Genomic DNA, 56184 nt, shown 5'->3' on the forward strand with positions numbered 1-56184 from the left:
GCTAAAAGAAAAAGGCGATAAGACCTTTATATCAGTTTTCGAGTTACCAACGGTAACCCTCAAACTGAACGGTATTCATCCCCCACTTATAGAAGATGGGGGAATTCTACCGAACAGATGTTAAAACTTTTCGCTAAAGAAATAGGGGTTACTCATTCTGGAATATTCGTAAATCCCAAAAACAAGTAACCGGCCTATAAATTATTTTTCTAAAAAAGCAATTAGTGTTTCAACAATTTTTTCAGAAGCATGTCCGTCACCATATGGATTCGATGCTTTCGACATAGAATTGTACAATTCGTCATCTGTTAAAAGCTGCTTCGTCATTTCATAAATTGTTTCTTCCTCAGTTCCCGTCAGCTTCAAAGTACCAGCCGCAATCCCTTCAGGACGTTCTGTTGTATCTCGCAATACGAGAACAGGCTTCCCTAGAGATGGCGCTTCTTCTTGAATACCACCTGAATCTGTTAAAATCATATGCGATTTAGCAGAAAAGTTGTGGAAATCAAACACTTCCAACGGTTCGATTAAATGAACGCGGTCATGTCCTCCAAGAATTTCATTCGCTGTCTCTCTCACTACCGGGTTAAGGTGCATCGGGTAAACGATTTGCACATCTTCATGCTCATCTAAAATTCGTTTGATTGCATGGAACATATTGCGCATTGGCTCACCTAAGTTTTCACGGCGGTGGGCAGTCAATAAGATCATGCGGTCTTCCCCAATTGCATCGATGACAGGATTCGTATAATCTTCCGTCACTGTTGTAGCAAGTGCGTCGATTGCCGTATTCCCTGTCACAAAAATCGTTTCCGGTTTTTTGTTTTCGATTAGGAGATTTTGTTTTGATTGTTCTGTTGGTGCAAAGTGGATATCCGCTAAAACACCTGTCAGTTGACGATTCATCTCTTCAGGGTATGGAGAATATTTATCTCCCGTTCGTAACCCTGCCTCAACGTGACCGATTGCGATTTGATTATAAAAGGCTGCTAAACTTGCGATGAATGTTGTCGAAGTATCGCCATGTACGAGTACAATATCCGGCTTTGATTCCTTCATTACTTCATCCAAGCCTTCTAACCCTCTTGTCGAAACATCAATTAAAGTTTGACGCTTCTTCATAATATTCAAATCATAATCTGGAACGATTTTAAAAGTTTCAAGCACTTGATCTAACATTTCACGATGTTGCGCTGTTACGGTAACAATCGTTTTAATTTTCTCAGGGTTATCTTGTAATGCTTTTACGAGTGGAGCCATCTTAATCGCTTCCGGTCTCGTACCAAATACAGTCATAACTTTCCACTTTTTCGTCATGTCCAAATCAGTCCTCTACCATTATTTTGTACCGAATAAACGGTCTCCTGCATCACCTAAACCAGGTACGATATAACCGTGGTCATCTAATTTTTCATCAAGAGCAGCGATGTAAATGTCGATTTCTGGGTGTACGTCTTGGATTGCTTTCACGCCTTCTGGAGCTGCGATTAAGCACATGAAACGAATGTTTTTCGCGCCACGTTTTTTAAGTGAGTTGATTGCTTCAATAGCAGATCCACCTGTAGCAAGCATTGGGTCAACGATGATGAATTCACGTTCTTCAATGTCAGCTGGGAATTTCGCGTAGTATTCCACTGGTTTTAAAGTTTCAGGGTCACGGTATAAACCGATATGTGCAACTTTTGCAGCTGGAATTAATTTAAGCATTCCATCTGTCATTCCTAAGCCAGCACGTAAAATTGGCACGATCGCCATTTTTTTACCTGATAATACTTTTGTTTTTGTTGTTGTAACTGGTGTTTGAATTTCAACTTCTTCTGTTTGTAAATCACGAGTGATTTCAAAAGCCATAAGTGTTGCAACTTCGTCTACAAGTTCACGGAATTCTTTCGTTCCTGTTTTTGCATCTCGGATGAATGATAATTTGTGTTGAATTAATGGATGGTCGAATACGTATACTTTGCCCATGTTATTCTCTCCCTACTTTTGTTTATCCGTACTATTATAACAGAAAAAATTCTCAAGACACCTGTCAATATTTTCTTTTACACTTTTGCCACATTCAAACTTTTGTGACATTGTTCCTTTCCCCTTTTTTTGAATCGCCATACATTTCCTAATATTTCAATACTACTTATTTTCTGCATGTCGTTTTGAATTGTAAGTTTATTTATATTTAATAGAAGAAACTCGTAATAAAAAGAATTAATTTCATTGAAGTAGAAAATTAAATTAAACTACAAAGTTAATTAGTTCGCTCGAAAATTATTTCCATATACAGTAGTTAGAAGAAAATCATTATTTTCTTTATTAAAAAAAGTGACGATTTTCCTATGAGTTTTTTTGTGAAAGTGAATGGAATTGAGTCATACATTTTTGAAATACATTCACTTTTTTATGCATTTATTGCTGTTTCATACTTAAGCCGTTTATTTGATTTCGAGGACTCCTGCCGAAAAACAAGTGTAAAGCAATCCTTTCTTTGTCTAGCTTCAAACGCTATATGCTTTCAGCTCTTCAAATTCTCGGGGAAAAGTGGTGGGGCGCTTACTTTTCCTTCGAATTCTGCAGATCTTCCGCATATGAACGAGCGTTTTTCACTTTTCGTTTTGTGTCTAGCTTGTTCCACTACTCTCTTTGAGTCGCTTCAAAAACTCGGACGAAAGTGGTGATGCGCTTACTTTCGTTTCGTTTTCTGCAGTGCTCTCGAGAGTCCCAAGTGGAAACGCTTTTCTTTATTTCCGAAAACCTTATTCGTAAATACTCGAAAACAATAAACGAGCTTCTCAGAAAGGAAATCCCTTTTAGAGAAGCTCGCTCATTTATTGTATTAATTAGTCGACGTAAATTGGGTGTGCATCAGTTAATGCTTTTACACGTGCAATTGCTTCTGCTTTTGCAGCTGCATCTTCAGGGTTTTTAAGAACAAGCGCCATGATTGAAGCAATTTCCTTCATGTCTTCTTCTTTGAAACCACGAGAAGTGATTGCAGGCGTACCAATACGAACACCTGAAGTTACGAATGGTTTTTCTGGATCGAATGGAATTGCGTTTTTGTTCGCAGTGATGTGTACTTCATCAAGAACTGCTTCCGCTACTTTACCAGTTAAGTTAAGAGAACGAACATCTAATAGTAATAAGTGGTTATCCGTACCGCCAGAAACCGTTTTGATTCCTTCAGCAGCAAGTGCTTCACCTAGAACTTTAGCGTTGTTCACAACTTGTTGTGCGTACTCTTTGAATTCAGGTTGTAATGCTTCACCGAATGCAACAGCCTTAGCTGCGATTACGTGCATTAGTGGGCCACCTTGAAGTCCTGGGAAAATTGATTTATCAATTTTCTTCGCATACTCTTCTTTACAAAGAATCATACCACCACGAGGGCCGCGTAAAGTTTTGTGCGTTGTAGTAGTTACAAAGTCAGCATATGGTACTGGATTTTGGTGTAAACCAGCTGCTACTAGACCAGCGATGTGAGCCATATCCACCATGAATAATGCGCCTACTTCATCAGCGATTTCACGGAATTTAGCGAAGTCGATTGCACGTGGATATGCAGAAGCACCAGCCACGATTAATTTTGGTTTGTGTTGTAATGCTTTTTCGCGAACATCGTTGTAATCGATTACGTTTGTATCTTCAGTTACACCGTATTCTACGAAGTTATATTGAACACCAGAGAAGTTGACTGGGCTACCGTGAGTTAAGTGACCACCGTGTGATAAGTTCATACCTAACACTGTGTCGCCTTGCTCAAGGACTGTGAAGTACACAGCCATGTTTGCTTGTGCGCCAGAGTGAGGTTGTACGTTTGCGTGTTCTGCACCAAAGATTTCTTTAGCACGGTCGCGCGCGATATCTTCCACTACGTCTACATGTTCACAACCACCATAGTAGCGTTTGCCAGGATAGCCTTCTGCGTATTTATTCGTTAATACTGACCCTTGTGCTTCCATTACCGCTTTTGTCACGATATTTTCTGAAGCGATTAACTCGATATTCTCTTGTTGACGTGCAAATTCTAAATCAATTGCATCAAATACCGCTTTGTCTAGTGCTGAAAGTTTTTCCATTTCTCTTATCCCCCTAAATTCTACTCTTCTATTTTATATACAGCTCGTTCGCCACCGATTAGTTTTGGACGAGTCTTTGCAACTGTTACAACCGCTTCGCCAATAAATTTGACGGACGTTCGAACAGGAACTGCCACTTTTTTGAGATGCATTCCAATTAAAGTCTGCCCAATATCCACCCCGGCATGACCTTGTGCTTCCTCGACTACGACCGGATCTTGCAATTGACGATAAGCGTAAGTAGACATTGAGCCACCTGCTTTTACGACTGGTGTAACAGATACTTCTTCTAAGAAATAGCGCTCCGCCGTCGTACGTTCCATTGTAAGTCCTCTATTGATATGTTCGCATCCTTGGAAAGCGAGATGTAGTTGGTGTTTTTCAGCGAATTGCGCAAGAGGGCCATAGATAGCTTCAGCGATTTCTAAACCGCCTGCAGTTCCTATTTTCTGACCTTTCACTTCCGATGTAGAACATCCAACGATGAAAAGTTGATCCTTTTTTAGTGAGGCTTGTTGTGCAAACTCTTCTAATAGTGTTGTAAGTTCACTAGAAATTTTTTGTAAGTTCACCATAACGATTGCTCCCTCTAAAATGAATTAGTTTTGTGCTTCGATTGCAGTGATTTTTTCGATGCGGCGTTCGTGACGGCCACCTTCAAAATCAGTTTGTAACCAAGCTGCTACGATTTCACGTGCAAGACCAGCGCCAATTACGCGTTCGCCCATTGCGATAATGTTCGAGTCGTTATGACAGCGAGTTGCTTTTGCAGAGAATACGTCATGTACTAATGCACAGCGAATTCCTTTTACTTTATTGGCTGCGATTGACATACCAATACCAGTACCACAAATTAAAATACCTTTATCAAATTTACCTGTTGCTACACCTTCAGAAACTGGTTGTGCATAATCAGGATAATCTACTGATGAATTGTCTTTTGGTCCGAAGTCTTCATATTCGAAACCTAACTCTTCTAATAAGCCCATAATTTCTTTTCTTAAAGTGTTACCACCGTGATCAGATGAAATTGCGATTTTCAACTTAATCCCTCTTTTCATAATGTTTAGATTCATTTTCAGTGTACCATTTTTAGGTGAATAAAGACATATATTTTCAAAATACAAAGTTCTTTTTTAAGTAAAATACGAACTATATAAACTTTAATAACTTAAATAGTTAAGTTTTAACGAAAAAAAGAAGAAATTAAACAGTTTTAAACATCACTTACTGTTATTTTAACGAACTTTAGCGATTTACACAATACCATAATTATTCCACCTAATTTTTAGAATAGTATAAATATTTTTTTCACAAGCAAAAAGGGATCGCGCTTACTCGACCCCTTCTTACGATACTAATTGTTATATTCTTTCACATATTGAATGATTCGGTTCAAATAAGTGGTCGTATGTTGGTGAAGATCTTCTGTAAAATCACCTAACAAACCTCTTAATCCCTCAATCTCACCGACCATATATTTCTCTCGATCGAATGAGATGATGGCTTCCCAATGCGCCATATGCTTTGCTAATTGCTTTTCTAAGATTATTAATACTTTGTTAGGATCCACATATTTTAAATTAGCAAGTCCGACTACCATATCCCCTATGTTTTTTGCGTTTTCGAAAACATAGTAGATCTTATCTGGGAAGGCAGCTCGTCCTTTTTCCGTAATTGTAAACATCTGTTTATCCGGTCTGTTATCTTCGTGCAATACTTGTTCTAAAGCAATTAGCCCTTGTTTCTTCAATGATTCAAAATTGTAATATAACTTACTCTCTGAAATCGAATGGTTCAAATCCAAGCTTTGAAAATCTGCTAATTTCTTCTTTAATTGATAGGGATATGTGTTACCCTCCATCAGATTACTTAGAATAAATATTTGAATACTCACTACGCCAGCCCCTAGTTATTAATAATCTTATGATAGCAAATTATTTTGTTGCTGGTTCTTCTACTTTTAAAGGTTTATGAAGTAACCATGCAATTAGAATATTGATCACCATTGCTGCAATACCAAGCCCTGCTAGACTAAAGATATACGGTGCTACTGCTGTATTACCAAAGATATTCGCGAAGAATGCTTGTACTGAACTATACATTGGCGTAATCCAGCTACCCCATTGGAATGGTGCGTACATCATATCGTATGGAATTGTTGCTCCGTTTGCAATTGTTTGGAAAAGTAAGATTGGAATATTCACGATCATACCTGTTTCACCTAATAGGAAGATGAAAATAGCAGTGAAGTTAAAGAATACCCAGTAATTTAATACTTGTTGTCCCCAGATTTCAAAGAATAATCCTGTGCCGTTTAGGTCAACAATTAAGAATGAGATGACTGTTGATACTAAACCTGCGATTACCCCAATTAAACCTGCAGATACTTGCATATAAGTGAATAAACGAGTTTTTGTTGCTCTACCACGGTTCAGTTTGAAGTTACCTACTAACATCATCGCACCGATCATTGCACCTACATAAAGTGCCATCGTTAAGAACATTGGTAGCATATTATTTTGCATACCGTCTGGTACGTCGTTAATTACTTTAATATTACCTGCATATGTTTCTTCAATTGCTTTTGCCATTTCAGCGGCTTGTTTTTCTGGAATTTCTAAATTCATCAACATACCTTGTGCAGTTTGAGTTGAGAATTGTGTGCTTAATTGTTGATTAATTTTGTCTGCAACAGATGTCATCGTTGATGGTACTGCTGAAGATGTTGCTTCGTTCACTACGAAATCAATATTCGAAGTTGTCTTGCCACTTGCTAAGTCTTTTGAGAATGTTTCTGGAATGCGAATGACCATTGCGATGTCATTGTCATTTAAATCTTTCATTGCTTCTTTATTTGTTAAATCCGTTGAAATCTCTTTAAATGGAAGTTCTTTGCTTAAGCTTTTTTCAATTTGTTGACCATAGTCGCCATTGTCTTCATTGACGATTGCTACTTGTAGGCGATCCACATTACCTGGTAATGAAGAATATCCTGCTAAGAAAATCCCTAACATTGCTACTGCATAAAAGATGGCCATAAAGTTTGCGCCTTTAACGCTTTGACCTTTAATAAATTCTTTAAATTTCATTTTTGTTGTATTTCCCTTTCCCACTTGTAATATATTAATCAAACTACTTTAATTAGAGTAGTTTGAATGAAGTAATCTTATTCTATAACAGAACAATGGTGTTTGGCAATTACTGATACTGTTTTTCTGAAAAAAATTTTCAAAGTGTGACAAATCGTCACATTCTGCCATTATAAGAACGCTTTCATCTATTTATGTCGTAATTTTGCTAATTACCTTGTGCCATAAACTGTTTTACTTTTCAATGAGTATTTCTATTAAAATCGAATATTTCATTTGAGTTTTTTTCAATTCATGCAAAAAAACCGAACATCCCTTCATAATGGGATGCTCGGTTTTCGATGTACTTATTTAAATTGTTGGATTGTTTTGTGTAAATCTTCTGATTGTGTTTGAAGATTTTCTGATAGGTCGTCCATTTGTGAGATTGAGCGCACTTGTTCTTCTGTAGCGCTGCGAACTTCTTGAGCGCCCGCACTTGTCTCTTCGGCAATCGCCGCAACTTCCTGTGATTGTTGTGCAGTTTGTTCTATATTATGTAACTGCTTTTCAACGAATACTGAAATTTCATCTACAGAGGAAGCCATTTGATTAACGATTGCATTCATGCCGTCAACTGCACTCGTCGTTTCGTTGACACGTGTCATCTCATGCTCTGCCGTTTTTACTTGTGCTGTCATTTTTTGAACGACTTTATTCACATCTGCTTGCATCGCTTGAATTAATCGAGCCACACCTTGCGCAGCTTCAGCACTACCATCCGCTAATTTGCGAACTTCTTCAGCAACTACTGCGAAGCCCTTACCATGTTCTCCAGCTCTTGCCGCCTCAATGGAAGCATTCAGTGCTAGTAAATTGGTTTGCTCGGCGATTGAACCGACCAATTGAATAATATTTTCGACCTCATTTGCATTACGTTCTAGTTGATGAATGTCTTTTAACGCTGTTTTATTGCCTTCTGCGATCTCTTTAATGCCCGATACAAGTCCTTGAATCGCATTCGTCGTGCGGCTCAATTCTGTGATCATCGTTTGAGAATAGCCTGAAGTTGCAACTGCGTGTGCATTTACTTCATCTGCTAACATTCGTACATCTTCCATCGATTCGGCCGTCATCTGAATGGCTTCTGCTGAACCGCTCGCGCCTTCTGAAATCTGTGCAATCGTTTGAGCAATCGCATCTGACTGTTGTAAAGCTTCCTTCGATTCAGCTGATAATGACTGAACTGTCGAATTCGTCAGTTGGAAATTATCTTCGATGCTGCTGACCATCTGACGTAAGTTGGCAAGCATTGATTCAAACGCTGTCGCTAAAGATTGAATCTCATCGCGCGATTTAGGAATTTCAATCGATTGATGAATATTCCCTTTTGCGGCTTCCAATGCTACTTTTTCTAGTTGCTGCAATGGCTTGACGATGAAGAATGCCAATACACCAGCTAAAATACCAGACCATAGAATCCCTAATCCGAAAGTGATGATTAAGAATAGCAATGAGCTAGTGTCCGGGAAAAATGTCGGTTGTACATATTCAATAAAGACCAAACTCGTTCCGTAAGTAATTACAGCTAATAATACTACGAATAATATTAGTTTTTTTCGTAAGCTAAATGAATGTCGGTTTGTCATAAATATTATTCCTCCACGATTTTCGATTGGAGTGCGTCGATTAATCGCTGAAGCTCTTCAAAAGTCGCTTCATATGTGTGTAAGTCGCCTCCGAATGGATCGGAAACGTCTTTTTTGGAATCCATCACATATTCGCTCAATGTAAATGCCTTGTCCGCAGCCTGTGGATAAAATTGCAATAACGCTTGTAAATGTGCATTCGTCATCGTAAGAATGAGATCGGATGACGCTATTTTATCAGGCTCGACTGGTGATGAAGTATGGCGATGCTCGATGCCGTGTTGATTCAAAACTGCTTGAGCATTTTGTGACATTCCTTCACCACCGTATGAATAAACACCCGCTGAAAAGACTTGTATATCTTGAAGATTTTTGTTTTTTAAAATCGCTTCTGCCATCGGACTTCTACACGTATTACCCGTACAGATCAAATAAATTTGCATGGCGCACCCCTTAATAGTTAAATTATACCTTATCTAACAGTATAAATGATATAGTAAAAACCCATTCTGTCACTTAAAATTGTGTCTAAAGAATTACTCTTGTGATCATTTCTAACAAATTCATCTGTCATTTAAGACTTTAATGTTTGCATGACGATATGTTTCCATAGCTTTTTCTCATCCGTTTTAATACTCATTTGTTGGTTTTGTTGGATGTGATCTAGCATGATGGCTAAAGTTTGCGCGCGTAAAATAATTTCGCTCTTCTCTACTTTTGCGACTCTTAACGCGTGTTCGAATCCATTTAAAAATGATAATCTCGATTCTTCAATTTTTTCAATGAATGATTCATCTACTGCTTTCATACGGTTCGCATATAAAGTGAATTCATTCAGTAAGTCGATAATGATACTTTGCTCCGCTGTTTCTTCGATGAAATTATTACCGCCTTGAATCAAATAGTTTTCAACCGATGTGATTTCCAAAGATTCCTCATCAAAGTATGAGCTGAACTTGTAATCCTCTAATACATAATTGAACACTTTGCGAATTAGTTCTTCTTTTGATTCAATATAATAGTAGAGAGATGGTTTTGTCATATGTAATGCTTCAGCAATTTTTGAAAAACTCGTTTTGTGAATACCATCTTTTGCGAAATAATAAATGGCTACATCAATCATCTTTTGATATGTTTCTTCGCCTTTTCTAATTGTCATAATTTCTGCTCCTTTTTTACCAATCGTTAAGTAATATTATAGCATAGAAAAAACGTACACTTCATTTTCAGAAATGTACGTTTTTCTCATTTATTTATACCAATGTCCGCCTGCAGATTTTTCAAGTCGGTTCATAATTGCTGATCCAACGCCATCTGTAGAAGTTACGGTAGCTAGAACAATTTGTGCGTCCGTACTATCACACGCGCGTAATGCATTGTATAAATGTAAGGCCATCTCTTGCTGCGTATCTTCTCCAAAGCTAAAGAAATAGTCGGCAGCTGTTGTCGCAAATTGATTTGGCGCGAGCAATGCTACTTTCTGACCTTTCGCTTGGATCGCTTGAATCGCTTGGTTAATGGCTGATTCGTCTTTTTCGATTAAGTAGACAGGGGCGTTCGGAGCATAATGTGTATATTTCATACCGGGTGCTTTCGGTGCGCCTGCTTTCTGCTCGATATGTGTCGGCTCTTCCACTTCTCCAATGACAGCTTCCAACATCTCTTTCGTAATGCCACCTGGGCGTAAGATTGTCGGCGTGTCTAATGTTAAGTCGATGACCGTTGACTCGACACCAATTCCTGTTGCACCGCCGTCTAAAATCATCGGGATTCTTCCACGTAAGTCTTCCTCTACATGAATTCCCTCTGTTGGACTCGGTTTACCACTTTGATTGGCGCTTGGTGCGGCTACTGGTTCACCTAATTGGCGAAGTAGTTGAAGCGCTACTGGATGATCCGGCATGCGGAGTCCTACTGTATCTAATCCTGCAGTGACTTTTGTCGAAAGAACATTCGGCTTCACTTTGCAAATAATTGTGAGTGGTCCTGGCCAAAATTCCTTCATACAGGCTTGTGCTTTGTCACTTAAATCGACAACATAGCGATCGATTTCTTCCGTTGTGCCAATGTGTACGATTAATGGATTGTCTGACGGGCGACCTTTTGCCTCATAAATTTTTGATACGGCTAAATCACTCGTGGCAATGCCACCTAATCCATATACAGTCTCGGTTGGAAAGGCTACAACTTCTTCAGATTTCAATAAATCCACAGCCTGTTCATAATTTTTACCATTTTCCACATTTTTATCCACAATAATTCTCGTTGTTTCCATCGTTCTTCCTCCTTCCTATCAAGAGTTTTCAGAAAGTTATGCACAATTTGTTGATAATTAAATAAAATTGTGGATATTTCGAGAAAAAATGTGCATATCTTTTTATTTACAACTCGATCGGGATCTTTTATTCTTTTTTGATTTTTCCGGATTGCCTTGTAACCCTTACAATCATTGGAATATGTCTCGTGATTTATACTTCTTCTATCTTAATTACTGTAAAGGTTAAAAACTTTACAGTTGTGGATAACTACTTAATTTCACAGAAAACCATGCGATTTTGCCCAAATAAGTCCTTTAAAACCTCGATTTTTCCATTAGGGAAGTGCATTTTCAACAAGTTCTCCACAGCTTCTCCTTGTTGATAGCCGATTTCGAAGCCGATTAATCCAGGTTTATTCATAATATGTGGCAGTTGTTCACATAGTTCACGGTATAACTTCAAACCATTCTCATCAGCAAATAACGCACTATGTGGCTCATGTTCTAAAACGACATCTTCCATATCCTTCGCCTCATCGTGCGCAATATAAGGAGGGTTCGATAAAATAATGTCGAATTTCTCATCGCCAAGTGGTTTCGTTAAATCACCTTGTAAAAAGCGAATATCTGCTTCGTTCGTCACAGCATTTCTGCGTGCTACTTCAAGCGCAGCTTCACTTAAATCAGTCGCTGTTACTTCAAGTTCTGGGCATTCCTTTTTCATTGAAATGGCAATTGCGCCACTACCCGTTCCGATATCCGCAAATTTCAATGATTTTGAAGGGAATAATGAAGACATTTTATTCAATGTCGTATAAACCAATTCTTCCGTTTCAGGACGTGGAATTAAGACATCAGGCGTCACTTCAAACGGACGACCATAGAATTCTTCCTGCCCAATTAAATACTGTACCGGTGTGCCAGCGACATGCTGATCGACAAGTTGCTTAAATTGTTGTTGTTGTTCATCTGTTAAAGGCTCTTGCATTTTCAGCATTAATTGTGTGTACTCAATCTTCAAAACATGCTGAAGTAGTAAGCGGGCTGCATGTGCCTCACGATTATTGTCCTCTAAAAAAGAAGAAGCCCATTTAAGGGCCTCAAAAACTTGCTTACATTCTTGGTTCATTTAATTGATCCAGTTTGCTCGCTTGTTCTTCCATAATTAGTGCATCAATAATATCGTCGAGCTTACCTTCGATGATTTGATCTAATTTTTGGATTGTTAAACCGATACGGTGATCAGTTACGCGGTTTTGTGGATAGTTGTAAGTACGGATACGTTCAGAACGGTCACCAGTACCAATCGCTGATTTACGTTCAGCATCGATTTCACTTTGTGCTTCTTGACTGATTTTGTCGAATACACGTGTACGAAGAACTTTCATCGCTTTATCACGATTTTTCAGTTGTGAACGTTCATCTTGCATCGCTACTACTACGCCTGTTGGAATATGCGTCATACGTACAGCTGATGCCGTTTTGTTGACGTGCTGACCACCTGCGCCTGATGCGTGGTAAATGTCGACACGAATATCTTTATCTTGTAGGTCTAATTCTACTTCTTCTGCTTCAGGCATTACTACGACTGTAGAAGTTGATGTATGAACACGGCCTTGTGATTCTGTTTCTGGTACACGTTGAACACGGTGTGCGCCACTTTCGTATTTGAATTTCGAGTATGCACCTTGACCGCTAATTAGGAATACGATTTCTTTGTATCCACCTAATTCTGTAGGGTTGGCGTTCATAATCTCGATTTTCCATCCTTGTGTTTCAGCGTATTTGCTGTACATACGGAATAGTGAGTTTGCGAATAATGCAGCTTCATCGCCACCAGCAGCTCCACGAATCTCCATGATTACGTTTTTGCTGTCATTCGGGTCTTTCGGAATTAATAGTACTTTTAATTGATCTTCGAAAGTTGGAATTTGAACTTCTAATTCTTTTAGTTCTTCTTTCACCATTTCTTTCATTTCAGGATCTAATTTTTCATTTAGCATTTCTTTTGCTTCGTCAATTTGTTCTTTTACAGACTTATACTCACGGTAAACCTCAACTGTTTCTTGAATATCTGACTGTTCTTTTGATAAAGAAGCTAATTTTTTATTATCCGATACAACATCCGGGTCACTTAGTAACTCATTCAGACGTTCATAGCGGTCTTCAACTGCTTGAAGGCGATCAAACATTTTATTCACCTTACCCTTTCTATTTTTAAATCTATGAATTTCAGTATTGTTTAGTCAACACGAATTTATATATCCTTACAATAGTATAAAGAAAAAGAGCAACTCTCGCTACTCTTTTGAAAATTATACTTATGATTTTACGAAAAAACTCGTGGTTTTTTTACATCATTTTTCAATTACAGCAGTTTTACCCTCTGGAACTGAATGATGGTGACGACATCTTGGTTCGTAAGCTTCTGATGCGCCTACTAAAATGATTGGATCATCTGCTTTTGCAGGTTCACCGTTAATTAGTCTTTGTGTGCGACTTGCTGGAGACCCGCATTCGCTACATACCGCTTGTAATTTCGTTACTTGCTCGGCAATCGCCATTAAGAAAGGCATTGGACCGAATGGAACACCTTTGAAATCTTGGTCTAATCCTGCAAGAATTACTCGGAAACCATGATTTGCAAGCTTTTGGACTGTTTCGATAATATCTTGTCCGAAAAATTGTGCTTCGTCGATTGCAATGACGTCGAAGTCATCTGAAATATAATCCCACATATCTTCAGTGTTTTCGATTGGGTGAGCAATTACTGTCGTACCGTTATGGGATACAACTGCTTCCTCACTATATCGATTGTCAATTTGTGGTTTAAAAACTGCAATTTTTTGTTTTGCGAATTGTGCACGACGTACACGACGAATCAATTCCTCTGATTTTCCAGAGAACATACTACCGCAAATTACTTCTACCCAGCCATTTTGCTGTGTTACATACATATTAATTGCCCCTCTCTCGCCATTTTATTGAATTTATTATTATGTCTATACATACACTTTATTCTATCAATTAATGTTATGTAAATCGTCTGTTTTTCAAATAAGCAACGTGTTTTATACTACACGAAAACGGACTTCTAATCAAGAAAAATAGGTTGTTCCATAAATAACATTTGTCTTAAAAATAGCGCGAATCCACTTGCAATTAAGTCGTGATTATGATGGTCATAAAATGGATTACACTTTCAGTAATTGCGAATGCTTTCCGCCGACAAGTGTCGCACTAATTCTTCCAATTCGAAGAAAAGATGCTGTTCTAGAAACATTTAACATACTTTGGATAAGCGATCTGATTCTCTTCAACTTAAGTAGCCTCTATGTCTTCTTACATGAATGCACTATTATAGAGTGGAGCCAACCAGGTTTTCATCCTAGAAAAATAATTAGAATCGAAAAATACCTGCTAGGCGACAAAGCGCTTAGCAGGTATTTTAATAATTCGGTTTGAATTATTTAAGACCGTATTTTTTGTTGAAACGATCAACACGTCCATCAGCAGACGCGAATTTTTGACGGCCAGTGTAGAATGGGTGACATTCGTTACAGAATTCGATAACGATGTTTTCTTTTACTGAACCAGTTTTGAAAGAGTTACCACAAGAGCATGTTACTGTTGCTTCTTTGTAGTCTGGGTGGATACCTGTTTTCATAGTATGTTTCTCCTCTCGCCCTGAACCATCTGGAACAGAGTAGTTAATATCAAACTGTTGCCTTACACGACCCAATTAAATCGTCGCATATGCAACGCGTAATGATTGCATTATGAAACAAATTATAGCAAATATATTGACCAAATGCAATTTATTTTTTCTTTAAATGACGTAAGTTTCATTTGGAAAGTTAGCATATCAGATGTCATTGCTTAAGTATATTTTTTTGCTCACAATTTGTTTAAGTATTTTAGATTAAGCCTTTGCCATTCGTCGCCTTTTTCATTCCTGAATCAAGCTTTTCGAAAAATTCTTCATTCGTTGCTGTTGGACGGATTTTCCTTAGGAAACGTTCAGTGAAATCAGGTGAATCCGCAAATGTTTTACGAATCGCCCATAGTTTATTCAACTGTTCTTTTGGAATCAATAATTCTTCTTTACGCGTACCAGAGCGGCGAATATCAATCGCTGGGAAAATACGGCGTTCTGCTAAATTACGGTCTAGATGCAACTCTAAGTTCCCTGTTCCTTTGAATTCCTCATAGATGACTTCATCCATGCGAGAACCCGTGTCGACTAATGCAGTTGCTAAAATCGTTAAGCTACCGCCTTCTTCAATATTACGTGCCGCACCGAAGAATCGTTTTGGACGATGGAATGCTGCTGGATCGATCCCACCTGAAAGTGTACGACCACTTGGTGGAATGACTAAGTTATAAGCACGCGCAAGTCGAGTAATTGAATCCATTAAGATGATGACATCACGCTTATGCTCCACTAATCGCATCGCTCTTTCTAAAACAAGCTCGGCAACTTTCACATGATTTTCTGGTAATTCATCAAATGTAGAACTCACAACATCCGCCTGAACTGAACGCTCAATATCCGTTACTTCCTCTGGGCGCTCATCAATTAATAGAACGATCAATTCTGCTTCCGGATATTTCTCCGTAACCGAGTTGGCAATTTCTTTAATAAGTAAAGTTTTACCCGCTTTTGGAGGAGCTACGATTAAACCACGTTGACCAAATCCAACTGGCGCGACTAAATCCATAATACGTGTAGATAAATTCTCTTTCGTCGTTTCCAATTTGATTTGACGGTCTGGATATAAAGGTGTCAAAGCTGGGAAATGGACGCGTTCTTTCGCTGTTTCTGGATTTTCACCATTTACAGCTTCTACATGTAATAGGCCATAGTAACGTTCGTTTTCTTTTGGTGGACGAACTTTACCCGTTACTTTATCTCCGTTTCTTAAACTGAAACGACGAATTTGTGAAGCGGAAATATAAATATCTTCTGAACTTGCTGAATAGTTAATAGGACGTAAAAAGCCAAAACCTTCTTGTGAAATAATTTCGAGTACGCCTTCCATGAAGAAATAGCCTTCTCTTTCGGCACGAGATTTTAATATCGCGAAAATTAATTCTTTTTTCGTTAATTTGCTATAGTAAGAAATTTTATATTCCTTCGCTAAAGCATATAGATCCTTTAATTTCATGTCTTCTAATTGGGAAATTGTTAATGCTGGCATAAATTAAACACCACTCTTATGTTATTTTTAATTATATTATATGTGTATGGGATGATTTTTAGAAGGAGAATTTTGTAGGTAATACTTTTTTAATAGAACAAGAGCTGCCTAGTAAGAATTAATCTCATTAGACAGCTACAGTTGTTCAATCGTTTTTAGGGTTGCCCCTTATAGTATTAAGTAGTGTGTGAAGGTTATTCTTTCATGAATAAGTCTGGTTTTTTATCTAAACTATGACGTCCTTCAACGAAACGTACAGTACCTGATTTAGCACGCATTACCACTGATTGTGTAGTACAGTGTCCGCCTTTAAACTGAACACCTTTCAATAATTCGCCATCTGTTACACCAGTTGCTGCAAAGATTGCGTCATCACCTTTTACTAGATCATTCATGTGTAAAACAGTGTTAACTTGAATTCCCATTTTTTCACAACGAGCGATTTCTTCATCGCTTGATGGGATTAAACGTCCTTGGAATTCTCCGCCTAAACATTTAAGTGCTACTGCTGCAATTACGCCCTCTGGAGCGCCACCAGTACCGAATAAAATGTCTACACCTGTTTCATCAAATGCTGTGTTAATAGCTGCTGCTACATCGCCGTCACTAATGAATTTAATACGAGCTCCTGCTGCACGGATTTCATCTACGATTGCTTGGTGACGATCGCGTTTTAATAAAGTCGCTACTACGTCTTCGATATTTTTGCCTTTCGCTGCTGCTACTGCTTTTAAGTTGTCAGTAACCGATGCATCGATATCGATTTTGCCAGCTGCTTCTGGACCAACTGCAATTTTCTCCATGTACATATCTGGTGCATGAAGTAGATTTCCTCTGTCTGCGATTGCAAGAACAGTTAGCGCATTACCACTACCTGCTGCTACGATATTCGTACCTTCAAGTGGGTCAACTGCAATATCAACTTTTGGACCATTTTGATCTGAACCTAATTTTTCACCGATGTAAAGCATTGGCGCTTCGTCCATTTCACCTTCACCGATTACTACTACTGCGTCCATTGGAATTGAATCGAAAACTTGGCGCATTGCTGTTGTAGCTGCGTCATCTGCTTCCATTTTTAATCCACGACCCATCCATCTTGCTGATGCAATTGCCGCTGCTTCTGTTACACGTACTACTTCCATTGATAAACTGCGTTTCATCTTTTACTGTTCCTCCCGTTTGCCACTTAGTTAGTATTTATAGTGGTATGGTTTAAACCAAATCTATTGTAGCACAGTGAGAAAATTATAGTGGTTTTTATGGAAAAAAATTCACTATTTTTCCTCTTTTGTGACAACTTCTGAAAGTGATACTCGGTCTATACCAGCACCTAGTTTCTTCAGTTTTTCGATTATATTACTATAACCTCTTTCAATATGGTATATATCATGAATCTCAGTTTCGCCTTTAGCAAGAAGACCCGCAATTACTAAAGCTGCTCCTGCTCGTAAGTCCGATGCTACTACTGTCGCACCAGTTAACGGTGTTGGGCCATTAATAATAGATGTTCTTCCTTCTACTTTCCCTTTTGCACCCATGCTGTTAAATTCAGCGATATGCTTAAAGCGAGCAGTGTAAATTGTATCTGTTACAACAGATGTACCAATCGCCTGCGTTTGAAGAACTGAGAATGGCTGTTGTAAGTCAGTTGGGAAGCCTGGGTAAACGAGTGTTTTAATGTCCACTGGTTTCATGCTTTCCACTTTCGGAATATGAATCTTCTCCTCAAGTTCCTGCACTTCTACGCCCATTTCTCGTAATTTCGCAGTCAATGGCTCTACATGAAGTGGAATTACATTATCGATTGTCACGCCGTCACCGATTGCTGCAGCCATAATCATATATGTGCCTGCTTCAATGCGGTCTGGAATAATCGTATGTTCCGTTCCGTGAAGTTCTTCTACACCGTCGATGCGAATGACGTTTGTTCCTGCACCTTTAATGCTCGCACCCATACTCGTAAGTAAAGTCGCTACATCAATGATTTCAGGTTCTTTCGCCGCATTTTCGATAATCGTTTGACCTTTTGCTAGTACTGCCGCAAGCATAATATTAATCGTTGCGCCGACACTGCTGACATCTAAGTAAATTTTAGCGCCTCGTAATTCATCCGCACGAAGATAGATTGCTCCGTGTTCGTTCGTTACTTTTGCTCCGAGTGCTTCGAATCCTTTAATGTGTTGGTCGATTGGACGTGGGCCTAAGTAACAACCACCTGGAAGACCAATCACTGCTTTTTTAAAGCGACCTAACATTGCACCCATTAAGTAGTATGAAGCTCTTAATTTTTTTACATTACCATTTGGTAGCGGCATATCGATCATTGCTGTCGGATCAATTGACATCGTGCCATCTTCAAATGATACTTGACCACCGATTTCCTCTAGTAAAGATTTTAATGTCCATACGTCCAGAATTTCAGGTAAACCTTCGATTGTTACTTTAGAATTCGCCAAAATTGATGCAGGGATTAAAGCAACGGCACTGTTTTTAGCACCGCTAACTTTAATTGTTCCTTGCAGACGTTTTTGGCCTTGAATTTTATAAACGTCCATTTTATATCTCCTTGCTTATTGGTCTTTGTTAGCCCAATCCTTCATAAAGCCTTCAATGCCTTTATCCGTAAGTGGGTGTTTGAATAGTTGAGTTAGTACTTTGTAAGGTGTTGTTGCGATATGCGCACCTGCTAATGCTGCTTGTGTCACGTGTTGAGGGTGACGAATTGAAGCTGCAATAATTTGTGAAGGAATCTCATGAATAGCAAAGATTTCTGCGATTTCACGGATTAATTCAACGCCATCTTGACCTAGGTCATCTAAGCGACCGATGAATGGTGACACGTATGTTGCGCCAGCACGAGCAGCTAATAAAGCTTGGTTCGCTGAGAAAATAAGCGTCACATTTGTTTTGATGCCCTCTTTTGTTAATGCTGCACAAGCTGTAAGACCAGCTGGTGTCATCGGTAATTTCACTGTGATGTTCGGGTGGATTTTAGAAAGTTCTAAACCTTCTTTAATCATACCGTCAGCTTCTAATGAGATTACTTCACCTGATACTGAACCGTCAACTAATTCAGCTATTTCTTTTAAACGGTCGTGGAAAGAGATGTTTTTCTCTTTTGCAACTAGTGATGGATTTGTTGTAACACCTGCGATGATGCCCCAAGAATATGCTTCTTTGATTTCTTCAAAGTTTGCTGTATCGATAAAAAATTTCATTTTGAATTTCCTCCTGAATTATGACAAATGGAGAAGTATGAACTATTAAATTCATACTTCTCCCTTATTATACTGCATATTAATTTGAATAGGAATTATGCTTTGTTAGCACTGCCGAATTCGCGAATTTTACCAGCTACTGTAGATTTGATTGCTTCACGAGCTGGGCCTAAGAATTTACGTGGATCGTAGACAACTTTATCGTTTTCTAAAATTTCACGTACAGCTTTAGTTGCTGCGATTTGATTTTCAGTGTTTACGTTTATTTTAGCTGTTCCTAAAGAGATTGAACGTTGAATATCTTTCGTAGGAATACCAGTACCACCGTGTAAAACTAATGGTAGGTTCGCTAATTTCGAGATTTCTTCCATTTCTTTGAATCCTAAGTTTGGTTCACCTTGGTAAGGACCGTGAACTGAACCTAATGCTGGAGCTAGACAATCGATGTCAGTAGCTTCAACCATTTTGCGACATTCTTCTGGATTTGCGTACATAATACCGCCGATTACGCCATCTTCATCGCCACCAACTGTGCCAAGTTCTGCTTCTACTGAAACACCTTTTGCGTGAGCATACTCAACCACTTTATGCGTGATTTCGATGTTTTCTTCGAATGGGTGGTGTGAAGCATCAATCATTACAGATGTGAAACCTGCATCAACTGCTTCTTTACATTTATCAAAGCTTGAACCGTGATCTAGGTGGATTGCTACTGGTACAGTTGTGCCGTAAGAAGCCATTAAACCTTTAACCATATGCACAACAGAGATGAATCCACCCATGTATTTAGCTGCACCTTCTGATACGCCCAAAATTACTGGTGATTTCTCTTCTTCTGCCGCTTGAAGAATTGCTTGTGTCCATTCAAGGTTGTTGATGTTGAATTGACCAACCGCATATTTTTCTTCTTTTGCTTTATTCAGCATTTCTGTCATTGATACTAAAGCCATAATTTAAGATCCTCCTTAGGATTCATGCTCTTTTTAATAAGAACATATTCTATCTCCATTTTATCAAAAAAATACCTCTAATTCTAGCGTACAACTGTTAATCTTTTAATAAATTATTCACGGTATTTCTCAATTCGAAAATATCGAAGGGTTTCGTGAAATAATGTGTTACACCAAGGGTTTTCGCCTGCTCGATTAAACTAATTTCACCGTAAGCTGTCATCATGACTATGGGCATTTTGCGTCCCATTTCTTCCATACGTTGTAATATTTCGATGCCGTTCATACCCGGAATTTTCATATCGAGAAGCACACAGTCAATTTTAATGTTTTCAATAAAGCGAATTGCTTCTAACCCATTCGCCGCAAGATATGGTTCATACCCTTCCTTTTTGAAAACTTCATTTAATAAAAGGCGAATGCCCTGCTGATCATCAACAATTAATATTTTCTTCATAGTCATTCTCCTCACGGCATTACTTACTGTATTCCCGATTTTTTTCTATTCAGTCATCATTTTGCATTCTAATTCATCCATCATTATAATATACTTCATGAGGTGAAAAAAGAATGTTAAAATGTTTACTACTCAATTAGGTGGTCTATATCAACGCATTAGTTCATCTGAAGAAGAGTCCATTGAAGAAACTGCTCGTTTACTCGCTCAAGCCACTTTCGGTCAAGGGCGCGTTTTTTTCGCTTGTTTTGATGAATTACAAGCGATCGAAGTGAATGCACTCCATGCGGAGGAGCAATTTTCGAATCTACATAGTTGGTCGGAGGATGTCGTCTTAAATGACGGTGATCGTGTCTGTATTTTCGTCCGTCACACCGACCGTCCACAAGCTTTAGCGCTCGCTAAAAAATCATTTGAACAGTTCATTCCTTTTGCAGTTGTTGCATCCGAAAAATTGAAAGATGCTGGTGAAATGGCTGATTACGCCTACACGTATATTTCAATGGGGGTGCGCAAAGGGTTAATTCCAAATGATTTAGGCGAACGAATTGTTGTACCACATACTTTAGCGGCTTCCTTTATTTATGAAGCGATTAAAATTTCATATGACGAAATGGTCAATGAATAAGAAAAATGCCCACGAAATTAAATTTCGGGGCATTTTTTTATCCGATTTTTGCGAATGGTTGGTTTTTCTCTTTTAACACTTCTTCATAGAATGGATCCTTACCCATGATATAAATCGCATCAGAAACCGCTTCTACTTCGTCTAAATGGTGCGTCGTCATAAAAATGGTACATTGCTCTCTCAAGTGGCGAATGAGCTTATGAATGTCGTAACGTGACTTTAAATCGATACCGACAGTTGGTTCATCTAAAATCAATAATTTCGGCTCATGCAAAATCCCAATGAGTAAGTTCGCTTTACGCTTCGTACCACCCGATAACTGCTCCACCGGTTGTTTTAAATCCACTAGATTTAATAATTCGCAGTAATTTTCGATTTGTTTTTGAGAAATCGAACCTTTTTTCAGCTTTTTAAAAAACTGTATGTTTTGCTCAACCGTCAAATGTTCCCACAAGGCAATTTCCTGTGGCACATAGCCGATTATTTGTTGTAATTGCTTCATCGTCATCGTTTGACCGTCGATTAAACAACTGCCATTTGAGAATGATTCAAGACCCGCAATGCAATTCATCAAAGTTGATTTTCCTGCACCATTTTCACCAAGCAAGACCGTCACGCTATTTTGTTGTAATTCAAAATTCAAGTCATCGAAAAGCTGTTTGTGACGAAATGACTTTGAAGCGTTGTTAATGGTAATCATAAAATCCCTCCGACTAATTGAATGGCAAGATAAAACGTCGCCATAACTACTGTCCAAATAAAGACAGTGAAAAATAAATGACTTGTCGTTTTTATTTTAAAGAAGAAATAACTCACAACTACTTGGTAAACCGCCAACCACAGCAAGTTAGAAAGTAGCGCCAACTGTATGCCGAAAGCTAGACTAACACAGATCGTAACAGTCATAGTTGCGATTAACATTACAGCCGTATAACTAAAGAATACATCCAATAGGCCTTTAGGATAAATGCTCAATCTTCTTAGCGTATCAAACTGGCGTAATCTTTTGAAAATGACCAGTTGCATCATTAAAAAAAAGAAACTAGCAGCAACTAGTATAGTATTCGTTTGATTTCCTGTGCTTTCTCGCTTTTCCGTTACATGTAAGGCTAATTTGCTTTTTGGCTCATTTTTTTCATATTGTTTTTGAATTTCGGCCATTTTATTTTGACCGTCTAAATGTTTTTCAATAACATATGGAATTTGTTGCTTATAAAGCGCTTGGCTAATCACTTCCGTCCCAATCATCGGCACAATACCTTCCGACCTTACGAGTTGTATTGATTGTTTTGTCTTGCGATTTTCCAAACTTTTTTCAAAGCCTTCTGGAATGATCATGACCGCAGCATATTGATTATTTTCGACCGCATCTGGTATGAATGATGGCGCAGCATTTTTATGTTCTAAATCAATTGACGTAGATTGCTCGATATCATCCAGCCATTGCTTCGAACTTTTAGATTGATCAAGATCGATTGCCAATACAGGTATTTTGAATAATAGATGACTTTGTTTTTCTGCGAATAGCGTTGCGATTAGTAATAGCGAAAAAATTAGAATGAAATACATCAATGGTTTTTTCATTAGTTGAATGATCGGAATCGCCTCCAAACATAGGCACTAATCAATATGAGGATTAGTATTAAGAGTTGCACATAAAAACTCCATGTAAATTCAACGACATAGTTACTATGCAATAATTGCAAAATCGAATTGAATAGTTGCGCAAATAACTGATTTTCCACATGCAGATGTTTCATATACATGATTGGAATTGTTGCACCCGATAATGCCACGACGAATAGTACTACGACAATTTTTACGATTGGCAATTGAAGCAAATCGATTAATGTAAAAAGGATTAATAATGATAATAACAAGGTCATAATAGTTACTATCAAATATCCAATATTATACGTTGCAAGATCGAATAGCGGAACGATGATTGCTGTTAAAATTGCCGTCAAAATTACAGTATAAATCACGGATAAAATATTACGCGCGACTAATAATTTCATTTGGACATTCGGATATAATTTCAAGCGTTTTTGTAATGCGGGTGATTGATTCATTTTTAAGATTGTCGAAAGCATCCAATAAATGAAGAAAATCGCTATAAAATATGCACTAATCATTGCGTATTTCCCTAGATCATATGTTTTTACTTCTTCTATTTTGAAAGCTGCTTCACGATCAAGTCCAACGAATAATAAATCCATCATCATCGCAACTAACTGCTCGTCCGATGGTTTGCCAGCAAGCTTGCCATACGTCAAAATACCACTTTCAGAAAGCATCAATCGCGCGTAGACAGAATCCGCAAGTTGACGAATAACGATACTCTGCATGGTTGTTTCGTCATATGTATACACACGGATCGGTAATTCTCCGCTTTTATAAAACGCCGCAGTCATGCCCTTTTCAAAAACGATGTAACCATCTATTTTTTTAGAATCCAGTGATTTTTCTGCTTCGTTTTCTTTTAATGCTTTTAATTTGAACTGCTCAGTGAATTCTTTCCCTTCACCAATCGCTGTCAAAATCATTTGTGTTTCCTTCGTTTGATCTTGATCAACAATACCTAATTGAAGAAGTTCTTCACGCTGTTGTTGATTGTTCACGAATGCAATCGCTCCGATGATCAATACAATCATCGCGAGTAAATACAGAAACAAATACCACTTCTTTAATAAAAAAGAGTGGTAAATGCCCATTATTTTAATGACTGACATTTACACACTCTCCTTCAATTATTTATTATAGTCCGCCTTGAACAGCCATGAATAAACCTAATACTTTTTGAGATACTTCATCTTTCACTTTTTGAAGCTCTTTATCAGACATTTGGTTTACGTCTTGCGCTTCTGGAACATCTACTTTAAGTGCTTCTTTTACTTTTGTTTTCGTATCTACGAAAATTTTAACTGTTTCGCCTTGTACATCAAATGATACAGTACCACTTGATTTTTGGTTATTATTCTTAACATCTGTCGTCATATCTTGCTTATAGTTTACAGCATATTCTTCAGAACCTGATGCAAATTTAACAGCTAAGTCGTTCGTACGCTTGTCGCCATCAACTTTTTCATCATTTGTTAAGTTAATTGTTGTTGCGTCAGTGCCTTCATCATTGATCGTTAAAGTGTAATCATCTTTGAAATCTTTATTTCCTTTAGATGTACCTTTGATTGTCGCGAAGTTTGCTGCATCTTTCGCACTGATTGATAAAGCCATGTCGATTTCTTTGTCGATTTTCGTATCAAGATCAAATTTCGTAATCTCGCCATCTGCTGTAATCGTCATTTCACGTTTCAGAATATCTTTACCGTCTACATAAATAACTGATTTAATCGCAGGGAAGTCTTTATTTTCAGCTTTTTCAGCATCTTTAATTACTTTTTCAAGCTCTTTTTTATAATCAATTGAAGCATCTGATTTCTCGAAAATTTTCGCTAAATCTTTATCATCTTTCGCTTCTTTTAATACAGCGATGATTAATTTTTTCACATCTGAATCTTTCATATCTAATGTGATGTTATTCAGTTTTTGCTTGTTACCTAGTACTTCTACTTGGCCTTTATCTTTTTTGAATAAATCTTCATCGATATTTTCGATAACGAATTTCAAGTAATGTTCAACGATTTTGTCCATATCATCCTTCGTAATTGAAGAACTCATAATCGTATTTAAGTTAAGTGTTTCGTTTGTTAAACCTTCAGTGTCTTCCATTTTTTCGCCAGTTAATTTTTCAATACCTGCAATAATTTCATTGTTTTTGAATTTTAGTGGCTGTGGTAATATTGGTGCTTCGATATATTGGAATTCTTTATCTGCGCTCCATGACATATTACCAATTTCGCTATCTGCAATCGTTGGGTTGATTGCAAATTGAGAAGATTTATTTTTCGGATCATGTGCTGCACTGATCTCGATTTTAGAAGAATTGACCATGCTTTCTGGAATTCCCATTGTGCTAATTAGACCTTCAGATAACTCTGCACCTAATGTTACAGAACCGTTATAAGAATCGTCGGCCATTTCATCTGCCAGTTTTAATTCATTTTTGTAACGCTCAGAAAAATATTTGTTTAATGATTCGAATGATTTCTGTTCACTTAGTAAATAAGCGTTTTTCGGTGTGTTGGTAATATAGAAATAAGCTCCTACGCCTCCACCTACTAATACAACTACTGCTGCAACGATCGCTGCAATTACTTTTTTAGACAATATTTCCACCTCACAATTTTATTATATTTATCATACATAATATTTAACGTCCTAGTACGCTAAAAAGACTTAAACGAAGGAAATACTAATAAAATATAGCGAATTTACGCATAAAACACAAGCATTTTGATAACGAGATAATTTACGCACTATTAAATTTACGTGTAAACGAGCAATATATCCGTTTTTATATAGTAAACCTCCTTTTTCATTTCAGCCATTTTCTTGGCAATTACTTCGTGAAATTTGAGCTTTTCAAAAAACATTCAGATGCATGAACTTTAGTATCCAACTATTAATCGTAGAACCGAAATTTGCACTGCTATTCTACGAAAAAAAACTGGGAAAGTTTCAAAACCTGACTCATTTCTGAGCGATTTCTCACTTTCTCCAGTTTAATATTTATAAATTATTTTACTGCTGCGCCAATGAAGTCGCGGAATAATGGTTGTGGACGGTGTGGACGTGATACGAATTCTGGGTGGAATTGAGCTGCCACATAGAATTTTTTCTCTGGTAATTCGATGATTTCAGCTAAGCGACCATCTGGTGAAGTACCTGAGAATACAAGACCTTCTGCTTCCATTGCTTCACGGAATTCGTTATTGAACTCGTAGCGGTGACGGTGACGTTCGTAAACTAAAGCTTCTCCGTAAACTGCTGCTGCACGAGATCCTTCTTTTAATTTACATGGGTATAAACCAAGACGTAATGTACCGCCAAGATCTTCTACTGATTCTTGATCAGGAAGTAAATCGATTACTGGGTACTTCGTATCTTCGCAAAGCTCAGTTGAATGCGCGCCGTCTAATTTAAGAACATTACGTGCGAATTCTACTGCAGCCATTTGCATACCTAAGCAAATACCTAAGAATGGTACGTCGTTTTCACGAGCGAATTGAGTAGCAAGGATTTTACCTTCAACACCACGATCGCCGAAGCCACCTGGTACTAAGATACCGTCTACTTCGCCTAATAATTCTTGTACGTTTTCAGCTGTTACATCTTCTGCATTAATCCAATCGATTGTGATGTCAGAATCATGTGCGTAACCAGCGTGTTTCAGTGCTTCTGCAACTGAGATATAAGCATCTTGTAGTTCAACATATTTACCAACAAGTGCGATACGAGTTGTTTTAGATAAGTTTTTCACACGGTTTACTAATTCAGTCCATTCAGTCATGTCAGCTTTTGGTGCTTTAATGCCGAAGTGTTCTAAAACGATGCCGTCTAAATCTTGTTCTAATAGTGCTAATGGAATATCGTAAAGGCTCTCAGCATCTACGCATTCTACTACTTCATGTGCATCTACGTCACAGAATAAAGCAATTTTTTCTTTCATATCTGTAGGAACTGGACGATCCGAACGTACTACTAAGATATTTGGTTGAATACCTAATGAACGTAATTCTTTAACAGAATGTTGAGTTGGTTTTGTTTTTAATTCGCCTGATGCTGCGATGTAAGGTACTAATGTACAGTGTAAGTAAAGTACGTTGTCGTTACCTAGATCACGCTTCAGTTGGCGGATTGCTTCTAAGAATGGTAGTGATTCGATATCGCCAACAGTACCACCGATTTCAGTGATTACGATATCAGCATTCGTTTCGCGGCCTGCGCGTTGGATGCGTTCTTTAATTTCGTTTGTGATATGAGGGATTACTTGTACAGTACCGCCCTCGTAATCGCCACGACGTTCTTTTTTAAGAACTGTAGAATATACGCGACCAGATGTTACTGTTGAGTGTTTACCTAAGTTGATGTCGATGAAACGCTCGTAGTGACCTAAGTCTAAATCAGTTTCTGCGCCATCATCTGTTACGAAAACTTCACCATGTTGGTAAGGACTCATTGTACCTGGATCGATGTTAATGTATGGATCGAATTTTTGAGTTGTGATTTCTAAACCACGGTTTTTAAGTAGACGACCTAGAGATGCTGCTGTAATACCTTTACCTAATGACGATACTACGCCACCTGTTACGAAAATATATTTAGTCAAAATGACTACCTCCTCGGATATTTAATGCTTCTATAAAATCAAAAAACGCTCCTCCCGCAATCACTGCAGGGGGAGCGTATAATTTATACGGTCATTCTCTTTTTTCAAAGAGCCCGAATAAAAGTTTATAACTTTTAATGACGGAAGTCAAGAAAAGTTTCCCCTAAAAAAGGAACACCCATTCGCTAATAACAAGCAAACGGGTGAATTATAAAGACTTCAAAGTCGAAAAAATTATTTTATAGGTTCTTCTTCTTCGTCTTCATCTTCTAAATCTTCGTCATCTAATTCGATTTCTAAATCTAGATCTTCTTCTATTTCTTCATCAACAACTACTAGACCAGCTAATTCGTCATCTTCTTTGTCGTCTTGAACATCATCATAAGTATCGAAATCGTCTACTAATTCGATTTCTTCTTCGATTTCAAGTTCATCTTCATCTTCTTCAACTTCAACAGCTTTTTTCTTACGGACTTTAACCGTCGGAGCGATTTCTTCTTCAACTTGATCAATGCCGTACCATTCTCTTAAGCCCCAGATGTTTTCAGATAGAATTAAGAAACGTCCATCAATATTTACATCAGTGTAAAATTGGTTTAAGTTTGATTTAATTTCTTCTGGTGTACGAGCGTTTAAGTTTTCAATTGCAGTAATAATTTCTTTAAATGCAAGTGGTTTTTTGTGCTCTACTAATACCCCATAAGCTAGGTTGATTAATGATTCTTCAATTAATTGTTCTTGGTTTAAATCACGAAGGTTCAATTCGTGCACGTCCTTTCCTAATACATAAGCATGATTTCTATTATATACATAATATGCTTTGTTACGCTACAATCAATTGCCGTTTTTACTCAACTTTAACCGCGCGTAAACAATATAGAATAAATACAGCGCAAGTAACAAAATTGGAATTGCGCCCAATTGTTTATTATACATGAAATAAGTCATAACAAGTAGTGTTGCGATGACAATGATTTGTGTGATTAACTTCATATGCTCAGAAGCTCCTTGAAAAAACTCTTTGCTTGTCATTATACAAAAAAATTGCCAAAGAGCCTAGTTTTTTAATTAGACTCTTTAGCAATAAGAAAAGTTCCTAGTTACATATTGCGTCTATACTGACCCCCAACTTCATATAATGCGTTTGTAATTTGGCCTAAACTAGCGTATTGAACTGTTTCCATTAATTGTTCAAAAATATTACCACCGGTTTTCGCCACTTCTTTTAGTCGTTTAATTTGCTCATCGACTTCTGATTTATGCGCATCATGGAATTTTCGTAAGTTCGTCAATTGCAATTGCTTCTCTTCTTGCGTAGCGCGTGCAACTTCCATCGAATCGGCTTGATCATCCGCCGCATTCGGATTCAAATACGTATTTACCCCGATAATCGGCAGCTCACCAGAATGTTTTAAATGCTCATAGTACATTGATTCCTCTTGAATTTTGCCACGTTGATACTGCGTTTCCATCGCGCCAAGCACACCGCCACGATCATCAATGCGATCGAATTCTTCTAAAATCGCCGCTTCAACTAAATCCGTCAATTCTTCAATAATGAATGAACCTTGTAATGGATTTTCATTTTTTGAAAGTCCATGTTCCTTCGTAATAATCATTTGAATCGCCATTGCACGACGTACAGATTCCTCTGTAGGTGTCGTAATCGCTTCATCATAAGCATTTGTATGCAGTGAGTTACAGTTATCTTGTAATGCCATCAAAGCTTGTAATGTCGTACGAATATCGTTGAAATCAATTTCTTGCGCATGCAAGCTTCGTCCTGACGTTTGCACATGGTATTTCAACTTCTGACTTCGCTCATTTGCTCCATATTTATCTCGCATCGTCGTTGCCCAAATTCGTCGTGCAACACGGCCGATTACTGTATATTCTGGGTCCAAACCATTCGAGAAGAAGAATGATAGGTTCGGTGCGAAATCATCAATATTCATGCCGCGGCTTAAATAATATTCCACATAGGTGAAGCCGTTTGCTAAAGTGAATGCCAATTGTGAAATTGGATTCGCCCCTGCTTCTGCAATATGATAGCCCGAAATAGATACTGAATAATAATTACGCACTTTTTCGTCGATGAAGTATTGTTGGATATCCCCCATCATACGTAGCGCAAATTCAGTTGAGAAGATACATGTATTCTGCCCTTGATCTTCTTTCAAAATATCAGCCTGAACTGTGCCACGTACAACATTTAAGGTTAGCTTCTTCGTCTCTAAAAATTCTTCAACTGTCAAAGTGCGACCTAGTTCCTCTTCACGTTTCTTCACTTGTTGATCAATCGCTGTATTCATAAACATCGCAAGGATAATCGGTGCTGGCCCATTGATTGTCATCGACACCGAAGTTGTTGGCGCACAAAGATCGAAACCATCATATAATTTCTTCATATCTTCCAATGTACAAATACTTACACCAGACTCCCCGACCTTGCCGTAAATATCTGGACGTTCAGCTGGATCTTCACCATATAAAGTAACCGAGTCGAAAGCTGTAGAAAGTCGCTTCGCATCGTCGTCTTTAGATACGTAGTGGAAACGGCGATTCGTACGTTCTGGCGTTCCTTCTCCTGCAAATTGACGTTTCGGATCTTCACCTTCACGTTTGAACGGGAATACGCCCGCTGTGAATGGGAAGCTTCCCGGCACATTTTCTCGGAAGACGAAGCTTAAAATTTCACCGTAATCTTTATATTTTGGTAATGCTACTTTCGGTATTTTAGTCCCCGATAAGCTAGGCGTGCGTAGAATCGTACGGATTTCTTTATCACGTACTTTCGTCACGTATTCATCCCCAGCATAATCTTTCTTCAATTGCTCCCAATTACGTAAAATCGTTTTTGCCTCAATATTCATGCGATCTTCCGTATCTTTTGCTAACTTCTCAAGCAATGGTAATGCCTCTTCTTCACCAGCAGTCTTCACCGCATCAATCGCACCGTGTAAAGTGAATAGTTTACGTGCTAATTCAACTTGTTCTGCACTCGATTTATGATAATTTCTCACCGCTTCAGAAATTTCTCTTAAGTAATAACGGCGATCATTTGGAATGATGACATTTTGTTTCTGCGTTTTGACGAACTCTTCATACGAAGATGTCCATTCCTCTCCAGTTTTATCATTAATCGTATGCACGAGTGCAGCGAATAATGAATTCGTCCCTTTATCATTGAATTGACTCGCAATCGTACCGTAAACAGGCATGCGATCAATCGGTTCATCGAAGCGTAAATGACTTCTTTGGAATTGTTTTTGAACTTGGCGAAGAGCATCTTCAGAACCTTTTCGCTCAAATTTATTAATGACAATTAGATCCGCATAATCAATCATGTCGATTTTCTCTAATTGAGTCGGCGCACCGAACTCACTCGTCATGACATACATCGACAAGTCTGAAATTGTCGTAATGGCATTGTCCCCTTGTCCAATACCAGAAGTTTCGATAATAATTAGGTCAAATCCTGCCACTTTTACAACATCTAACACATCTTGAATCGCATGTGATAATTCCGTATGTGACTCACGAGTAGCTAATGAACGCATATAAATTCTCTCATTGAAAATTGAGTTCATACGAATTCGATCCCCAAGTAATGCGCCGCCTGTTTTTTGCTTCGTCGGATCAATCGATAAGACCGCTAATTTTTTATCTGGGAATTCTGATAAGAAACGACGAATTAATTCATCTGTAAGCGAACTTTTACCCGCTCCACCTGTTCCTGTAATCCCTAGCACTGTCGTATTTTTCGAACGCTCCTTTGCCGCTTGTAAAAAAGCTTCACTCGCGCCGTTTTCTGCGTATGAAATCAATTTCGCAAGCAATGGTGGTGTCGTAGTTGTCACGTCATCTAAAAGATGCGATTCATCTACTTTATTCACTTCTACTCGACTATCTTCAATCATTTTGGCGATCATACCATCTAGACCGAGCTTTCGCCCATCTTCCGGCGAGAAAAGTCCTGAAATACCGTACGCTTGAAGATCTTTAATTTCAGCAGGTAAAATAACCCCACCACCACCACCCCATATTTTAATATGAGGTGCGCCTCTTTCCGCTAATAAATCGTACATATATTTGAAATATTCTACGTGTCCACCTTGATAAGATGAAATCGCGATTCCTTGTGCATCTTCTTGAATTGCTGCATTTACAACTTCTTCAACTGAGCGGTTATGTCCTAAATGGATTACTTCCGCCCCCTGCGCTTGTAAAATTCTACGCATAATATTAATCGAAGCATCATGCCCATCGAATAGACTTGAAGCTGTTACGAAACGTACTGGATGTGCTGTTTTTTTCATTGTCACCATAATATGACCCTCCCAAATGTAAAATAAGAGCAGTAGAGATTGATGAATTCTTCAATTTCTACCGCTCATTCATTCTTTGCCCCAACGCCATTTTGAAAAGTGATCCTGTGATGAATTATTATTTTGTAAGCATACGTGCAATAACCATACGCTGAATTTCCTGTGTACCTTCATAAATTTGAGTAATTTTCGCATCACGCATATAGCGCTCTACTGGATAATCCTTCGTATAGCCGTAACCACCGTAAATTTGTACTGCATCCGTTGTTACTTGCATCGCCGTATCGCCCGCCATTAACTTCGCCATTGCTGAAGCTTTACCGTAAGGCAATCCTTCTCCTTCAAGCCAAGCCGCTTGATACGTCAACAATCTTGAAGCTTCAATACCTGTTGCCATATCCGCTAATTTGAACCCGACACCTTGATTTTCCGCAATCGACTTGCCGAATTGTACACGTTCGCTCGCATAAGTTGCTGCTGCATCAAGCGCTCCTTGTGCAATCCCAACAGCCTGTGCCGCGATTCCGTTACGACCGCCATCCAATGTCTTCATAGCGATTTTGAATCCTTCGCCAACTTCTCCAAGAACATTTTCTTTCGGAATAATACAGTTTTCGAAAATTAATTCCGTCGTTGGTGAAGAACGAATGCCCATTTTCTCTTCTTTTTTACCAACCGAAAATCCTTCAAAAGTAGATTCCACGATAAATGCTGTCGTACTTCTACGATCATTCGGGTCCGTTAATGCAAAGACGATATACGTATCTGCTTCTCCACCATTTGTAATGAAGATTTTCGAGCCGTTCATCACATAATTGTCGCCTTTTAATACTGCTGTCGTGCGCATACCACCAGCATCTGATCCTGAAGAAGGTTCCGTTAAACCGTAAGCACCCATCTTCTTACCTTCCGCCATCGGACGAAGATATTTCTGCTTTTGCTCTTCCGTACCGAATTTGAATAACGGCCAACCAGCTAATGAAGTATGTGCTGAAATTAACACACCCGCAGAAGCATCAACACGCGATAACTCCTCTACTACGATGCAATACGCTAAGAAATCCATACCCGCTCCACCATATTCTTCAGGCCACGGAACACCTGTTAAGCCAAGTTCAGCCATTTGATCGAAGTGGCTACGGTCAAAACGCGCTTCCTCATCTCTCTCCGCTGCTGAAGGTTCAATTACTTCTTCCGCAAAGTCTCTCACCATTTTACGTAACATTTCGTGTTCTTCTGATAATTTGAATTGCATCCCAAATTCCCCCTTGTGTTATAACTCTTTCGAGATTACTAGACGTTGAATTTCACTCGTGCCTTCATAAATTTCAGTTACTTTTGCGTCACGGAAGTAGCGTTCCACAGGATACTCCTTCGTATAACCGTATCCTCCGTAAACTTGTACTGCTTCAATCGCTACTTCTACAGCTGTTTTCGAAGCAAAAAGTTTCGCCATTGAAGCTTCTTTTTTACATTCGTCGCCTCGACCATTCATTTCAGCCGCGTTGTAAACCAATTGTTTTGCTGCTTCTACAGAAGTCGCCATATCCGCTAATTTAAAGGCGATTCCTTGATTATGCATAATCGGACGGTTAAATTGTTCACGCCCTTTAGCGTATTCGACAGCCGCCTCAAGCGCAGCTTCTGCAATGCCAAGCGCTTGTGCAGCAATGCCGATTCGACCAACATTCAAATTGGCCATCGCAATCGTGAATCCTTTGCCAACTTCTCCTAAAATATTCGCTTCTGGCACAAATAGATTTTCGAAAGTTAATTGTACCGTACTTGAACCATGTAACCCCATCTTCTCTTCATTCTTACCGATCACAAGTCCATCCATCGTTTTTTCTACGATAAATGCTGTAATGCCACGTGTTTTTTGAGAGGCATCCGTCACAGCGAATACGATGAAAATATCCGCATAACCGCCATTCGTGATGAACACTTTCGAACCGTTAAGTTGGTAACCGCCATCGACTTTTTTCGCACTTGTCTTAATCGAGCCAGCATCTGATCCCGCTGAAGGCTCCGTTAAACAAAATGCGCCGAGATGTTCGCCACTCGCAAGTTTCGGTACGAGTCTCTCCTTCTGCTCATCAGTTCCGAATTTTAAAATCGGATTCGTCGCTACAGAAGTATGCACAGATAGGATGACCCCTAAAGTTGCGCTCACTTTCGACAGTTCGTGAATCGTCAAAATATACGACACGAAGTCCATTTCTGAACCACCATATTTTTCAGGTGTCGTCATCCCCATTAATCCTAATTCACCCATCTTTTTTAATAAACCAGATGGGAACTCCCCATTTTCCATATTCGGTACGAATGCACTCACCTCTGTGTTTGCAAAATCACGTACCAGTTTTTGAATCATTACTTGTTCTTCTGTTAATTGGATCGCCATGATAGACGCCTCCCCTTTGTGATTTTCGTTGGTTGAAGCTATCACGAGCTCATCCAAGTCTAAGTTGTTTATTCGTATACGTAGAAGCCACGACCACTTTTCTTACCGTGCCAACCAGCTGCTACATATTTACGTAGTAATGGGCATGGACGATATTTGCTGTCCCCGAATCCTTCATACAATGTCTCCATAATGTATAGACAAGTATCTAAACCGATGAAATCCGCTAAAGTAAGAGGCCCCATTGGGTGATTCATACCTAATTTCATGACATCATCAATCGCTTCAGCTGATGCTACCCCTTCATAAAGCGTGTAAATCGCTTCATTAATCATCGGCATTAAAATTCGATTTGCTACGAATCCTGGGAAATCATTCACTTCAACTGGTGTCTTTTTCAGCTTATGCGTCATTTCCTCGATTGCTTGATAAACTTCATCTTTCGTCGCAAGACCACGAATAATTTCGACAAGTTTCATGACTGGAACTGGATTCATAAAGTGCATACCAATAACTTGTTCAGGTCGTTTCGTCACTGCTGCAAGTTCGGTAATCGGCATCGAAGAAGTATTCGTCGCTAAAATCGCATGAGCTGGCATAATTTCATCCAGTTGTTTGAAAATACTTTGTTTGATCGCCATATTTTCAGTCGCTGCTTCAATTGCTAAATCTACATCTACTGCATTTTTCATCTCTGTAATTAAAGTGAAGCGAGCAAGTGTCGCATCTTTGTCCGCTGTCGTAATTCTTTCTTTTGCGACATTTTTCTCAAGGTTTTTCGTAATACGCGCAAATCCTGCATCCAATGAAGCTTGCGCTGTATCGCATAAAAACACTTGATAACCTGCAGTTGCGCAAACTTCCGCAATCCCTGCACCCATTTGCCCCGCGCCAATTACTAATACTTTTTTAATCATGTGAAAATCCCCCTATACTTCAATCATGATGGCATCGCCTTGACCGCCACCTGAACAAATTGCTGCAATTCCGATGCCGCCGCCACGACGTTTTAATTCCTGTGCCAATGTCAGTACAATTCTCGCGCCAGAAGCACCGATTGGATGTCCAAGTGCTACTGCACCACCATTGACGTTTACTTTTTCTTCATCAAGTCCTGCAATTTGATTACTCGCTAAAGCGACCACTGCAAATGCTTCATTGATTTCGAAAAGTGCGACTTCCTCTAATTTCTTCCCTGTTTTTTCTAAAAGTGCATTAATAACAAGTCCCGGTGTTTGCGGGAATCTCTCCGGCTCAATCGCCACTTCCGCATGACCAAGTACAGTCGCTAAAGGCGTTAAATTACGCTGCGCAGCTTCCTCATCACTCATGACAACTACTGCACAAGCGCCATCATTAATACCAGGTGCATTCCCTGCCGTTACTGAACCATCTTTGCCAAATGCAGGCTTCAACTTCGACAACACGTCTTCAGTCGTTCCTTTTCGCGGCGCTTCATCCACTTCCACGATCAAGTCGTCCCCTTTACGTTGTGGCACATTTACCGCGACAATTTCTTCTTTGAAAGTACCTTTTTCGATTGATTGTACCGCTCTCTCTTGGCTTCTCGCCGCCCAGCGATCTTGTTGTTCTCTTGAAATATTCAGTTCTGCTGCCGTTTGATTGCCATATGTCCCCATATGTACATGATTCGCATCAAATGCGCATGAAAGTCCGTCGTACACCATGCCGTCAATCAGTTGCGCATCCCCCATGCGTAAACCCCATCGACCATTCGGTAAATAGTACGGTGCATTTGACATTGACTCCATACCACCCGCTACGATTACAGATTCATCGCCTAAACGAATCAACTGATCTGCTAATGTAATACTTCTTAAACCTGATGCACAAACTTTATTAATCGTTTCTGTTTTTACTGACCATGGAATGCCTGCCTTTGAAGCTGCTTGGCGAGAAGGGATTTGCCCTTGCCCTCCTTGTAGCACAGTACCCATAATTACTTCATCGATTTCTTTTGGAGAAAGAGCCACTTTTTCTAAAGCTCCTTTTATTGCGATACCGCCTAAATCACTAGCTGTTAATGAACTCAAGCTACCTCCAAATTTCCCAAAAGGTGTGCGAGCGCCACTAACAATTATAGATTTCACCATAACCAATTTCCCCTTTCCAATAAGTATCCGCTTACATTTTGTTTAAAAAGAAAAGAGTGCGGAATGATCCACACTCTTACTTCACAAATCACTGATCCAGTTCGGACTCGAAAGCGCCGACTACATTGAATGTGAGCGTAATATGTACCACTTCCCTTATTGTACATTAAATGTATTTTTAAGGAAAGCGATTTTGTTAATTTTCAGCAGTTATTTCTACATTATCCGTAATTTCTGTCGCAGATTCCTTTTTCTCTCCGAATACAGAAAGTTCTAATAATTCTGCCACATCATACGTACTTACCGATTCTTCTACTTCCTTCGCTTTCGTACCATCTGAAAGCATCGTTAAGCAATATGGACATCCAGCAGAAATGACCGTCGGATTTACCGCAAGTGCTTGTTCAGTTCGTGCTACGTTAATTCGGTTACCAACATGTTCTTCCATCCACATTAGTCCGCCACCAGCGCCACAGCACATTGCATCTTCGCGGTTACGTTCCATCTCAACAAGTGATACACCTGGAATCGATTTTAAAATCTCACGAGGTGCGTCATACACTTCGTTGTAACGACCTAAGTAGCATGAATCATGGAAAGTAATTGTTTCTTCCACTCGGTGTTGTGGTGTTAATTTACCTTCTTTCACAAGTTGATCTAGCAACTCTGTATGATGGTAAACTTCGCCGCTCCAACCGAAATCACTGTATTCATTTTTAAAGATATTGAATGCGTGTGGATCAATCGTAACGATTTTCTTCACTTCCGCTTTATCAAATTCTTTAATATTTGCTTCCGCTAATTCTTGGAATAGGAATTCGTTTCCTAAACGTCTTGGCGTATCGCCCGAGTTCTTCTCTTTATTGCCTAGAATTGCGAAGTTCACGCCCGCTTCATTCATTAAATGTGCGAATGATAAAGCGATTTTTTGTGAACGACTGTCGAATGAACCCATTGAACCTACCCATAGTAGGTATTCAAATTCTTCGCCTGCTTTTTGCGCTTCCTTCACAGTTGGAATATGCAATTCAGGACGTTGTTCACGCCAGTTTTCTTTCTCTTTACGGTTAAGTCCCCATGGATTCCCTTGTCGCTCGATATTCGACATCGCGCGTTGTGCATCTGGGTTTACTTTCCCTTCCGTCATCGTCAAGTAACGGCGTAGGTCGATAATTTTCTCAACATGCTCGTTCATAACTGGACATTGATCTTCACAGTTACGACAAGTTGTACATGCCCAAATTTCTTCCTCTGTAATGACATCGCCGATTAATGAAGGGCTGTAAACGTCTTCGATGACTGCACCTTCTGCTCCAGCTGCCATCGCCAATTGATTCCCTTGCGATTTATTGAAAAGGAAGCCTGGAACCCATGGCTTTTGTGAAGTTTGTACGCCACCATGATAAGTAAGATGGTCACGAAGTTTTGTCATTAAGTCCATCGGTGACAGCATTTTCCCTGTACCACTTGCTGGACACATATTCGTACAACGACCACATTCTACACATGCGTATAGGTCGATTAACTGTAGTTGTGTGAAATCTTCAATTTTGCCAACACCGAATGATGGCATCACTTCTTCATCAGATTCGTCTTCGCCTTCTTCATCGAATTGGTTGAAGTCGATTGGTTTTAACTTACCAACTTGATCCAAACGGTTGAAGTAGACATTTATTGGTCCTGCGATTAAATGCGCGTGCTTCGATTGTGGAACATACACTAGGAATGTTAGTAGGAATAGTAAATGCGCCCACCACATTACGTAGAATACAGTTGCAGCTGCTACTTCAGGTAAGAATCCGAATATTGCAGCAATTCCAGATGCGATTGGTTCAGACCAAGTTCCAGCTTCGCCATGCCAGATCAAGCCCATACCATTACCTACTAGAACTGAAACCATTAAACCACCGATGAAAATAAGTACAAGTCCTGATTTGAAATTGCGTTTTAGACGGACTAGTTTTTCAACGTAGCGGCGGTAGAATGCCCACACGACTGCGATTAAAATAACTAATGTTACGATTTCTTGGAAAAATGTGAAATATGGATACACTGGACCAAATGGTAAATGCGATCCTGGCTTTAATCCCTTCCAAATGAAATCAATTGCGCCAAATTGAACTAAGATGAAACCATAAAAGAACATGACGTGGATGATGCCACTTTTCTTATCTTTCAATAATTTCTTTTGACCGAAAACCATTACCCAAATTTTCTTTAATCGTTCTTTTACATTATTATCAAAATCAGATTTTTTGCCGAGTTTGACGAAATCATATCTTGTTTTTAGTAAATACCCAAATAGGAATAATGCATAAAGTACGACGATTAAAAATAACACCCAATTGACGATTAGTAATCCGTTCATCTATATTCCCCCTCATAACAATTGACTTTTCCCACCTAATTACCAGTTTAATCAGATTTTTGAAATGCCTTTATTATTGCTATTGTAGATTATGAATACCAATTCAGTCAATGATTTTCCGTTATATGCTCATTATTCTTTTATTTATGCTCGAAAATACATTTTTTCATTTAAAAAGAAAATTAAAAAGACGTCAAATTTCTTTCATCTGACGTCTTGTTTTTGGAGAATATTATTTTATACTGTGTAAATAGTTTTCAAAAAACTGTTCTACTTCCACCATTTGATTCTGTTCGACTCCTAGTAAGACAACTGTTGATGGTCCTGCCGAAACAGTTTCATCATATGGAAATGAGTTTTGTGACATAACTCCTAAGTTCTCTAACTCATGCAAAACACCTTTTGACCCTACTGGCATCACTTGTTCAATCAATCCTTCATTAAAAGCTTGATAGACTTTTTTCACGTCAGCTACTTGTTCAGGCGTTGCTAAAAGTTGCTCCCCAACGAGTGGCATACCATAACTATACCAATGTAAGTTTTCGACTGTTTTTTCATTTCTAAATTGCTTGCCGATCATCGTTATTCCGACACCTGATTGCAAAGTTGGGATATTCGTTTCTGTACTTCCGCTTATTCTAGGAAATTCTACATTAACTTCTTCGAAAAATTTTTGAATCCCCGAAATATATCTTTGCCATGCAGCATCACTCGAAAAATTTAATAAAATGAGATCCGTTGGTTTAGAAAAATTTGCAAGTTGCTCTAAAAAATTCACGCGAGCCGAAAAATAGCTCGTCATTTCATCCGGAACTTGGACGACATCCTGCTCTTTTTGACCAATTGCGCCCGAATTATCAGATGTAATAATTAATTCGTCGATTTTCACTGCATTTCTCATATCATTTTAATTCCTGACTGCGCTAATTTCTTTTGTAAAAATGGCAGTACGATACAAGCGACAACAACGTTTATTCCTGTCGCCATTAATAAACCTGGTGCTACTGCTACATAAACTGCAGGCGAGATGATCCAGTAAAATGGAAGCGGTGCAAGTACACCATTCGAAATCGCCACCCATACCCAAGCGAGTGCCTTCTTCCCTTTTTTAAATAAATACGCGCCGACTCCGACTACAATCGCCATTTCCGCCGCAATCATAATATGGATTGGTAATGTTAATGGGAAGCCTGCTGTAAATGATGTAGCGATATGTCCGATTGCTCCAGCCGCTGCTGCAAATGGTGCAGGTAGGAATGCCATTGATACGAATGCGGGTGCTGCATCCAATGCAGGTGTTCCTGGTGGAATCGGAATTTTAATAAATGAACCGATTACTGCCAATGCGGCAAATAACGCGGTTAGTACGAGCGTTTTCGTCTTATTCACTAGTTGTCATCCTTTTTCTTCGCTCTGCCACCGTCTTTAAAAACTTTGGCACTGCGCGCATACTCAACATCTGGTACATTGACACGAGAATTCGCTACTCGAGCCGCTGCAAATAAATAATCTGATAGTCTATTCAAATAACGTTGCACGACTAAAGGAACATCGCCTTCCTCCGTCTGTTTTAAAAGCGTCACCATTTGTCTTTCCGCTCGGCGTGTAATTGTACGCGCGATATGTAATGTTGCTGCAGCAGGTGATCCGCCTGGTAAAATAAATTTCTCTAACATTGGTGGTTCTTCCATTAACACATCAATTCGTTGTTCCATCACTTCAATCGGCTCATCCGTCATTTTATAATGGCGTTCTTTCATGACATTCGCTAAATCGCCACCACAATCAAATAATTCATTTTGAATATTTTCTAAATCAACGAGTAAATCTTCGAAAATCGATCCGTCCAATTCCGTCATTGCTTTACCGATGAATGAATTTAACTCATCAATCGTTCCATATGCTTCAATTCTTGCATCGTCTTTATCTACACGACCACCAATCAAACTCGTCTTCCCTTTATCCCCTGTACGTGTGTATAAATTCATCGCTCATTCCCTCTTTCTACTTTAGTTTTTGTGGAATACCATACCAAACTCTCGTAATTGACTCGCTTTCTTTGAAAAGCATTTGATACAATCTCCCCAATACATCCCTCTGTTTACGCTGTGTCGCATCAATCGGCACAATCCCTCTGCCTATATCCGTAGCAACGATGTATAGTTGTTTAAACTGTACACTACTTTGCATGATTTCTTCAAAAATTAGTGCGGCAGCTGCCATTTCATCCATTTGTAAATAAGGTTGCGAAATCGCTTCAAAATTCGTCATGACCGCCATTTCACCATGCGTATTGTCAGTGGGCAACTCCCCATGAAAAAAGCTCACTTGCTCATTGTTTAAAAGTTGTTCGACATACGCTAGTTTTCCGTTATATGCCCCACCGATAATGATGTGCATCGCTCACCCTCCTTAAATTGTTCAAATGAAGTGAATCGCAATATGAATTCATGTTGATGTCCTACTTGCCAATCCCAAAACGCACTTTTTTCAGGAGAAAAATGCGTTAAAATCGCTCGAATCGTTCCACCATGCACGACCATATATACTTCTTTCGCCGATTCAATTTGATGAACTCCTGCAATAACGCGCGACATAAACTGTTGTAAATTCTCGCCATTCGGTGGCGCAAATTTTTTCGGATCATCAATCCAATTTCGATAGTTTTGATCATTTTTTAATTGTTCATAAGTTTTCATCTCAAAATCTCCAAAATTAGATTCCCTTAATAACGGATTGCCATGGAAAACGGCATTTGGAAAATAAGCGGAGGCTGTTTGTTTACAACGTTTCAAGTCGCTACCATACACAACTTCTACGTCAGCGTTAATGATTGGTAAATTTTGCTGAACAATCGGATCATCTGTCCATCCGACATAGCGTTTCTCTAAATTCCCTGCTGTTTTCGCATGTCTTATGAGATGAAGATTAAAAGAATAATCCATAATAACAGCTCCATTCCTTCAATGAATGCGCCGAATAAATCACCAGAACTTCCATTGAAATTTTTTACTGTCCAATATTTATAAAATAAAGGTGCAATGAGAGAAGCAATCACCATACTCAATGCGATCAACCATTGTTCGCTATACCAACCAACGAGCGTGGCACTTAGCAGTAAAAATACGAGCATGATCACACTGAATTTTTGGAATGAAATATGGGAGCAGAAAAATGCGCCAATCCCCTTTTCCTTACTTGCTGGTGTAATTATTAAATAATGCGCCATCGAAATCCGGGCTAAAAATGGAATGAATATCAGCCAGTAAAACGTCATTGCATCCGATAAAATCAATTCATTCAAAATGATGAATTTCGTTAAAATGAAAAAAACAATCGTCATTACGCCGAATGCTCCTACACGAGGATCATCGAGTATTTCATGTCGCTTTTCTATACTACGATAAGAAAAATAAGCGTCTCCCATATCAATTAAACCATCTAAATGAAGGCCGCCTGTCAATTTAACGAGCGTTAAAAGAACTGCTAATGTGATGAGTAATGAAGAGAATGATGTGTAATCATGTAATCCCCAAAACACCATTGCAGCAACGCCACCAATTAATGCGCCAACAATCGGAAGCGCGATAAACATTTGCGTAATATACTTCTTCGTCATCGGTAATTCTTTATGGATTGGAATGATCGTGAAAAATTGTAATGCGAGTAAAAAACCTTTCATCATTTCTCACTTCCTTTCCAATAATACGGGATAGTGTATGTCATTTCGATTGCGGTTGTACTTTCCCCTACGAGCCATTGATGAAATAATCCAAGTTGTTGACGATAAAACGCCACTTCCTCACTCGCATAACTTTGCTCATCAAGCACTTCATTGGAAACGATGATGAGCGGGATTCCCCTTTCATGAAGTGCGCGCAAAGTGCTTTTCGTTGATTCGAGCATTGTTTGAAATGCTGATTCATTTTGCCACTGCATCTTCCCATCGACTTCTACATAGAGTTCGTTCGTCAGCCAAGTCGTCGCACAATCCCATAGCACAACAGCTTCACTCGATATTTTCGTTGAAAGTTGCGCCAAATTCGTTGGCTGTTCCAATGTGATCCACTGCTGTTGTTGACGATCAATTTGATGTCGTTCAATGCGCTTTTTCATTTCGGAATCAAATGCGACACCTGATGCGATATAATAGCGCATTCTATTTTGCTGATCAGCTATTTCATCGACCTTTTTCTCGGCGAAATGACTTTTGCCACTTCTAACACCGCCTGTTATAAAGAGCCATTCAGCTTGATCCATTGTGTCAGCTCCTGTTCCAATCGTGCCATTTTATCCTGCGTTTTTATGCCGATTCTAAACCATTCACCGTTTAGTCCACGATAGTTTTCCGTATGGCGAACGACGATTCCTTTTAATAATAGATCTAAATAAAAGTCGCGTGATTTCTCTGGATTCGGCAATTGGAAGCATATATAATTTGTAACGCTTTTCGTCATTTTACATCCTAGACGCAATAACACTTGTTCAAATGCTAGACGTTGTTTTTTCGCCTGCATGATTGATACATTCAAATATTCTTCCTCATCTAAGCAATAGGCACCAATTTGTGCTGCCAGCGCATTAATATGCCAATGGGAAGCTCTTCTTTCAAGTTGCTCAATGATTTCACATTGTGCAATCGCATAACCAAGTCGAATTCCTGCAAGACTATACATTTTCGTCATTGAACGGACAACGATCAAATACGGATGCGTTGCAACAGATGGAATCCATGAAGTCGCTCCTTCCACCCAATCGATAAAAGCTTCATCCATGACGACGTAGCACTCGTACTGCTCACCCCATTGCACAATTTTTTGCAACTGTTCATATGGTGGTAGAACACCTGTCGGATTATTTGGCGTACATAAATAGATGGCTTTCGCCTTTTTCATATGTGCTTCAATTCTCGGAAGGGGTAATTTCCAATTTTCAATATTCGTAACTTCTAAATGGACAAGTTCTGCATTTTGAGCTGTTAAAGTTGCCTCGTATTCAGAAAATGTCGGATGAACAATAATTACCTTTTCATTCGCCCACCAATTTGCGAGTAAAGCGAAAATTTCTGCTGCTCCATTCCCTACGAAAACATTTGAAGTTTCGACTTCATGATATTTCGCCACTTTACTAAGGAATGGCTCACCGTTTGGATGTGGATATTTTTCTAATAAAGGTAGTAAACTGCCCCATTTTTCAAGAATGGCATTTGGTAAACCTGCAAAATTCACATTTTCACTAAAATCAATGGTATTTGCGGGCATCGGAATTTTTAACTGCTCAAATAACAGATGGGGATTAGCACCATGACTCGGTAACATAATAAATAACACCTCCAATTAAGATCATAAACGTTAGAAAACTCGACGAAGCAATATGCATTTGTTCAATCGTTCTTTGTATATGTGATGCGTTTAATATGACGGTTGGTTTGCCCATTTCAGCGCGATGTGAAGCGATTCCTTCGTAGTAATTCAGGCCACCAAGTTGAATACCGAGCTGATAAGCTGTCGCGGCTTCCAAATAACCGCTATTCGGACTTGGATGTTTTTTTGCATCTTTCAACCAATTTTTCATGCGTTGATTCAGAGAAGTTGTCGTAAAATTCTTCGTAAAAAGTACGATGCAAAGCCCAGTCAATCTACTTGGAATATAGTTTACGACATCATCTAGTTTCGCCGAACAAGTACCGAATTTTTCATATTTTCCATTACGATATCCGACCATTGAATCGAGTGTATTAATGGCTTTATATGCCCAGACTCCAGTTGCTCCAAAAAATACACTGTAGAAAAGTGGCGCTGTGATGCCATCGCTCGTATTTTCGGAAACTGTTTCGACAACGCCTCTTGTAATGTCCGCTTCGTCTAAATGGTCTGTATCTCTTCCAACAATCCAAGAAAGTTTTCGTCTTGCTTCTTTTAAATCTCCCGTAACTAAAGGCGTGTACACATCCATTGCAGCTTGTTGTAATGACTTTTGCGCGAGTCCAATCGCAATGAAAATCGATTGCACAATTATGTATAAGCTCCAATGGATTTGATACGTTACAACGCTAATTACGAGGACGATACTTGCAGTCGTTAAAACGACGATGGTAGTTAGTAGCACTCCTTTTTGAAAACGATAGTTGCCAATATTCAATCTTTTTGCGAGAGATGAGATGCCATTGCCAATCAAACGTACAGGATGTGGTAGATGTGGCGGATCACCGATGATTCGATCTAAAATGAAGCCAAGCAAAGTTGCAATCATATGATAAAGTAAGATCATTTCATTAACCCCTTTGCTCGTTTATAGTCTTGTAATGCTTCAATTGTTGCTTCGTAAACACCACGTCCGATTAAGCGACCTAATTTCGTCACTGTTCCTGCGTATTGCTGCGGTTCACCACATTGTGTCGCAGCGATTAATAAACTATCTGTCGAAGTGCCTGTTGCGATTGTTTGTGCGACATGATCTTGGATTTCTTCATCTGCCATTGCTTTTACTTTCGCTTCCGTCGCAGTCATCATTGCTTGCATAAAGGATTCATCCGTTAAAATGGCATTTACAATTACCCAAGTATTAATCGTGCCAACTTCATCAAAAGGTTCTCTTAAATAGGATTTTGAAGCGTCTACAGCATTCCCTACACCAGCCGTCACCATTACAACAATACTAACACCTGCATCCTCGTATGAGCGAATTATGGCATGTTCTGCAGCTACTGCAGTCATCATCGCTACCGTCATCGGTGGAATAAACCCTTCCAATTGGATGAATTGTTCCATCTCACTATGCGCATCCATACACATATAATCATCTCCGACTGCACGGTTCATAAATGTGTGATACCAACCTAATCCAGCATTATGCAATGCCGATGAGATGACTTTCAATGGATGGGCTGTTTGTAAAAGGACATAATTGTCTAAAATACGAATCATTTGCGCCGTCACTTCATGCGTCCCTTGTTGGTGATGGGAAGGCATTAATGAAATTTGCGGTTTCGGTACGCTCGGATGAAGCACTGGCGAAATTTCAGTATGATACACTTTTTCGACTTGCTGTTCTTTCAATACTTCATACGGCTCACCATACGCAACAAGTTGACCATCTTCGAGAAGAATTAACTCGTCGCAATACAATGCCGCCAAGTTCATATCATGGAAAACGGATACTACCGTCAATCCATGTTGTGTTACTTCTAATTGAATCATATCCATTAATTGCTTTTGATGTTCGATATCTAAATGATTCGTCGGTTCGTCCAGCAATAATAATTCAGCTTTTTGAGCTAATGCTTGTGCAACAAATGTCCGCTGCTGTTCGCCACCTGAAAGGAATTCTAAATCTTCATTTTCATATCTTTCCACGCCTGTTTGTCGCATGGATTGTTTCACAACTTGTTCATCTTCTTCACTCCAAGTCGAAAAGAAACCACTTTGATGTGGATAACGCCCTAGCGATACGGTTTCTCGTACTGTATGTGAAAAGGAATGGCCATGAAGCTGTGGCAATACCGCCATCTTCTGCGCTAATTGTCGTGATGAGTAAGATACCAACGCTTGATCATCTACGCGTACCGATCCTGATTGCAGTGGCAAAATCCCGCTAATTAATTTTAGCAGCGTAGATTTCCCGCAACCATTCGGACCTAAAATACCAATCATTTTTCCTTTTGGAATGGTTAATGAAATGCCTTTAATAACAGGGTGGTCTTCATGATAGCCACCATATACTTGATCCAACTTAAGCATTCGTTCACGCCTTTCTCTTTCTTTGTTTAAAGAATATATAAGAAAATACTGGAGCGCCGATGAACGAAGTAATGACACCGATTGGTAATTCGGTTGGTGCAATAATCGTGCGTGCGATTAAATCACATAGTACGAGTAATGTCGCGCCATTGATCAATGAAAGTGGTAGTAAATGGCGATGATCCGATCCGAATAACATACGTGTCATATGCGGCACGACAAGACCTACAAAAGCAATCGTCCCTGATACAGCAACTGCCGAGCCTGTCAGCATCGCTCCACCAATCATAATCATCCACTTACTTCTTTTCACATTCACCCCTAAATATCTCGCTCTTTCTTCTCCAAATAGCATCGCATTTAACTCACGACGATTTAACCAAACTAAGATCGCGCCGACTAACATGAATGGCCAAATCATTTGCACATACGGCCAACCACGCATGGATACACTTCCCATGAGCCATGTAACAATTTGTCGAATTTCTTCTCCTGTTAATGCAATCATCAATGAAATAATCGAACTTAAAAATGAACTGACAATAATTCCTGATAAAATAAGCGTTTCCATCTTCATTGTACGATCGACTAATTTTGCAAAGCTAAGTACGACGACAAGTGAAATTGCCGCACCAATCATGCCGAATACCGGAAGTGTAAATATTCCGAGAATTGAGCTTGAAAATCCGAAGTATATTGTTGCTACTGCGCCTAATGAAGCACCAGAAGAAACCCCTAATGTATAGGGGTCTGCTAATGGATTCTTCAATAATCCTTGGAATGCTGCACCTGCCATCGCAAGTGAAGCTCCGACTAACGCCGCTAAAAGAACGCGCGGTACTCGAATTGACCAAAGAATATTATAGTTTGATTCGTCTGTTGCATCCCAAATTGTTGAAATCGGGATGTGGACAGAACCAATCGAGATTGCTAAAGTCATGCTGATGAGTAATACAGTAATCGAAAGTACGTATTTCCCCATCATCTTCATTACTTAAATGCCTCTGGGTAAACAGCTTTCGCTACTTCTTCCAGACCATCAGCTAAACGAGGACCTGTACGACTGATTTTATCTTCATCAATTTGTACAACGCGATCATTTTTCACTGCATTAATCGTTGAGAAGCCTTCACGTTTTTTCACTTTTTCAACAATTTTCGGTACATAATCATACATCACTAAAATTACGTCTGGGTTTTCTTTAATGATTGCCTCAGAACTAATTTGATACCAGCCTGATTTTGTAGCGCTGTTTTTAATATTTAATAAATCGAACATTTCTTGAATGAAAGTACCTTCACCTGCCGTATAAATTTCAGGTGCATTTGAAGTTTCGACGAATGCCGTACGCTGTTCATCAAGCGCTTTCACTTTTGATTGCACATCTTCCACTTTCGCTTTCATATCTGCAATAATTTTTGACGCTTCATCTTTTTTATTGACGATAATTGAGATTTGATTGATGACATCATATGTTTCTTCAAAACTTTTCGCTTCTGGCACTACGAATACTGGAATTTTTAATTCTCTTAATTGTTTAATTCCTGCATCTGCAGATTCGCCTAAAGTTGAATGCGCTAATACTAAATCAGGCTTTAATGAAATAATTTTCTCTAAATTAAATTCCATACCACCGACTTTTTCTTTTTTCGTCGCTTCTTTCGGGAAGTCATCATTATCTGATACGCCGACAACTGAATCACCGGCATCTAAAGCAAATAAAGTTTCTGTATTACTTGGAATTAATGACACGATCCGTTTCGGAACTTTCTTTATTTCAACAAATTCTCCATCCGCTCCTGCGATTGATAATGGATATTGTCCTGCTGGTTTTACTGATTCTTCTGTTTTCGGAACAACATTCGCATTAGGGTTACCACAGCCTGTTAGTACTAATACTAATACCATCATAATCGCGAATACATTCATAAATTTCTTCAACTATACCCCTCCTGATTTATAAAAACTACTTCTTAATTATACCCAAAACTGATTATGTATAAAAGGTAAGTACACAAAGCCTTTATTACGTTTTAGAGGCGATTGTTGCAAAACTGTGAGATTGCGTAAGTGAATGGAATTTATAAAAAGAATTTGATGGCATTTTGACTATTGGATCAAAGAAAAAACGAGCTACGTTTCACTTATGAAACGTAGCTCGTTTGAATGAATGCATTACATTTTTTCTGGTGCAGAAACGCCTACTAATTTAAGTGCGTTTTTGATTGTTTGAGCAACCGCTGTGATTAGTGCAAGACGTGCTTCTGAACGCTCTTTGTGATCTTCATCTAATACTTTTTCAGCATTGTAGAAGCTGTGGAAAGTAGCTGCAAGTTCTTGCGTATAGTTCGTAATACGGTGTGGCGCACGAGCTTTCGCTGCATCCGCTACTACTTGTGGGAAATCGCCCACTTTTTTAAGAACTTCGATATCTTTTTCAGTTGAAAGTGTATCTAGGTTGTCAGTTGATACTGCAAATCCTTTTTCTTCTGCTTGGCGAAGAATTGAACAAATACGCGCATGTGCATATTGTGCATAGTACACTGGGTTTTCATTCGATTGCTTCACTGCTAAGTCAAGGTCGAAATCTAAGTGAGTATCACCAGCACGCATAGCGAAGTTGTAACGTACTGCATCTAGACCAACTTCTTCTACTAATTCACGTAAAGTTACAGCATTACCTGTACGTTTAGACATTTTCACTTTTTCGCCGTCACGAAGTAAGTTAACCATTTGGATTACTTCTACTTCTAGACGTTTACGATCGTAACCTAATGCTTCAATCGCTGCTTTCATACGAGGGATATAACCATGGTGGTCAGCACCCCAAATATTGATTAAAGTATCGAAACCACGTTGTAATTTATCTTCATGGTAAGCGATATCTGGCGTTAAGTAAGTGTAAGAACCGTCTGATTTTACAAGTACGCGATCTTTATCATCACCGAAAGTTGTAGAACGGAACCAAGTAGCTCCTTCTTCTTCAAATACATGACCGTTTGCTTTTAATTTATCTAAAGCGACTTGAACTTTACCATCTTTATAAAGTGAAGTTTCAGAGAACCATACGTCAAAATCAACGCGGAAATCTGCTAAGTCTTTTTGTAATTTACCGAATTCATGTTTTAGACCATGTGTACGGAAAAACTCATAACGAGCTTCTTCAGATTCATCTAAAATAGCTGCACCGAATTCTGCAGAAAGTTCCGCAGCGATATTAATAATATCTTTACCGTGGTAGCCGTCTTCTGGCATTTCAGCTTCAAGACCAAGTGCTTGGCGGTAACGAGCTTCAAGTGATTGCGCTAATTTCACGATTTGATTACCTGCATCATTGATGTAGTATTCACGAGAAACTTCATGACCAGAGAAATCTAATACGTTACAAAGTGAATCACCAACTGATGCCCCACGCGCGTGACCTAAGTGAAGATCGCCTGTTGGGTTTGCTGATACGAACTCTACTTGGATTTTCTCGTTATTGCCGAAGTTTGAACGACCGTAATCATTACTTTGTTCTAAAACTGTAGGTACTACTTTTGATAAGTAGTCTTTTGCTAAAGTGATATTCATGAAACCAGGACCTGCGATTTCAACTTTTTCAATATTAGCTGAAGCTTGATCCAAGTTTTCTAAAATTGCTTCTGCAATCGCACGAGGATTCTTTTTCGCTAATTTAGTTAATTGCATAGCGATGTTCGTAGCATAGTCACCGTTTTCTTTACTTCTTGGTGTTTCAAGGTGAATATTCAACTCATCTGTGTTTTCTACTAATTCTGCTTTTGTAATGGCTGCAAGAAATGCTTCTTTGACAGCTTGTTGCGCTTGTTCTACTGCGTTCATTAGATTACCTCCGTATATGTGATTTCTAAATGATAATTACCAACTGAATTTTCTTCCATAATTAAATCGTAGTTAATGACAAAACGACCATTTTCTTTCTCGCCATCTTCTTCTTCAAACAACATTTTCTTCGTCAAAGTTGTGACAGGCATCGAACCGAATTCGGCTTCATAATGACCGCGTTGAAGAGATTTCAAAACAAAAGGTAGTCGCATTTTTATATCACCATTACGCATAATAATGGCGTCTTCGTTGCCAAATCGTAAAGTTGTTTTCATAGTTCGTTCTTCTAGTATTTCTTCATATTGTAAATACACCTGATCACGTTTTCGCATGATTGAACCAGTTGACCATATTTCCAACTTCTCGGGTTTTTCACCGTTATGCGTGATTGTTGTAGTCAATTTTAGTTTAACAGGTGTAGTAGGTAGTTGTGCCATTACCCACACCTCCGTAAATTATTATATATAACCTTACTATTATATGTGATTTCAACAGTAAATTTCAAGATATGATTGTCTCACAATGTCAGAAATCATTATTTTTCAGTTTGGACGATACTCTCTAACCTAGAGATGGTATAATTATGTTTAAATTATTAAAATTTCGGGAGCTACTGCAAATGCTACTAGGTGTCATAATCAATTTTTCACTCATGTTTACATTTATTGTTTTCTCATATTTCGTGTTGGAATATTTTAGGGAGAAACAACCGTTCTTCATAGACTTGCAACCATTTATCGTAAGTATCATCTCTACAATAATTTCTTTACTGCTTATGAAGACTGCTTATCCGTTTGATCATGGCTTCATTGGTGACTTAAGAAATGTCAGTATTTTAATATCTGGTTTAATTGGTGGACCGATCGCATTACTATTAACGTCCATTTTAGTCGGATTTTTCCGTATGTTCTTTTTTGAAATTGGCCCAACAAGTTTTGTCTCGGGTGCGACAATTATTATTCTTGGCTTCATTATTTTCTTTGTTGCATTAAAAAAACAAATTACTTATAAAAATGTTCATTATTATTTAATTTTCCAAACTGTCATTACTTGCTCGATTGTATTTTTCTTAGAGCCAAGATTAACACGTGTATTTGGAATGATTTCCTTCGCTGTGATTACGAATGTCATTGGTTTCTACGTAACGATTTTTGTACTGAAATTATTTTACAAACAATTTGAAAGAATTCGTATGATCGAGAAGCTTGCGGAAACGGATTATATTACAGATTTACCGAACAACCGAAAATTCAAAGAAGTGTTCCAAGAAACTTTGAAAGAAGGACAACCATTCACTTTCCTACTCATCGACATTGATGATTTTAAATTGCTGAATAAAAAACACGGTCATGCTTCTGGCGACGAGATGTTGTATCAGCTCGCCTGTCGTTTGAAAACATTTGCGCAAGATCATGATGGTTTTGCCGCAAGGGTGGGTGGCGAAGAATTTTATATATTATTTTATGAAGCTGCACCAGCTACTGCAATCCAATATGCGACAGAGATTATGATTCAAGTAAGGGATGAACCGTTCAAATTATTGAATGGTAGTTCCGCAAATTTAACGGTTTCAATCGGACTTGCTTCCTTCCCTGATAATGGCGAAACGATTCCGGAATTGGTTGATGCCATTGATCACGCAACAATGACAGCAAGTAGTCGTGGGAAAAATAATATATTGCATGCTAATTTGCTGAAGTAATGTAGTTTTTGGTCGATTTATTGTGAAAATACTTACTGAAGGAGAGTGCATATGAAGTATTCATTAGGCAATCTGTTAATTGGTGGTTTTGTTGGTATTTTGATTGTGACTTTTGCTGAGTATTTATTTTATGGAGAGTTTTCAACAAGAGGACTTATTATTTCAATTTTTACGGTCTTACTCATTTATTTAGCAATTTTTATTTTCCAATATCAAAAAAAGGTAAAGAAAAGCGATTAATTTCGCTTTTCTTTTTGTTTTAATATTTTTATGCGGTTTAGCCATAACCTTTTATCAATTATAAAAATGGTACACTTATACATGTATAGATTTTCCTAAAAAGTAATAAAGTTTGCACTTCAACTATACAGAAATGAATAATTATAAATAAAAATAAGGAATGATAAAATGTTTGATTATATTTTTGAAGATGAAGCCGATTTTGAAGGTTTTTCTTTAGATGATTTAGAAAAAGTAGAAAAGTTATTAGGTGTGAAATTACCTGAATCTTATATAAATTTAATGAAAATACATAATGGGGGAACTTTAGCTTATAGTATTCTTCGTTCTGGTAGAGTTCCTGATGGAGAAGTAGAGATTACAGATTTACGTGGCATTGATTTAGAAGAAGGTATTGGTGAAACAAATTATCTTGTAGAAGAATGGGGTATGGAAAAAGGACTTGTGATTATTTCGGGAGATGGGAACTATTGGTTGGCTCTTGATTATCGTAAACATACGGGTAATGAGCCGCCCGTTGTGTATATTGAAGAAGATACAGATGAAAAACCAAAACAAGTTGCTAAAACATTTGAATTATTTTTAAAGAAATTAGAGAAGCCAGAAGAAGATGATTTTGACATCGAATATGATGACGATGATGAAGATGACATTATTTATACGAAAGAAGAATTTGAACAACTTGTAAAAGAGGGGAAATCTGATATAGAGATAGCAAATTGTTTTTATCAATTTGCTAGTATGGATTGTGATATTTCCTGGTTTGTTGAGTTAGCTATAAAAGCGATGAAAGCTAAAATTGCAGATGATCTTCCATATAGAATTGGAGAAGATTTATTAACTAAATTGAATGAAACATCTGAAAAAGATTGGCCTATTGAATTATTGGATGAATTAGCTAATGAGTTTCTTGGTTTTGTAGATCGTTATAATTTTGCTGATGGAGAAGTTATTAAATATGGTAAAGAAATTAAACGTAAAATAAAATAAAATTGGAAGTAAAGGAGTTCTTCTAAATGATTCACCTTATTACAGGTGCTTCACATTCAGGAAAAACATTATTTGCTCAAAAGTTAATTGCTAAATATCAATATTCTTGTATTTCATTAGATTTATTGAAAATGGGGTTAATTCGCAGTAAGAAAACGAATTTAACTCCTATGGACGACGAGGAAATCGAATTGTATATGTGGCCCATTATTCGAGAAATGATGAAAACAGCCCTCGAAAATCATCAACATTTAATTATTGAAGGTTGTTATATTCCTTTCGGCTGGGAGGAAGATTTTTCAAAAGAGGAGCTTCAGCAAATCGAGTATCATTGCCTCGTCATGAGCGAACGTTATATTCGTGAGAATTTCAATCTGATTAAGGATTTCGCAAATGTGATTGAAGATCGCCAAGATGATTCTTGGTGTACGATGGAGTCCGTTTTAGAAAATCATGCGTATTACTACACGCAATGTCGGGCTTATAACTATCCTATGATTTTCATTGATGAGCGCTACCCTTTGTGAATCGTATAAACAACAGGGAGGAAGATATTTCTTGGGACAAGATTATGATTTACAAAACGTCACATTTGAAACACTTATGCAACTTCTTGAAATTGGTCATGAAATTGAATTCACTTATAAAAATAAAGAATATTTTATTTCAAACTTTAAAGATGGTCGTTCATTAATATTAAATTCAGAAGAATTATGTGATTATACACACGATAACAATAAATTTGTTCAAATGGCCAAAATTGATGGAATGACAATTGAAGAACTATTTAAAAAGCATAGTGATGAAATCGAATTCGGGACTATTTTTTAAACTCAGAAAGACCACTTTGTATTGATCTACAAAGTGGTCTTTCTTATGATTGAATCACTTATTATTACGATTAAAGAACATTGTCAAAATGACATGTACGACAGTTAGCCCTAGTACGAGCAAAATACCTTGCCATAATTTTAGCTGGCCATCCGTTTGGAAAAGGACGATGATAATAACTGCAAAAAAGATTGCCCCAGTAATCGGGTTTGGCAGTCTACTTTTCTTTGTTTCATTTTTCACTTTTGCGCTACCTCCATATAAAAAAAGCCTTCACTGTCAATGGAGTCCGTTAGTTCCATAACAATGAAAGCTCAATTCTTGCTGTTGCCTCGAACTCGAAGACATATGGCTTGGGTTGGGTTGGTTCATATGCCCTTTTGTCCAAAAGACGGTCGCAAATTTTGTCCTAGCTCACTTGTGTAAGCTTTAGATTTAGTTTACTTCCTTTCGAATAGATATACAACCATGTTCTATTGCCGAAAGTGAAGTTCACAGTTTGTACAACTATTCTACGATATTTAATGCTTCATGTAATTCATCGCTTGATAAATTCCACATTTCTTCATTAAAGCCTATTAAGTAATCACGTAGTATAATTTTTGATGGTGTATCCATTTCATCAATGATAATTTTACGCTTCATCGATTTATCCATCTTATTCACGTGATCTGCTAACACTTTGTATCCTCTGCGTTTTGCTTTGTTTACGACCATTTCACAAGCTGTCACACCTGCGTAGTAAGCACCTTGTTCTGTTTGCTCGATTGTCACCCATACTAGCCAATATGGTTTTCTACCTTCGCCGTCAGAGTCTTCGCGATTCATCGTGAATTTCACACCACGCTCAACTGCGCTTCGTGCGTGCATGCCACCGATATCAACCTCGGCAGTTTTTTCTAAAACGTCGATGAAAAGTGGTGAAATATTTTCTAAAGATAATGAACCGATGCCAAAACCTTTATGTCCATCAGTCGGATTATTTTTAATAATGGTAAATTCCATTTTTTTTGGTTCTTTTTTTTCGTTTTCCATGTGTATATTGCCTCCGTTCTGTTATCATAACGAATATACACTATATTATACATAAGGAGGACTAAATATGCCTATCGTTACGATTAAAATGATTGAAGGTCGCACAGACGAGCAAAAAAGAAACTTAGTAGACCAAGTTACTACAGCTGTTTCAGAAACGGTTGCTGCGCCAAAAGAAAATATCTCAATTATTATTGAAGAAATGAAAAAAGAGCATTATGCTACTGGTGGCGTTCGAAAATCCGACATTTAATTTCCGATTTAATAACTGAATATTGGTTCTACAATAAATAACGTTGGTGAAGGAAAAAACACCGATCTCTCATTAGATCAGTGTGGAAACTTCATGAACGTTATTTTTATTCAAAAAAATAGAAAACAAGTGAGTTTCCCTATAGAATAAAAGTCTCGAAACCATAAACTAAGGGGGAAAATCACTTGTCTATTAACCATATATTCGAAATTTCACTATGTTTTAAATCGGAAAATAAAAAAACGGTTCTGTTGCAAAGTTTAAAATAACAAACAAGAAAAGCTCGAAAAGAGTTGTCATTTATAAGAGGTATGAAGCGAATTGGTAAAAAATGATGTAACAAAATACTTTGTTTTTCAAATATATGATAAACTAAAATATGGTATTTAATGGTTTTGTTTTTGATCTAGAAATCAGTTAAAGGGAGCGTTGATAAATGAAAAAGGTAACTATTTTTTTAAATATTATTACTTGAATCAATTTCATAATTCGATTTTTTCAAGAGCTTAGATTGCTCCGATGTAAAAACTATCGTTTTTAAAATTTATGCAGGTACTTTTGCATGACTTAATTGCGAATTGATGCGGTCAACTGCTAA

The 56184-nt window shown here is 38.3% G+C and carries 57 protein-coding genes; 7 read left to right on the forward strand and 50 right to left on the reverse strand.

Features of this window, described 5'->3' with window-relative positions; genetic code table 11:
* Positions 1–201: 201 nt before the first annotated feature.
* The 21 genes from wecB to DF281_RS07595 all read right to left on the reverse strand — a co-directional run bounded on the left by wecB (position 202) and on the right by DF281_RS07595 (position 20879).
* Positions 202–1317 (reverse strand): non-hydrolyzing UDP-N-acetylglucosamine 2-epimerase, encoded by a 1116-nt coding sequence (wecB, locus tag DF281_RS07490; RefSeq protein ID WP_109349696.1) that lies wholly within the window; start codon positions 1315–1317, stop codon positions 202–204.
* A gap of 21 nt (positions 1318–1338) precedes the next feature.
* A complete protein-coding gene (gene upp, locus DF281_RS07495; protein ID WP_109349641.1) occupies positions 1339–1968 on the reverse strand; it encodes a uracil phosphoribosyltransferase in 630 nt (209 codons plus the stop codon).
* An 866-nt stretch (positions 1969–2834) separates the two neighbouring features.
* Positions 2835–4073 (reverse strand): serine hydroxymethyltransferase, encoded by a 1239-nt coding sequence (gene glyA, locus DF281_RS07500; protein WP_109349642.1) that lies wholly within the window; start codon positions 4071–4073, stop codon positions 2835–2837.
* A gap of 20 nt (positions 4074–4093) precedes the next feature.
* A complete protein-coding gene (locus DF281_RS07505; protein WP_109349643.1) occupies positions 4094–4648 on the reverse strand; it encodes a TIGR01440 family protein in 555 nt (184 codons plus the stop codon).
* 24 nt (positions 4649–4672) lie between these two features.
* Positions 4673–5116 carry a ribose 5-phosphate isomerase B gene (gene rpiB / locus DF281_RS07510; protein ID WP_109349644.1) on the reverse strand — a complete coding sequence of 148 codons (444 nt, stop codon included), beginning with the start codon at positions 5114–5116 and terminating at the stop codon, positions 4673–4675.
* 314 nt (positions 5117–5430) lie between these two features.
* Positions 5431–5970, reverse strand: a complete 540-nt coding sequence (locus DF281_RS07515; RefSeq protein ID WP_109349645.1) for a PadR family transcriptional regulator — start codon at positions 5968–5970, stop codon at positions 5431–5433.
* 40 nt (positions 5971–6010) lie between these two features.
* Positions 6011–7165, reverse strand: coding sequence for a YhgE/Pip domain-containing protein (locus tag DF281_RS07520; protein WP_109349646.1), 1155 nt, complete (start codon positions 7163–7165; stop codon positions 6011–6013).
* Between the two features lie 347 nt (positions 7166–7512).
* Entirely contained in the window at positions 7513–8793 is a 1281-nt protein-coding gene (locus DF281_RS07525; RefSeq protein WP_109349647.1) for a methyl-accepting chemotaxis protein, read from the reverse strand.
* A gap of 5 nt (positions 8794–8798) precedes the next feature.
* Positions 8799–9236: a low molecular weight protein arginine phosphatase gene (locus tag DF281_RS07530; protein ID WP_109349648.1), complete on the reverse strand. Its 438-nt coding sequence runs from the start codon at positions 9234–9236 to the stop codon at positions 8799–8801.
* A 131-nt stretch (positions 9237–9367) separates the two neighbouring features.
* Complete coding sequence (locus DF281_RS07535) at positions 9368–9952, reverse strand: TetR/AcrR family transcriptional regulator (RefSeq protein ID WP_109349649.1); 585 nt, start codon at positions 9950–9952, stop codon at positions 9368–9370.
* A 90-nt stretch (positions 9953–10042) separates the two neighbouring features.
* The gene (locus DF281_RS07540) at positions 10043–11068 is read right to left on the reverse strand and encodes an L-threonylcarbamoyladenylate synthase (RefSeq protein ID WP_109349650.1); all 1026 of its coding nucleotides are present in this window, start codon (positions 11066–11068) and stop codon (positions 10043–10045) included.
* Between the two features lie 250 nt (positions 11069–11318).
* Positions 11319–12179: a peptide chain release factor N(5)-glutamine methyltransferase gene (gene prmC / locus DF281_RS07545; protein WP_109349651.1), complete on the reverse strand. Its 861-nt coding sequence runs from the start codon at positions 12177–12179 to the stop codon at positions 11319–11321.
* Positions 12163–13242 carry a peptide chain release factor 1 gene (prfA, locus tag DF281_RS07550; RefSeq protein ID WP_109349652.1) on the reverse strand — a complete coding sequence of 360 codons (1080 nt, stop codon included), beginning with the start codon at positions 13240–13242 and terminating at the stop codon, positions 12163–12165. Before prfA ends, prmC begins: the two co-directional genes overlap by 17 nt.
* A gap of 165 nt (positions 13243–13407) precedes the next feature.
* Positions 13408–14007 carry a thymidine kinase gene (locus DF281_RS07555; protein WP_109349653.1) on the reverse strand — a complete coding sequence of 200 codons (600 nt, stop codon included), beginning with the start codon at positions 14005–14007 and terminating at the stop codon, positions 13408–13410.
* Positions 14008–14516: 509 nt separating this feature from the next.
* Positions 14517–14717: a 50S ribosomal protein L31 gene (gene rpmE / locus DF281_RS07565; RefSeq protein ID WP_109349655.1), complete on the reverse strand. Its 201-nt coding sequence runs from the start codon at positions 14715–14717 to the stop codon at positions 14517–14519.
* A gap of 250 nt (positions 14718–14967) precedes the next feature.
* Positions 14968–16251: a transcription termination factor Rho gene (gene rho, locus DF281_RS07570; RefSeq protein ID WP_109349656.1), complete on the reverse strand. Its 1284-nt coding sequence runs from the start codon at positions 16249–16251 to the stop codon at positions 14968–14970.
* A gap of 194 nt (positions 16252–16445) precedes the next feature.
* The gene (gene glpX / locus DF281_RS07575) at positions 16446–17414 is read right to left on the reverse strand and encodes a class II fructose-bisphosphatase (protein WP_109349657.1); all 969 of its coding nucleotides are present in this window, start codon (positions 17412–17414) and stop codon (positions 16446–16448) included.
* Positions 17415–17528: 114 nt separating this feature from the next.
* Positions 17529–18809: a UDP-N-acetylglucosamine 1-carboxyvinyltransferase gene (locus tag DF281_RS07580; protein ID WP_109349658.1), complete on the reverse strand. Its 1281-nt coding sequence runs from the start codon at positions 18807–18809 to the stop codon at positions 17529–17531.
* Between the two features lie 15 nt (positions 18810–18824).
* Positions 18825–19472 (reverse strand): fructose-6-phosphate aldolase, encoded by a 648-nt coding sequence (gene fsa, locus DF281_RS07585; RefSeq protein WP_109349659.1) that lies wholly within the window; start codon positions 19470–19472, stop codon positions 18825–18827.
* 95 nt (positions 19473–19567) lie between these two features.
* Positions 19568–20422 (reverse strand): class II fructose-bisphosphate aldolase, encoded by an 855-nt coding sequence (locus DF281_RS07590; protein WP_109349660.1) that lies wholly within the window; start codon positions 20420–20422, stop codon positions 19568–19570.
* Between the two features lie 97 nt (positions 20423–20519).
* On the reverse strand, positions 20520–20879 hold the full coding sequence (locus DF281_RS07595) for a response regulator (protein ID WP_109349661.1): 360 nt from the start codon (positions 20877–20879) through the stop codon (positions 20520–20522).
* Positions 20880–21000: 121 nt separating this feature from the next.
* Between DF281_RS07595 and DF281_RS07600 the strand changes: the two genes are divergently transcribed.
* Entirely contained in the window at positions 21001–21507 is a 507-nt protein-coding gene (locus DF281_RS07600) for a DUF2529 family protein (protein ID WP_109349662.1), read from the forward strand.
* A 37-nt stretch (positions 21508–21544) separates the two neighbouring features.
* Here DF281_RS07600 and DF281_RS07605 read toward each other — a convergent pair whose 3' ends face one another.
* The 27 genes from DF281_RS07605 to DF281_RS07730 form a co-directional block, all read right to left on the reverse strand.
* Positions 21545–22207: an ABC transporter ATP-binding protein gene (locus tag DF281_RS07605; protein WP_109349663.1), complete on the reverse strand. Its 663-nt coding sequence runs from the start codon at positions 22205–22207 to the stop codon at positions 21545–21547.
* Positions 22204–23091, reverse strand: a complete 888-nt coding sequence (locus DF281_RS07610) for a hypothetical protein (RefSeq protein WP_109349664.1) — start codon at positions 23089–23091, stop codon at positions 22204–22206. The genes DF281_RS07605 and DF281_RS07610 overlap by 4 nt, the downstream gene beginning before the upstream one ends.
* Positions 23091–24239 (reverse strand): ABC transporter permease, encoded by a 1149-nt coding sequence (locus tag DF281_RS07615; RefSeq protein WP_109349665.1) that lies wholly within the window; start codon positions 24237–24239, stop codon positions 23091–23093. The genes DF281_RS07610 and DF281_RS07615 overlap by 1 nt, the downstream gene beginning before the upstream one ends.
* Before the next feature lie 25 nt (positions 24240–24264).
* Positions 24265–25734 carry a DUF6583 family protein gene (locus DF281_RS07620; protein ID WP_109349666.1) on the reverse strand — a complete coding sequence of 490 codons (1470 nt, stop codon included), beginning with the start codon at positions 25732–25734 and terminating at the stop codon, positions 24265–24267.
* A gap of 409 nt (positions 25735–26143) precedes the next feature.
* Entirely contained in the window at positions 26144–27736 is a 1593-nt protein-coding gene (locus DF281_RS07625; RefSeq protein ID WP_109349667.1) for a CTP synthase, read from the reverse strand.
* A gap of 234 nt (positions 27737–27970) precedes the next feature.
* Positions 27971–28507 (reverse strand): DNA-directed RNA polymerase subunit delta, encoded by a 537-nt coding sequence (gene rpoE, locus DF281_RS07630; protein ID WP_109349668.1) that lies wholly within the window; start codon positions 28505–28507, stop codon positions 27971–27973.
* A gap of 63 nt (positions 28508–28570) precedes the next feature.
* Positions 28571–28729, reverse strand: coding sequence for a hypothetical protein (locus DF281_RS14735; RefSeq protein WP_166636103.1), 159 nt, complete (start codon positions 28727–28729; stop codon positions 28571–28573).
* Between the two features lie 107 nt (positions 28730–28836).
* The gene (gene icmF, locus DF281_RS07635) at positions 28837–32064 is read right to left on the reverse strand and encodes a fused isobutyryl-CoA mutase/GTPase IcmF (protein WP_109349669.1); all 3228 of its coding nucleotides are present in this window, start codon (positions 32062–32064) and stop codon (positions 28837–28839) included.
* Positions 32065–32182: 118 nt separating this feature from the next.
* Positions 32183–33319 carry an acyl-CoA dehydrogenase gene (locus tag DF281_RS07640; RefSeq protein WP_109349670.1) on the reverse strand — a complete coding sequence of 379 codons (1137 nt, stop codon included), beginning with the start codon at positions 33317–33319 and terminating at the stop codon, positions 32183–32185.
* A gap of 18 nt (positions 33320–33337) precedes the next feature.
* A complete protein-coding gene (locus tag DF281_RS07645) occupies positions 33338–34468 on the reverse strand; it encodes an acyl-CoA dehydrogenase family protein (protein ID WP_109349671.1) in 1131 nt (376 codons plus the stop codon).
* Between the two features lie 68 nt (positions 34469–34536).
* Positions 34537–35385, reverse strand: coding sequence for a 3-hydroxybutyryl-CoA dehydrogenase (locus DF281_RS07650; RefSeq protein WP_109349672.1), 849 nt, complete (start codon positions 35383–35385; stop codon positions 34537–34539).
* 12 nt (positions 35386–35397) lie between these two features.
* Complete coding sequence (locus tag DF281_RS07655; protein WP_109349673.1) at positions 35398–36582, reverse strand: acetyl-CoA C-acetyltransferase; 1185 nt, start codon at positions 36580–36582, stop codon at positions 35398–35400.
* A gap of 196 nt (positions 36583–36778) precedes the next feature.
* On the reverse strand, positions 36779–38950 hold the full coding sequence (locus DF281_RS07660) for a (Fe-S)-binding protein (protein ID WP_109349674.1): 2172 nt from the start codon (positions 38948–38950) through the stop codon (positions 36779–36781).
* Positions 38951–39182: 232 nt separating this feature from the next.
* Entirely contained in the window at positions 39183–39851 is a 669-nt protein-coding gene (locus tag DF281_RS07665) for a hypothetical protein (protein WP_109349675.1), read from the reverse strand.
* Positions 39848–40339, reverse strand: coding sequence for an ECF transporter S component (locus DF281_RS07670; RefSeq protein ID WP_109349676.1), 492 nt, complete (start codon positions 40337–40339; stop codon positions 39848–39850). Before DF281_RS07670 ends, DF281_RS07665 begins: the two co-directional genes overlap by 4 nt.
* Positions 40339–40938 (reverse strand): cob(I)yrinic acid a,c-diamide adenosyltransferase, encoded by a 600-nt coding sequence (locus DF281_RS07675; protein ID WP_109349677.1) that lies wholly within the window; start codon positions 40936–40938, stop codon positions 40339–40341. Before DF281_RS07675 ends, DF281_RS07670 begins: the two co-directional genes overlap by 1 nt.
* A gap of 16 nt (positions 40939–40954) precedes the next feature.
* Positions 40955–41350, reverse strand: coding sequence for a bifunctional adenosylcobinamide kinase/adenosylcobinamide-phosphate guanylyltransferase (locus DF281_RS07680; RefSeq protein WP_109349678.1), 396 nt, complete (start codon positions 41348–41350; stop codon positions 40955–40957).
* Entirely contained in the window at positions 41311–41895 is a 585-nt protein-coding gene (locus DF281_RS07685) for a histidine phosphatase family protein (protein WP_109349679.1), read from the reverse strand. Before DF281_RS07685 ends, DF281_RS07680 begins: the two co-directional genes overlap by 40 nt.
* On the reverse strand, positions 41865–42635 hold the full coding sequence (cobS, locus tag DF281_RS07690) for an adenosylcobinamide-GDP ribazoletransferase (protein ID WP_109349680.1): 771 nt from the start codon (positions 42633–42635) through the stop codon (positions 41865–41867). The genes DF281_RS07685 and cobS overlap by 31 nt, the downstream gene beginning before the upstream one ends.
* A complete protein-coding gene (locus tag DF281_RS07695; RefSeq protein ID WP_109349681.1) occupies positions 42632–43210 on the reverse strand; it encodes a bifunctional adenosylcobinamide kinase/adenosylcobinamide-phosphate guanylyltransferase in 579 nt (192 codons plus the stop codon). Before DF281_RS07695 ends, cobS begins: the two co-directional genes overlap by 4 nt.
* Positions 43183–44268: a pyridoxal phosphate-dependent aminotransferase gene (locus DF281_RS07700; protein ID WP_109349682.1), complete on the reverse strand. Its 1086-nt coding sequence runs from the start codon at positions 44266–44268 to the stop codon at positions 43183–43185. The genes DF281_RS07695 and DF281_RS07700 overlap by 28 nt, the downstream gene beginning before the upstream one ends.
* Positions 44246–45220 carry an adenosylcobinamide-phosphate synthase CbiB gene (gene cbiB, locus DF281_RS07705; RefSeq protein WP_109349683.1) on the reverse strand — a complete coding sequence of 325 codons (975 nt, stop codon included), beginning with the start codon at positions 45218–45220 and terminating at the stop codon, positions 44246–44248. The genes DF281_RS07700 and cbiB overlap by 23 nt, the downstream gene beginning before the upstream one ends.
* On the reverse strand, positions 45217–46689 hold the full coding sequence (locus DF281_RS07710; protein ID WP_109349684.1) for an adenosylcobinamide amidohydrolase: 1473 nt from the start codon (positions 46687–46689) through the stop codon (positions 45217–45219). The genes cbiB and DF281_RS07710 overlap by 4 nt, the downstream gene beginning before the upstream one ends.
* A 4-nt stretch (positions 46690–46693) precedes the next feature.
* On the reverse strand, positions 46694–47680 hold the full coding sequence (locus DF281_RS07715; RefSeq protein ID WP_109349685.1) for a FecCD family ABC transporter permease: 987 nt from the start codon (positions 47678–47680) through the stop codon (positions 46694–46696).
* On the reverse strand, positions 47680–48630 hold the full coding sequence (locus DF281_RS07720) for an ABC transporter substrate-binding protein (protein ID WP_240605529.1): 951 nt from the start codon (positions 48628–48630) through the stop codon (positions 47680–47682). The genes DF281_RS07715 and DF281_RS07720 overlap by 1 nt, the downstream gene beginning before the upstream one ends.
* A 234-nt stretch (positions 48631–48864) precedes the next feature.
* Positions 48865–50532, reverse strand: coding sequence for an arginine--tRNA ligase (argS, locus tag DF281_RS07725; protein ID WP_109349686.1), 1668 nt, complete (start codon positions 50530–50532; stop codon positions 48865–48867).
* Entirely contained in the window at positions 50532–50972 is a 441-nt protein-coding gene (locus DF281_RS07730; RefSeq protein WP_109349687.1) for a YwiB family protein, read from the reverse strand. Before DF281_RS07730 ends, argS begins: the two co-directional genes overlap by 1 nt.
* 146 nt (positions 50973–51118) lie before the next feature.
* Here DF281_RS07730 and DF281_RS07735 point away from each other — a divergent pair, with 146 nt between their 5' ends.
* The 5 genes from DF281_RS07735 (at position 51119) to DF281_RS07755 (ending at position 54298) form a co-directional block, all read left to right on the forward strand.
* Positions 51119–52237, forward strand: a complete 1119-nt coding sequence (locus tag DF281_RS07735; RefSeq protein ID WP_109349688.1) for a diguanylate cyclase — start codon at positions 51119–51121, stop codon at positions 52235–52237.
* Between the two features lie 51 nt (positions 52238–52288).
* Positions 52289–52477 (forward strand): hypothetical protein, encoded by a 189-nt coding sequence (locus DF281_RS07740; protein ID WP_109349689.1) that lies wholly within the window; start codon positions 52289–52291, stop codon positions 52475–52477.
* Between the two features lie 168 nt (positions 52478–52645).
* On the forward strand, positions 52646–53467 hold the full coding sequence (locus DF281_RS07745) for an SMI1/KNR4 family protein (RefSeq protein WP_109349690.1): 822 nt from the start codon (positions 52646–52648) through the stop codon (positions 53465–53467).
* Positions 53468–53493: 26 nt separating this feature from the next.
* Positions 53494–53994, forward strand: coding sequence for a P-loop NTPase family protein (locus tag DF281_RS07750; protein ID WP_109349691.1), 501 nt, complete (start codon positions 53494–53496; stop codon positions 53992–53994).
* 31 nt (positions 53995–54025) lie between these two features.
* A complete protein-coding gene (locus DF281_RS07755; RefSeq protein WP_109349692.1) occupies positions 54026–54298 on the forward strand; it encodes a hypothetical protein in 273 nt (90 codons plus the stop codon).
* Between the two features lie 54 nt (positions 54299–54352).
* On the opposite strand, the gene DF281_RS07760 is transcribed toward DF281_RS07755, so the two are convergent.
* Complete coding sequence (locus tag DF281_RS07760; RefSeq protein WP_109349693.1) at positions 54353–54541, reverse strand: hypothetical protein; 189 nt, start codon at positions 54539–54541, stop codon at positions 54353–54355.
* A gap of 264 nt (positions 54542–54805) precedes the next feature.
* Entirely contained in the window at positions 54806–55333 is a 528-nt protein-coding gene (locus DF281_RS07765) for a YwhD family protein (protein WP_109349694.1), read from the reverse strand.
* A 67-nt stretch (positions 55334–55400) separates the two neighbouring features.
* Here DF281_RS07765 and DF281_RS07770 point away from each other — a divergent pair, with 67 nt between their 5' ends.
* Entirely contained in the window at positions 55401–55586 is a 186-nt protein-coding gene (locus DF281_RS07770; protein WP_109349695.1) for a 2-hydroxymuconate tautomerase, read from the forward strand.
* Positions 55587–56184 lie beyond the last annotated feature (598 nt).

The organism is Kurthia zopfii, from assembly GCF_003143955.1.
Taxonomy (GTDB): Bacteria; Bacillota; Bacilli; order Bacillales_A; family Planococcaceae; genus Kurthia; species Kurthia zopfii.

Bases quoted from the DNA above. Each gene is read 5' to 3' on its own strand.
- wecB (WP_109349696.1), bottom strand. From the start codon at position 1,317: ATGACGAAAAAGTGGAAAGTTATGACTGTATTTGGTACGAGACCGGAA.
- upp (WP_109349641.1), bottom strand. From the start codon at position 1,968: ATGGGCAAAGTATACGTATTCGACCATCCATTAATTCAACACAAATTA.
- glyA (WP_109349642.1), bottom strand. From the start codon at position 4,073: ATGGAAAAACTTTCAGCACTAGACAAAGCGGTATTTGATGCAATTGAT.
- DF281_RS07505 (WP_109349643.1), bottom strand. From the start codon at position 4,648: ATGGTGAACTTACAAAAAATTTCTAGTGAACTTACAACACTATTAGAA.
- DF281_RS07520 (WP_109349646.1), bottom strand. From the start codon at position 7,165: ATGAAATTTAAAGAATTTATTAAAGGTCAAAGCGTTAAAGGCGCAAAC.
- DF281_RS07525 (WP_109349647.1), bottom strand. From the start codon at position 8,793: ATGACAAACCGACATTCATTTAGCTTACGAAAAAAACTAATATTATTC.
- DF281_RS07530 (WP_109349648.1), bottom strand. From the start codon at position 9,236: ATGCAAATTTATTTGATCTGTACGGGTAATACGTGTAGAAGTCCGATG.
- DF281_RS07535 (WP_109349649.1), bottom strand. From the start codon at position 9,952: ATGACAATTAGAAAAGGCGAAGAAACATATCAAAAGATGATTGATGTA.
- DF281_RS07540 (WP_109349650.1), bottom strand. From the start codon at position 11,068: ATGGAAACAACGAGAATTATTGTGGATAAAAATGTGGAAAATGGTAAA.
- prmC (WP_109349651.1), bottom strand. From the start codon at position 12,179: ATGAACCAAGAATGTAAGCAAGTTTTTGAGGCCCTTAAATGGGCTTCT.
- prfA (WP_109349652.1), bottom strand. From the start codon at position 13,242: ATGTTTGATCGCCTTCAAGCAGTTGAAGACCGCTATGAACGTCTGAAT.
- DF281_RS07555 (WP_109349653.1), bottom strand. From the start codon at position 14,007: ATGTATGTAACACAGCAAAATGGCTGGGTAGAAGTAATTTGCGGTAGT.
- rpmE (WP_109349655.1), bottom strand. From the start codon at position 14,717: ATGAAAACAGGTATCCACCCAGACTACAAAGAAGCAACAGTAACATGC.
- rho (WP_109349656.1), bottom strand. From the start codon at position 16,251: ATGCCAGCATTAACAATTTCCCAATTAGAAGACATGAAATTAAAGGAT.
- glpX (WP_109349657.1), bottom strand. From the start codon at position 17,414: ATGAAACGCAGTTTATCAATGGAAGTAGTACGTGTAACAGAAGCAGCG.
- DF281_RS07580 (WP_109349658.1), bottom strand. From the start codon at position 18,809: ATGGACGTTTATAAAATTCAAGGCCAAAAACGTCTGCAAGGAACAATT.
- fsa (WP_109349659.1), bottom strand. From the start codon at position 19,472: ATGAAATTTTTTATCGATACAGCAAACTTTGAAGAAATCAAAGAAGCA.
- DF281_RS07590 (WP_109349660.1), bottom strand. From the start codon at position 20,422: ATGGCTTTAGTATCAATGACAGAAATGCTGAATAAAGCAAAAGAAGAA.
- DF281_RS07595 (WP_109349661.1), bottom strand. From the start codon at position 20,879: ATGAAGAAAATATTAATTGTTGATGATCAGCAGGGCATTCGCCTTTTA.
- DF281_RS07600 (WP_109349662.1), top strand. From the start codon at position 21,001: ATGTTTACTACTCAATTAGGTGGTCTATATCAACGCATTAGTTCATCT.
- DF281_RS07605 (WP_109349663.1), bottom strand. From the start codon at position 22,207: ATGATTACCATTAACAACGCTTCAAAGTCATTTCGTCACAAACAGCTT.
- DF281_RS07610 (WP_109349664.1), bottom strand. From the start codon at position 23,091: ATGAAAAAACCATTGATGTATTTCATTCTAATTTTTTCGCTATTACTA.
- DF281_RS07615 (WP_109349665.1), bottom strand. From the start codon at position 24,239: ATGTCAGTCATTAAAATAATGGGCATTTACCACTCTTTTTTATTAAAG.
- DF281_RS14735 (WP_166636103.1), bottom strand. From the start codon at position 28,729: ATGAAGTTAATCACACAAATCATTGTCATCGCAACACTACTTGTTATG.
- icmF (WP_109349669.1), bottom strand. From the start codon at position 32,064: ATGGTGACAATGAAAAAAACAGCACATCCAGTACGTTTCGTAACAGCT.
- DF281_RS07640 (WP_109349670.1), bottom strand. From the start codon at position 33,319: ATGCAATTCAAATTATCAGAAGAACACGAAATGTTACGTAAAATGGTG.
- DF281_RS07645 (WP_109349671.1), bottom strand. From the start codon at position 34,468: ATGGCGATCCAATTAACAGAAGAACAAGTAATGATTCAAAAACTGGTA.
- DF281_RS07650 (WP_109349672.1), bottom strand. From the start codon at position 35,385: ATGATTAAAAAAGTATTAGTAATTGGCGCGGGGCAAATGGGTGCAGGG.
- DF281_RS07655 (WP_109349673.1), bottom strand. From the start codon at position 36,582: ATGGTGAAATCTATAATTGTTAGTGGCGCTCGCACACCTTTTGGGAAA.
- DF281_RS07660 (WP_109349674.1), bottom strand. From the start codon at position 38,950: ATGAACGGATTACTAATCGTCAATTGGGTGTTATTTTTAATCGTCGTA.
- DF281_RS07665 (WP_109349675.1), bottom strand. From the start codon at position 39,851: ATGAGAAATGCAGTGAAAATCGACGAATTAATTATTACATCTGATAAT.
- DF281_RS07675 (WP_109349677.1), bottom strand. From the start codon at position 40,938: ATGAATTTATACACACGTACAGGGGATAAAGGGAAGACGAGTTTGATT.
- DF281_RS07680 (WP_109349678.1), bottom strand. From the start codon at position 41,350: ATGCACATCATTATCGGTGGGGCATATAACGGAAAACTAGCGTATGTC.
- DF281_RS07685 (WP_109349679.1), bottom strand. From the start codon at position 41,895: ATGGATTATTCTTTTAATCTTCATCTCATAAGACATGCGAAAACAGCA.
- cobS (WP_109349680.1), bottom strand. From the start codon at position 42,635: ATGATGAAAGGTTTTTTACTCGCATTACAATTTTTCACGATCATTCCA.
- DF281_RS07695 (WP_109349681.1), bottom strand. From the start codon at position 43,210: ATGGATCAAGCTGAATGGCTCTTTATAACAGGCGGTGTTAGAAGTGGC.
- DF281_RS07700 (WP_109349682.1), bottom strand. From the start codon at position 44,268: ATGTTACCGAGTCATGGTGCTAATCCCCATCTGTTATTTGAGCAGTTA.
- cbiB (WP_109349683.1), bottom strand. From the start codon at position 45,220: ATGATCTTACTTTATCATATGATTGCAACTTTGCTTGGCTTCATTTTA.
- DF281_RS07710 (WP_109349684.1), bottom strand. From the start codon at position 46,689: ATGCTTAAGTTGGATCAAGTATATGGTGGCTATCATGAAGACCACCCT.
- DF281_RS07715 (WP_109349685.1), bottom strand. From the start codon at position 47,680: ATGAAGATGATGGGGAAATACGTACTTTCGATTACTGTATTACTCATC.
- argS (WP_109349686.1), bottom strand. From the start codon at position 50,532: ATGAACGCAGTAGAACAAGCGCAACAAGCTGTCAAAGAAGCATTTCTT.
- DF281_RS07730 (WP_109349687.1), bottom strand. From the start codon at position 50,972: ATGGCACAACTACCTACTACACCTGTTAAACTAAAATTGACTACAACA.
- DF281_RS07735 (WP_109349688.1), top strand. From the start codon at position 51,119: ATGTTTAAATTATTAAAATTTCGGGAGCTACTGCAAATGCTACTAGGT.
- DF281_RS07740 (WP_109349689.1), top strand. From the start codon at position 52,289: ATGAAGTATTCATTAGGCAATCTGTTAATTGGTGGTTTTGTTGGTATT.
- DF281_RS07745 (WP_109349690.1), top strand. From the start codon at position 52,646: ATGTTTGATTATATTTTTGAAGATGAAGCCGATTTTGAAGGTTTTTCT.
- DF281_RS07750 (WP_109349691.1), top strand. From the start codon at position 53,494: ATGATTCACCTTATTACAGGTGCTTCACATTCAGGAAAAACATTATTT.
- DF281_RS07765 (WP_109349694.1), bottom strand. From the start codon at position 55,333: ATGGAAAACGAAAAAAAAGAACCAAAAAAAATGGAATTTACCATTATT.
- DF281_RS07770 (WP_109349695.1), top strand. From the start codon at position 55,401: ATGCCTATCGTTACGATTAAAATGATTGAAGGTCGCACAGACGAGCAA.